This is a genomic window from Mesomycoplasma conjunctivae (assembly GCF_000026765.1).
In the GTDB taxonomy this organism is placed as follows: domain Bacteria; phylum Bacillota_I; class Bacilli_A; order Mycoplasmatales; family Metamycoplasmataceae; genus Mesomycoplasma; species Mesomycoplasma conjunctivae.
The window spans coordinates 57,672-115,342 of sequence record NC_012806.1 but is presented as its reverse complement, the minus strand read 5'-3'; the positions used below and the strand labels follow the sequence as shown (position 1 = coordinate 115,342).

The 57,671-nt window shown below is 28.0% G+C and carries 53 protein-coding genes and 3 tRNA genes (2 of these 56 cut by a window edge); 24 read left to right on the top strand and 32 right to left on the bottom strand.

Annotated elements, in window-relative coordinates; genetic code table 4:
* The 6 genes in view from dnaG to tyrS are tightly spaced (at most 14 nt apart) and all read left to right on the top strand, a layout consistent with a single transcriptional unit that may run on beyond the window.
* A protein-coding gene (gene dnaG, locus MCJ_RS00530; RefSeq protein WP_012751325.1) for a DNA primase crosses the window boundary here: on the top strand, positions 1–1,737 show its 3' portion. It extends 36 nt beyond the left edge of the window; the window shows 1,737 of its 1,773 coding nt (coding positions 37–1,773); its start codon lies off the left edge, out of view; its stop codon occupies positions 1,735–1,737.
* A gap of 14 nt (positions 1,738–1,751) precedes the next feature.
* On the top strand, positions 1,752–3,353 hold the full coding sequence (locus tag MCJ_RS00525) for an RNA polymerase sigma factor (protein WP_012751324.1): 1,602 nt from the start codon (positions 1,752–1,754) through the stop codon (positions 3,351–3,353).
* Positions 3,354–4,115 carry a Nif3-like dinuclear metal center hexameric protein gene (locus MCJ_RS00520; RefSeq protein ID WP_012751323.1) on the top strand — a complete coding sequence of 254 codons (762 nt, stop codon included), beginning with the start codon at positions 3,354–3,356 and terminating at the stop codon, positions 4,113–4,115.
* Between the two features lie 7 nt (positions 4,116–4,122).
* Positions 4,123–4,950: a deoxyribonuclease IV gene (locus MCJ_RS00515; protein WP_012751322.1), complete on the top strand. Its 828-nt coding sequence runs from the start codon at positions 4,123–4,125 to the stop codon at positions 4,948–4,950.
* A gap of 8 nt (positions 4,951–4,958) precedes the next feature.
* Positions 4,959–5,465: a peptide-methionine (S)-S-oxide reductase MsrA gene (gene msrA / locus MCJ_RS00510; protein ID WP_012751321.1), complete on the top strand. Its 507-nt coding sequence runs from the start codon at positions 4,959–4,961 to the stop codon at positions 5,463–5,465.
* Positions 5,458–6,696, top strand: a complete 1,239-nt coding sequence (gene tyrS / locus MCJ_RS00505; RefSeq protein WP_012751320.1) for a tyrosine--tRNA ligase — start codon at positions 5,458–5,460, stop codon at positions 6,694–6,696. Before msrA ends, tyrS begins: the two co-directional genes overlap by 8 nt.
* A gap of 81 nt (positions 6,697–6,777) precedes the next feature.
* Here tyrS and MCJ_RS00500 read toward each other — a convergent pair whose 3' ends face one another.
* The 8 genes from MCJ_RS00500 to MCJ_RS00465 are packed head-to-tail and all read right to left on the bottom strand — an operon-like array spanning position 6,778 to position 13,153.
* Entirely contained in the window at positions 6,778–8,736 is a 1,959-nt protein-coding gene (locus MCJ_RS00500; protein WP_050731545.1) for a transketolase-like TK C-terminal-containing protein, read from the bottom strand.
* A complete protein-coding gene (locus MCJ_RS00495; protein ID WP_012751318.1) occupies positions 8,684–10,210 on the bottom strand; it encodes a PTS ascorbate transporter subunit IIC in 1,527 nt (508 codons plus the stop codon). The genes MCJ_RS00500 and MCJ_RS00495 overlap by 53 nt, the downstream gene beginning before the upstream one ends.
* A gap of 17 nt (positions 10,211–10,227) precedes the next feature.
* A complete protein-coding gene (locus MCJ_RS00490; protein ID WP_041594478.1) occupies positions 10,228–10,503 on the bottom strand; it encodes a PTS sugar transporter subunit IIB in 276 nt (91 codons plus the stop codon).
* 2 nt (positions 10,504–10,505) lie between these two features.
* Positions 10,506–10,946: a PTS sugar transporter subunit IIA gene (locus MCJ_RS00485; RefSeq protein ID WP_012751316.1), complete on the bottom strand. Its 441-nt coding sequence runs from the start codon at positions 10,944–10,946 to the stop codon at positions 10,506–10,508.
* Position 10,947: 1 nt separating this feature from the next.
* Positions 10,948–11,244 carry a hypothetical protein gene (locus tag MCJ_RS00480; protein ID WP_012751315.1) on the bottom strand — a complete coding sequence of 99 codons (297 nt, stop codon included), beginning with the start codon at positions 11,242–11,244 and terminating at the stop codon, positions 10,948–10,950.
* Positions 11,244–11,915, bottom strand: a complete 672-nt coding sequence (locus tag MCJ_RS00475) for a hypothetical protein (protein ID WP_041594476.1) — start codon at positions 11,913–11,915, stop codon at positions 11,244–11,246. Before MCJ_RS00475 ends, MCJ_RS00480 begins: the two co-directional genes overlap by 1 nt.
* On the bottom strand, positions 11,902–12,519 hold the full coding sequence (locus MCJ_RS00470) for a hypothetical protein (protein ID WP_012751313.1): 618 nt from the start codon (positions 12,517–12,519) through the stop codon (positions 11,902–11,904). The genes MCJ_RS00475 and MCJ_RS00470 overlap by 14 nt, the downstream gene beginning before the upstream one ends.
* A complete protein-coding gene (locus tag MCJ_RS00465) occupies positions 12,506–13,153 on the bottom strand; it encodes a beta/alpha barrel domain-containing protein (RefSeq protein WP_012751312.1) in 648 nt (215 codons plus the stop codon). The genes MCJ_RS00470 and MCJ_RS00465 overlap by 14 nt, the downstream gene beginning before the upstream one ends.
* Positions 13,154–13,520: 367 nt before the next feature.
* Between MCJ_RS00465 and MCJ_RS00460 the strand changes: the two genes are divergently transcribed.
* Positions 13,521–14,405 (top strand): MAGa3780 family membrane protein, encoded by an 885-nt coding sequence (locus tag MCJ_RS00460; RefSeq protein WP_012751311.1) that lies wholly within the window; start codon positions 13,521–13,523, stop codon positions 14,403–14,405.
* Positions 14,405–15,517 carry a tRNA 2-thiouridine(34) synthase MnmA gene (mnmA, locus tag MCJ_RS00455; RefSeq protein ID WP_012751310.1) on the top strand — a complete coding sequence of 371 codons (1,113 nt, stop codon included), beginning with the start codon at positions 14,405–14,407 and terminating at the stop codon, positions 15,515–15,517. Before MCJ_RS00460 ends, mnmA begins: the two co-directional genes overlap by 1 nt.
* Positions 15,518–15,526: 9 nt before the next feature.
* On the opposite strand, the gene MCJ_RS00450 is transcribed toward mnmA, so the two are convergent.
* From MCJ_RS00450 to MCJ_RS00400, 11 genes are all read right to left on the bottom strand, one after another.
* Positions 15,527–16,447: a lactate/malate family dehydrogenase gene (locus MCJ_RS00450; protein ID WP_041594475.1), complete on the bottom strand. Its 921-nt coding sequence runs from the start codon at positions 16,445–16,447 to the stop codon at positions 15,527–15,529.
* 152 nt (positions 16,448–16,599) lie between these two features.
* Positions 16,600–18,057: a DUF2130 domain-containing protein gene (locus tag MCJ_RS00445; protein WP_012751308.1), complete on the bottom strand. Its 1,458-nt coding sequence runs from the start codon at positions 18,055–18,057 to the stop codon at positions 16,600–16,602.
* Positions 18,058–18,368: 311 nt separating this feature from the next.
* Positions 18,369–19,550 (bottom strand): IS3 family transposase, encoded by a 1,182-nt coding sequence (locus MCJ_RS00440; protein WP_012751307.1) that lies wholly within the window; start codon positions 19,548–19,550, stop codon positions 18,369–18,371.
* A 280-nt stretch (positions 19,551–19,830) separates the two neighbouring features.
* Positions 19,831–21,510 carry a hypothetical protein gene (locus MCJ_RS00435; RefSeq protein WP_012751306.1) on the bottom strand — a complete coding sequence of 560 codons (1,680 nt, stop codon included), beginning with the start codon at positions 21,508–21,510 and terminating at the stop codon, positions 19,831–19,833.
* A 3-nt stretch (positions 21,511–21,513) separates the two neighbouring features.
* Positions 21,514–21,894, bottom strand: a complete 381-nt coding sequence (locus MCJ_RS00430) for a hypothetical protein (RefSeq protein WP_041594474.1) — start codon at positions 21,892–21,894, stop codon at positions 21,514–21,516.
* Positions 21,848–22,531, bottom strand: a complete 684-nt coding sequence (locus MCJ_RS00425) for a dsDNA nuclease domain-containing protein (protein WP_012751305.1) — start codon at positions 22,529–22,531, stop codon at positions 21,848–21,850. Before MCJ_RS00425 ends, MCJ_RS00430 begins: the two co-directional genes overlap by 47 nt.
* Before the next feature lie 413 nt (positions 22,532–22,944).
* Positions 22,945–23,220, bottom strand: coding sequence for a restriction endonuclease subunit S (locus tag MCJ_RS00420; RefSeq protein ID WP_041594473.1), 276 nt, complete (start codon positions 23,218–23,220; stop codon positions 22,945–22,947).
* Between the two features lie 539 nt (positions 23,221–23,759).
* Positions 23,760–24,311 carry a ribosome biogenesis GTP-binding protein YihA/YsxC gene (gene yihA, locus MCJ_RS00415; protein ID WP_012751303.1) on the bottom strand — a complete coding sequence of 184 codons (552 nt, stop codon included), beginning with the start codon at positions 24,309–24,311 and terminating at the stop codon, positions 23,760–23,762.
* Entirely contained in the window at positions 24,311–24,757 is a 447-nt protein-coding gene (coaD, locus tag MCJ_RS00410; protein WP_041594472.1) for a pantetheine-phosphate adenylyltransferase, read from the bottom strand. The genes yihA and coaD overlap by 1 nt, the downstream gene beginning before the upstream one ends.
* Complete coding sequence (locus MCJ_RS00405) at positions 24,732–25,940, bottom strand: acetate/propionate family kinase (RefSeq protein WP_129621919.1); 1,209 nt, start codon at positions 25,938–25,940, stop codon at positions 24,732–24,734. Before MCJ_RS00405 ends, coaD begins: the two co-directional genes overlap by 26 nt.
* Positions 25,937–26,893, bottom strand: coding sequence for a phosphate acetyltransferase (locus MCJ_RS00400; RefSeq protein WP_041594471.1), 957 nt, complete (start codon positions 26,891–26,893; stop codon positions 25,937–25,939). The genes MCJ_RS00405 and MCJ_RS00400 overlap by 4 nt, the downstream gene beginning before the upstream one ends.
* Before the next feature lie 137 nt (positions 26,894–27,030).
* Between MCJ_RS00400 and MCJ_RS00395 the strand changes: the two genes are divergently transcribed.
* From MCJ_RS00395 to rpsO, 5 genes are all read left to right on the top strand, one after another.
* Positions 27,031–27,107, top strand: a tRNA-Arg gene (locus tag MCJ_RS00395).
* A gap of 189 nt (positions 27,108–27,296) precedes the next feature.
* Positions 27,297–28,214, top strand: coding sequence for a Cof-type HAD-IIB family hydrolase (locus MCJ_RS00390; RefSeq protein WP_012751299.1), 918 nt, complete (start codon positions 27,297–27,299; stop codon positions 28,212–28,214).
* Between the two features lie 3 nt (positions 28,215–28,217).
* On the top strand, positions 28,218–29,309 hold the full coding sequence (locus MCJ_RS00385) for a nicotinate-nucleotide adenylyltransferase (protein ID WP_012751298.1): 1,092 nt from the start codon (positions 28,218–28,220) through the stop codon (positions 29,307–29,309).
* On the top strand, positions 29,287–29,946 hold the full coding sequence (locus MCJ_RS00380; protein WP_050731544.1) for a phosphorylase family protein: 660 nt from the start codon (positions 29,287–29,289) through the stop codon (positions 29,944–29,946). The genes MCJ_RS00385 and MCJ_RS00380 overlap by 23 nt, the downstream gene beginning before the upstream one ends.
* A 132-nt stretch (positions 29,947–30,078) precedes the next feature.
* A complete protein-coding gene (gene rpsO, locus MCJ_RS00375) occupies positions 30,079–30,345 on the top strand; it encodes a 30S ribosomal protein S15 (RefSeq protein WP_012751296.1) in 267 nt (88 codons plus the stop codon).
* Between the two features lie 53 nt (positions 30,346–30,398).
* Here the strand turns inward: rpsO and tpiA are convergent, their stop codons facing one another.
* Entirely contained in the window at positions 30,399–31,130 is a 732-nt protein-coding gene (gene tpiA, locus MCJ_RS00370) for a triose-phosphate isomerase (RefSeq protein ID WP_041594469.1), read from the bottom strand.
* Between the two features lie 116 nt (positions 31,131–31,246).
* Here tpiA and MCJ_RS00365 point away from each other — a divergent pair, with 116 nt between their 5' ends.
* Complete coding sequence (locus tag MCJ_RS00365; RefSeq protein WP_012751294.1) at positions 31,247–33,340, top strand: ATP-dependent Clp protease ATP-binding subunit; 2,094 nt, start codon at positions 31,247–31,249, stop codon at positions 33,338–33,340.
* Positions 33,341–33,877: 537 nt separating this feature from the next.
* Here the strand turns inward: MCJ_RS00365 and MCJ_RS00360 are convergent.
* Complete coding sequence (locus MCJ_RS00360; protein WP_012751292.1) at positions 33,878–34,519, bottom strand: hypothetical protein; 642 nt, start codon at positions 34,517–34,519, stop codon at positions 33,878–33,880.
* Positions 34,520–35,504: 985 nt separating this feature from the next.
* Between MCJ_RS00360 and MCJ_RS03660 the strand changes: the two genes are divergently transcribed.
* The 8 genes from MCJ_RS03660 to MCJ_RS00320 all read left to right on the top strand — a co-directional run bounded on the left by MCJ_RS03660 (position 35,505) and on the right by MCJ_RS00320 (position 44,082).
* Entirely contained in the window at positions 35,505–36,083 is a 579-nt protein-coding gene (locus MCJ_RS03660) for a trypsin-like serine protease (RefSeq protein WP_129621918.1), read from the top strand.
* A gap of 45 nt (positions 36,084–36,128) precedes the next feature.
* Positions 36,129–36,536 (top strand): hypothetical protein, encoded by a 408-nt coding sequence (locus MCJ_RS00350; RefSeq protein ID WP_041594468.1) that lies wholly within the window; start codon positions 36,129–36,131, stop codon positions 36,534–36,536.
* A 19-nt stretch (positions 36,537–36,555) separates the two neighbouring features.
* Entirely contained in the window at positions 36,556–37,020 is a 465-nt protein-coding gene (locus MCJ_RS00345; protein ID WP_041594467.1) for a hypothetical protein, read from the top strand.
* Positions 37,021–37,125: 105 nt separating this feature from the next.
* A complete protein-coding gene (locus tag MCJ_RS03515; RefSeq protein WP_050731543.1) occupies positions 37,126–39,453 on the top strand; it encodes an ABC transporter ATP-binding protein/permease in 2,328 nt (775 codons plus the stop codon).
* 18 nt (positions 39,454–39,471) lie between these two features.
* A complete protein-coding gene (locus tag MCJ_RS00335; RefSeq protein ID WP_012751285.1) occupies positions 39,472–40,257 on the top strand; it encodes a hypothetical protein in 786 nt (261 codons plus the stop codon).
* A 20-nt stretch (positions 40,258–40,277) separates the two neighbouring features.
* Complete coding sequence (locus MCJ_RS00330; protein ID WP_012751284.1) at positions 40,278–42,632, top strand: ABC transporter ATP-binding protein; 2,355 nt, start codon at positions 40,278–40,280, stop codon at positions 42,630–42,632.
* A gap of 112 nt (positions 42,633–42,744) precedes the next feature.
* Positions 42,745–43,545, top strand: coding sequence for a hypothetical protein (locus MCJ_RS00325; RefSeq protein WP_012751283.1), 801 nt, complete (start codon positions 42,745–42,747; stop codon positions 43,543–43,545).
* A 183-nt stretch (positions 43,546–43,728) separates the two neighbouring features.
* On the top strand, positions 43,729–44,082 hold the full coding sequence (locus tag MCJ_RS00320) for a hypothetical protein (RefSeq protein ID WP_129621917.1): 354 nt from the start codon (positions 43,729–43,731) through the stop codon (positions 44,080–44,082).
* Between the two features lie 155 nt (positions 44,083–44,237).
* Here MCJ_RS00320 and lpdA read toward each other — a convergent pair whose 3' ends face one another.
* The 9 genes from lpdA to MCJ_RS00275 all read right to left on the bottom strand — a co-directional run bounded on the left by lpdA (position 44,238) and on the right by MCJ_RS00275 (position 52,718).
* A complete protein-coding gene (lpdA, locus tag MCJ_RS00315) occupies positions 44,238–46,109 on the bottom strand; it encodes a dihydrolipoyl dehydrogenase (RefSeq protein WP_012751280.1) in 1,872 nt (623 codons plus the stop codon).
* The gene (locus tag MCJ_RS00310) at positions 46,109–47,035 is read right to left on the bottom strand and encodes a 2-oxo acid dehydrogenase subunit E2 (RefSeq protein ID WP_012751279.1); all 927 of its coding nucleotides are present in this window, start codon (positions 47,033–47,035) and stop codon (positions 46,109–46,111) included. The genes lpdA and MCJ_RS00310 overlap by 1 nt, the downstream gene beginning before the upstream one ends.
* Positions 47,036–47,043: 8 nt before the next feature.
* Positions 47,044–48,036: an alpha-ketoacid dehydrogenase subunit beta gene (locus MCJ_RS00305; protein ID WP_012751278.1), complete on the bottom strand. Its 993-nt coding sequence runs from the start codon at positions 48,034–48,036 to the stop codon at positions 47,044–47,046.
* Entirely contained in the window at positions 48,036–49,166 is a 1,131-nt protein-coding gene (gene pdhA / locus MCJ_RS00300) for a pyruvate dehydrogenase (acetyl-transferring) E1 component subunit alpha (protein ID WP_012751277.1), read from the bottom strand. The genes MCJ_RS00305 and pdhA overlap by 1 nt, the downstream gene beginning before the upstream one ends.
* Before the next feature lie 739 nt (positions 49,167–49,905).
* Positions 49,906–50,433, bottom strand: coding sequence for an Mbov_0400 family ICE element protein (locus MCJ_RS00295; RefSeq protein WP_041594465.1), 528 nt, complete (start codon positions 50,431–50,433; stop codon positions 49,906–49,908).
* A 183-nt stretch (positions 50,434–50,616) separates the two neighbouring features.
* Positions 50,617–50,940 (bottom strand): thioredoxin family protein, encoded by a 324-nt coding sequence (locus MCJ_RS00290; RefSeq protein ID WP_012751275.1) that lies wholly within the window; start codon positions 50,938–50,940, stop codon positions 50,617–50,619.
* Positions 50,941–51,027: 87 nt separating this feature from the next.
* Entirely contained in the window at positions 51,028–52,470 is a 1,443-nt protein-coding gene (gene proS / locus MCJ_RS00285; RefSeq protein WP_012751274.1) for a proline--tRNA ligase, read from the bottom strand.
* Between the two features lie 86 nt (positions 52,471–52,556).
* Positions 52,557–52,631 (bottom strand) — tRNA-Gln (locus MCJ_RS00280).
* 3 nt (positions 52,632–52,634) lie between these two features.
* Positions 52,635–52,718 (bottom strand) — tRNA-Tyr (locus MCJ_RS00275).
* A 187-nt stretch (positions 52,719–52,905) separates the two neighbouring features.
* On the opposite strand from MCJ_RS00275, the gene MCJ_RS00270 reads away from it, so the two are divergent.
* Both MCJ_RS00270 and MCJ_RS00265 read left to right on the top strand, forming a co-directional pair.
* A complete protein-coding gene (locus MCJ_RS00270; RefSeq protein WP_012751273.1) occupies positions 52,906–54,036 on the top strand; it encodes a DUF3137 domain-containing protein in 1,131 nt (376 codons plus the stop codon).
* Between the two features lie 89 nt (positions 54,037–54,125).
* A complete protein-coding gene (locus MCJ_RS00265; protein ID WP_012751272.1) occupies positions 54,126–54,788 on the top strand; it encodes a LemA family protein in 663 nt (220 codons plus the stop codon).
* A 464-nt stretch (positions 54,789–55,252) separates the two neighbouring features.
* Here the strand turns inward: MCJ_RS00265 and MCJ_RS03750 are convergent, their stop codons facing one another.
* Both MCJ_RS03750 and gyrB read right to left on the bottom strand, forming a co-directional pair.
* Positions 55,253–55,690: a hypothetical protein gene (locus MCJ_RS03750; protein WP_012751269.1), complete on the bottom strand. Its 438-nt coding sequence runs from the start codon at positions 55,688–55,690 to the stop codon at positions 55,253–55,255.
* A 159-nt stretch (positions 55,691–55,849) separates the two neighbouring features.
* A protein-coding gene (gene gyrB, locus MCJ_RS00255) for a DNA topoisomerase (ATP-hydrolyzing) subunit B (RefSeq protein ID WP_012751268.1) crosses the window boundary here: on the bottom strand, positions 55,850–57,671 show its 3' portion. The gene runs 101 nt beyond the window's last position; 1,822 of the gene's 1,923 nt are visible here — the last part of the coding sequence; its start codon lies beyond the right edge, outside the window; it ends in the stop codon at positions 55,850–55,852.

Genomic DNA, 57,671 nt, shown 5'->3' with positions numbered 1-57,671 from the left:
AATATTGACATTCACAGTGTCATATCACAATACATAAATTTAAGCAAAAAAGGCAATAACTACCTGGGAATTTGTCCATTTCACGATGATAGTAAACCTTCACTTTCTGTATCAACTAATAGGAAAATTTTCAAATGTTTTGCTTGCAACCAAGCAGGTGATGTAATTCAATTTTTAATTAAATATCACAATTGAAGCTTTAATGAGGTAATCAATTTTCTTAACACTACCTATAATTTACAACTCAACACCAATTTAGTTTTAAAAGAAACTCAAATTTATACTGAAGTAGAAAAACAAGCCCTTAGTGCTCTTAGTAATGCAAGCAAAATTTATTTTTTATATTTGTACCATAATAAAGATGAAAAAATTAAAAAATATCTTCAAAAAAGAAGGATTAGTGAAGATATTATCCAAACATTTAACATCGGATTTGCACCAGCTGAAGGCATCAAAGAAAAACTATACAATCTAGGTTTTGAACACTCTTTGCTTGTTAATTATTCATTAATTAACAATTTAGACAATGACTTTTTTACTAATAGACTAACTTTTGCCATCAGCAATGAGAAAGGTGATATTGTTGCTTTTTCTGGAAGAAGTTTAGAAAATGAGAATCCTAAATATCTCAATTCAGCTAGCTCTTCGCTATTTTCAAAATCAAATATTTTATACAACTATCACAGAGCAAAAGAATTTGAAGGTCCAAATAAAGAAATCATAATAACTGAAGGTTTTATGGATACTATTGCTTTTTATCGTGATGGAATTCACAATGTTGTCGCACTTATGGGCACATCATTGACTGAAAATCATATAAACTTGTTGAAAAATAAACAAGTTACACTAGTTTTAGATGTAGATGATGCTGGTAATAATGCCACTTTAAAATCAATCCAAATTCTTTTAAAAAACAAGATTACTACTTTTGTTATTAGTTGAGAAGATAAAATGGATCCTGATGAATATTTTGAAAAATATGGCAAACAAAGTTTGCAAAAAGCTATTAGAAATAAAAAAAGTGCGCTCGATTTTGTATACAATTTTTTTCTTAAATCAATAAACAAAAATAGTAGTCAACACTTAGAAAATTTTGTCAAAAATATCAAATGATATTTAGAAAAAAGTAGCCTTGCTGCAAGAGAAATATTTCTAAAAAAAATTGAAACAGATTTAAATATTCCTTCTTCTGCCTTTCAATTTAAAGATGATTACCTCAAGCAAAATTTCTTCAATAGTGATGACTACAACTTTGATCCTGGCTATGAATTAGAAAAACATTATTACATACCACCTAGCAATCATCGTAAAGTAGAATCAAAAGGTAGTTTTAATTTTCCTCCAGTTACGCCTTTGTTTTTTGAACTCAAAATATTATTAGTCGTTTTACTAGATCAAAAATTTATTAATGTTTTAAAAAGAAGTGATTACAAATTTATAGATGCAAAAAACAAAAACTATTTTGAATCAATTGAAAAAATCCATCAACAACCAGAAGCACATGCCAAAATGATAATGGATACTCGAGAGCAACTTTTGAAAATGATAGGCAAAGAATTTTATGATTATTGAAATTTAGATATCACACCTGTGACATTAGAAGAATTTGCTGATTGAATTGATTATGCTAATTTGAACAAAAAAAATCATGATATTAACAATAAAATCAAAAGAATTAATGAAACTACAGATCCAAAAGAACAAGAAGAATTACTCCTAAAAATATTTAAAAATTAAAATAAAGAGAAACTATGAAAAGCAAAAATGACAACATTGCAAAAAAAGCAACTACTACCAAAACTAAGAAAACTATGGGTAAAAAAACTAAAAAAGAATTAGAAACAAAATTAGATAATCAAGGGATTTTAGATAAAAAAACAGAGCTTAAAAAAGCGACAAAAACTAAAGAAAAATCAACAACAAGCGAAAAATCTAAAACTAAAAAAGAAGTAGAAAAAACAACAAAAGCTAAATCAAAAAAAGAGAGTGATCCATACAACTTTTTAATCGACAAACTTGCTAAATTATTAGAAAAAAAGAAAGCTAAACTAGATAAAAAAAACAATAAATCTGTTAACAAAGACATTTTTTTAACACAAAGTGAAGTCTCCTCATTTTTGGAAAAGAAAAAATTATCTATTGATGAAAACCAAATTGATCAAGTTTTTGAAATATTAATACAAAAAGGAATTATTAGCCTCGATATTGATCAAGATGACCAGAAAAAAGTTGATAAAGATGAGCTCATAAAATTAACTAATAAAAAAGTCAAAAAAGCTAAAAAAACCTTTTTAGATAGTGAAGATTTAGACAACATCGACATAGATTCTAGTGATTTAGAAGACATTGATGATGAAGATTTTACAGAGGTAGATGACTCACTAAAAATTCAAGATATTGATGATGAGGACTATATGGATCACCACGATATTCATGAATCTCGCAAACCAAAAATATTTAGTGATGATACTTATAGAAACAAGCTCACTGACACTAACGACATAATCAAGTGATACATGCGCTGAATTGGTAAATACGGAAAACTACTAACATATGAAGAAGAACAAGAACTAGCTAGAAAAATGGAAATACCAGGGCGCGTAGGTAGAAAAGCTCGTGATACCTTAATTAAGCGAAACTTGCGTTTGGTTATCAATAATGCAAAGCGTTATAAAAATCGTGGTTTAAACTTTATTGACTTGATTTCTGAAGGTAATTTAGGAATTATGAAGGCGATTTCGAAATATGATCGAACTAAAGGATTTAAGTTTTCTACTTACGCAACTTGATGAATTAGACAATCAATAACTCGCGCTGTCGCTGATCAAGCTCGACTTATTCGTATTCCAGTGCACATGGTTGAAACTATTAATAAAATAAATAAAATTGAGCGTGAGTTGCAGCAAAAAAATGGTGTTACTCCTTCAGCTGAAGAAATTGCCGATGTAATGGGAGCCGATTTTACACCAGAAAAAGTACGTTATATAAGGAAAATTAATATAGATCCTATTTCACTTGACAAAGCAATAGGTAAAGAAGAAGATAGTTCATTTTCTGATTTTATTAAAGATGAAAGTGTTATTTCACCTTCAGACTATGCAGAACAAGAAGAAAAATCTAAAGTTTTAATTGAAATGATTAAAAACAATTTAGAAGAGGAAGAACAAGAGTTTATCATGCGTCGTTATGGAATTGGTAATGATAAAAATGGTAGACAATATAGAGCACATAGTTATGATGAATTAGCTGCTGATAGAGGTGTTACCAAAGAGAGAATTAGACAAATTGAATCCAAGATTTTAAAAAAATTGCGTGCACCACAAAGAAGATGATCAGAAAAGGGATTATCATAGATGAAAGTTGAACAAATTGGCAATTTTTTACTAGAAAAATTTCCTTTAGAAAACCAAGCACCTTGAGATAATTCAGGTTGAAATTTGTTATTTGATGAGCAAGTAAACAAGATTTTAATAACTCTGGATTTAACACGCGATATCATTAAAAAGTGTATAAAAATGAAGGTAAATTTAATAATTGTGCATCATCCATTTTATTTTTTTTCTAGCAAAAAAGATGAATATTTAAAAGCTCCTTACAAAAAAAGTGTAACATCGCTTGCAAGAAAAAACAAAATTAGTATTCTAGCACTACATACTAATTATGATTTTAGCAATCAAGCAACAGCTTATTCAATTATTAAACAATTAAATTTGGATACTAGCAATGCAGAAACATTGGATCCTGCCAATTTATTAATAAAGCTAGATTTGGATTTTAATTCAATGGTTCAAATAATTAAAAAAGCTATAAAAATAAAGCATTTACAATCAAATGTGAAAAAAAATTATAAATTAAAAAAGGTTGCAATTTTACCTGGAAGCGGTGGTATTGAAGCCGTTTTAAATGCCAAAAAACATAAAGCAGATTTAGTCATCACCTCCGATTTAAAATGATCAGATCAATTAGCTATAGATCAACATAAAATAAAGGTTTTGCAAGTCAGTCATTTAATTGAACAATGTTTTATTTACAATATTAGTGATATCTTAAAAGAAAATTTTGCTAAAATTGAAATACATACTATATTACAGAAAGAGATTTTAGAAAATATCTAAAAGTATTATGATCAAATTAGGCTCACACATTTCTTTTAAAAAACCTTATTATTTGCCAGGTGCAGTCGATGAATCCTTGAAAAACAAAGCAAATACCATGATGATTTTCCTTGGAGCACCTCAAACTACTAGAAGAGTACCTGTTGAAAACTACAAACTAAACGAATATAAACAAATGTTTTTAGATATTGTCAAACCTGAAGATATCATTGTTCATGCTCCTTACATTATTAACAACGCAAGTATAGCAAAGCATGAATTTTCAAATAAATTCTTAATAGAAGAAATCAATAGAGTTAGATATATCGGAGCTAAATATTTAGTTCTTCATCCTGGTTCGCACACAACTTTTAGTCGACAAGCAAGTATTGAACAATTAATAGAATCTTTGAAATACGTGATTTCACAAACACAAGATGTTGTTATTTGCATTGAAACAATGGCTGGAAAAGGAACAGAAATTGGGACTACTTTTGAAGAATTGGTGTATATTGTTGAACAAGTCAACTCTGAGCGCATCGCAATTTGTTTAGATACTTGCCACATTTGGGATGCCGGTTATAACTTGCACAACTATGATGACTTTATAGCAAAAATTAAAAAATCAGGGCTACTAAAATATTTAAAAGTCATTCATTTGAATGACTCATTAAACCATCTTGGATCAAAAAGAGATCGCCACGCAAACATAGGACAAGGTAAAATTGGTCTTGAAGCACTAAAAAAAATTGTCCATGATCCTTTATTTGACAGCATCCCTATTATTTTAGAAACCCCATGAGTAGATAACAAGCCAATTTATGACAAAGAAATAGCAATACTTTTAGAAAAATAAGGAGAAATATGAAACAAATTTATATAGCTGCTGGTTGTTTTTGAGGTGCACAAGCCTTTTTTGACAAAGCCAAAGGAGTTATTAGCACTAGTGTGGTTTATCTCAACGGCGGTTTTGAAGGTGTAACTTACAAACAAGTTTGCCAATCATCAGGACATGTCGAAGCTGTTGAAATTAATTACGATGAAAATTTAATTACTGAAAAACAACTATGAAATTTATTTTTACAGATAGTAAATCCTTACTCACTCAATAAACAAGGAGGTGACAAAGGAGTTCAATACCGAATTGGAATTTATAGCAAAAGTGAACAACTTTTAAAGGTTTTTGCACAATTTCAAAAAGATTTTCAAGCTAGTGAAAATCGACCAAATTATATTGAAATTTTACCAGTAAACGATGTTAGTTTAGCTGAAGAATATCACCAAAAATACCTTGAAAAAAATCCTAATGGATATTGTCATATTAATTTAGATTTATTTCCAATAGAATTAAAAAAGGAAAAAAGTGAATAACAAGGAATTTTTAGAAGATCTTCAACTGCGAGGAATTTTAAAAGATATCAGTGACCAAGATAAATTTTTGAATCTTGAAAAAGGTAAAAAAATTTATATTGGTTTTGATCCAACAGCTAGTTCGCTCCACCTTGGAAATTATATTGCAATTAATCTATTGCAAAGGTTAAAGCAATTTGATATTCCTGTTATCGCAGTTGTCGGTGGTGCCACTGGAATGATCGGAGATCCTTCTTTTGCTTCCAAAGAAAGAGTGTTATTATCCAATCAAACTCTCTTAGAAAATAAAGCCAAAATTATTGCTCAGCTACAAAAATTCAATCTTAATGTTTTTGATAATCTAGAAATTTATAAAGACATGAATATTATCGAATTTTTACGCGATATTGGCAAAAACATCAACATTGCCTATCTTTTAGCTAAAGACTCCATTGCCACTAGAATCCAAAGCGGACTCTCTTTTACAGAGTTTTCCTACCAACTAATTCAGGGTTGAGACTTTAAATATCTATACGAAAATTTTAATGTGGTAGCTCAAGCTGGTGGTTCCGATCAGTGAGGTAACATGGTTACTGGACTAGATCTAATCAAAAAAACAGTTGCTAATCACAAACAAGACGCCTTTGTGATGACAGTCAATTTGTTAACTGATGAAAATGGTGTTAAATTTGGAAAAACCTTTGGCGGGAGCCCAATTTGACTAGATGCTAATATGTATAGCCCCTATAATTTGTATCAATTTTTGTTTAATCAAAGCGATGCACAAGCTGAAAAAATTATCAAATGACTATCTTTTCAACCACTTAGTAAAATTAATGAACTTATTGTAACACATAATGAAAATAAAAAGGCAAGAATTTTACAAAAAGAGTTAGCTCATGAAATTGTAGCCAATATTCATGGCAAATCTGGACTTAAAAGTGCTCTTGAAATTTCGGATATTTTATTTGGTAAAACTAGTTATCAAGAAATTAGCTATGAAAATAAACAAGAATTGAAAAAAGTACTTCCACTTTTGAGTTCAGCTAACTTTAGTGCAGCTAGTTTGATTGAACAAAAAGTCTTTAATTCTAAAAGAGAATTAAACGAATTTATAGCTCAGGGTGCTCTAGAAATCAATGGTCAAAAAATTGCTCACATTGAAATGATTAGTGCTAATTTAAAAGATGAAAATAATTTATTTTTAATTAAAAAAGGTAAGAAAAATTTCTTTATTTTTGAACAAAAATAAACACTTTTTTAAATTTTTGTAGAAAAAAATATCAACAAAAAATGATGCATTTAATACTTGCATCATTTTTTTATAACTAAATTATTTTTCAAGAAATTTGAGTACTTGCTGACTAATAAATTCTGGGCTAAAACCTTTTAATTCATAGACAATTTGCCCAGGAGCTGATTCGCCGAAGTCTTTTGCAAAGCGACCTGCAAATTTTTGATAAACTGCTAATTTGTACCAAAGAGTATCATTAGAAGCTTCAATTGCAAAAAGTGGCACTTTGTCTAATTCTAACTTCTTAATTAGCTCAGCATCGTCGACTAAAAGTTGCAAAATAGGCACAGAGACCACACTTGCAATGATATTATATTTTTCTAGTTCACTAGCCACTTTACATGCTAAGCTGACTTCTGATCCTGAAGCTAACAAGATAATATTGTTGTTGATTTTTCTATCAATATAGTAAGCTGGAGCAAATTTTTCTAATTTATTATAAGAAACTAAAGGCTGACGCGAAGCAATGAGGGCACTGGGTTGATCTTTTAGATTTAAAAGGTAAGAAAAACCTTCTAGAGTCTCAAAGTCATCGCAAGGTCGCACTACTAAAAAATTAGGAATAGCCCTAAGAGCACCTAATTGTTCAACAGGTTGGTGAGTTGGTCCATCACCACCTACTTGATAAGAGTCATGACTAAAAATATAAATAGGGTTTAATTTCATCAATGAAGCCATTCTCAGCGCTGGTTTGCCATAATCACTAAAGCTTAAAAAAGTTGAAGAAATAGTTCTAAAATTACTATGTAATAAAATTCCATTGTTAATAGCAGCCATCGCAAATTCACGAATTCCATAGTCAATCCTTTTAGGATTTGTAAACTGTACTTTCGTAGCAACGGCTAAATCAGCTGAGCCACCTAATAAAAATAAGTCTTTTTGATTTAAAGTAGTAATAATTTGGCCAACATAGTCACGAATTGCTAAATTTTGCTTAGCAAAAACTAGATTTTCAATGCTAATATCTTCTTTTTTGTTCATAAAATCAACAAACTTTTGTGCCAAATCAGGAAATCTTTTTTGATAAGCTGTAAATAAATTCTCTCATTTTTGGTAAGCTTGTTCTTTTTTTAAAAGCAGTTTTTGACCCATTTGATAAACTGAATTTTCAACATTAAAAGGTTGAAAATTAGTTAAATTGAGCTTTGTTTTTAAATCAATAGTTTGTTCTAAATTCAAGCTTCCATGGTGTCCTAGACTTTGATTTGCAAACTGAGTTTGAAAAGCAATAATTGTTGGCACTTGAATATAAGTTGGTAAATTGGAATTTTGTGCCTCTTTTATTGCCTCATCAATAGTTTCTACCTGATTATCTTTTAAAATAATCGTATGAAAGCCTAGTGAGCTAAAAAATCCTTGAAAATCAACGCTGTTGACCTCAGATGATCTTGTATCAATTTGGACATCATTATAATCATGGATGACAATTAGTTTGCTAAGTTTATTAGTAGCTGCAAAAGCTAGTGCTTCAAGGGCGACTCCTTCTTGTAAATCGCCATCGCCACAAAGAACATATGTATAGTGATTGATGAGTAAAAAGTCTTGATAATTGAAGTAGTTTGCTAACTTTTGCTCAGCAAGTGCCATTCCCACTGCCATCGCGATTCCTTGACCCAAAGGACCTGTCGAAGCATCAATATAATCTAGTTTATCAACTTCAGGATGCGAAGGTGTTTGCGAGTGTAATTGCTTGTGTTGCTTGATTTCTTCAAGTGAAATTAAGCCCATTAAATGATAGAGTGAATAAAGACCCATTGAGCCATGACCAGCTGAGAGAACAAAGCGATCACGGTTGATTCGTTTAGGATTTTTGCTTGAAAAATGAAGGTTTTTTGCAACTATTGCATAAAAAATTTCACTTGCACCTAAAGCCATTCCAAGGTGTCCACCACCTGCTTGATTAATAGCATCAATAGCAATTGAGCGCATTGATGCTAAAAATAAATTAGTGTCTTTGCTCTTCAAGTTTTTTACTTCTTTGTTTTTTAATAATTCCATCAATAACAAATCCTAAATAAGCTAAGATTGTAGTTACAAAAATTGCAAACTTACCAATTTTTGGAATCAAGCCAATAAGTCCTGGAAGATACCCAATAAAATAATCTGTATCTCCTCAGTTAAGACTAACAAGTGATTTGCTAGACTCACCAGAGGCGACCAAAAGTTGACCTAAAGAATTATTTGAAAGTGGTGTTCAGTTTCCAAGAGCAAAAAAGACAGGAATAAAAGTAATAATTAGTCCACCAACAAAAGGTCCAACAATTGCTCCTCAGATGCCACCTTTGACATTACCAAAAACTCCAGAAGTTGCTCCTAGGAAAAAGTGTGGCACTAATCCTGGTAAAATAACTGCGGGAATCAGAGCTGCTTTTCCTAAACCAAGAGTAATTAGAAGGCCAACAATTCCTGCTAAAAAAGAAGAAATAAAGCCAATAATGACAGCATTTGGTGCATAAGGAAAGACCACTGGACAATCAACTGCAACCTTAGAATTTTTAATTAATTTGTCAGAAATTCCTTTAAACATCGGCACTAATTCACCGACAAATAAACGCACACCAGCTAAAATAATTTCTACCCCAGCTGTAAAAGTAAAAGCAGAGACAATCATTGTGACTACCCAATTACCTGAAGATAAAATCTCAAAAGCTTGAGCATCGCGAAGAGGATCTATCTTACCAATTTCGTACATAATACCAGCTGGTAAAAAAGCAAATAAATAGAAAACAAAGACAGTCAGTGAAATAGAAACTAAGGTATTTCTAAAAAAGTAGAGTGATTGGGGAAACTTAATAGCCTCAGTTGATAGAAGCGGTTTTTTTGCAAACTTAGCAATAGTCTCACCGATTATACCAGAGAGTGCATAACCAAAACCACCTGTGTGACCAAGGGCAATCTCATCTGTTTGTGTTATTTGACGCATATATCTTTGTTGAACTGCAGGTGAGACAATCATGTAAATAGCTAAAACTCCTGCTCCAGAAATTAGTGCAAGGGCAAAATCGGAGGCACTATTTTGAAAATCAAAGCCGGAAGTATACATCACAGCTGCTAACATTAGTGAAGAATAATAGAGCACATGCCCTGATAAATAAACATATTTTAGTCTGGAAAATAAAGCTAAAATGATGTTTAAAAGCATTGCAACTACCATAATGAGTGAACCAAGAGTTGCAATACTTGGAAGTGATTTTGCAAGCGCGCCTGCAAAAGCATCGTTGTTAGGAATTACCCCTGATAGATTATAAACTCTTTCAAAAAGGGGTTGAAATTTTGTAAGGGAGCCGACGAGCACACCAGCGCCGCCACCAAGAATTAAAAATCCAACTGTGACTTTAAAAGAGCTGATGATAATTTGTGAAAGCTTTTTACGCATTGAAATTGCACCAATGAGTGTAAAAAGACCAACAAGTAAAGCTGGGGTTCCTACAAAATCTTTTATAAAAGATAGTAATCAGAAACCAAAATTCATTTTTTGTCCTTTATTTTTTAATTAATTTTTAAAACTTTTTTTAATTTTTCTTCTAATTCTTCCTTAGATAAAATGTTAGTTAAAACTATCATTTTGCTGGCATCAAATTCTAAAGTTGGTGCAACATCAGCACCAACAACGACATAATCAACACCTTGTGCATTAAAGGAAGAAATGTTTGTATGTTCTACTGATTCATAGTCAATATTTAATTTATCTAGCACCATTTTTACATTCATTTCGAGTAAAAGTGATGATCCTAGACCAGATCCACAAACACATTTTATGTTCATTTTTAAACCTCATATTTTTTAACTATATCTAAAAAATGCTCAACACTATTTGCTTGATATGCTTCTTTTTTAAACTCTTGATTACCAAAATAATTTGCAAATTGTGAAATTAAATCAATATGATCATTAGAGTTTGGTGCACTTAATGTAACAATAATTTTTGCTTGTTTATCTTCTTGATTATTAAAAGTTACATAGTTGTGCAAAAGTAAAATTGATGCTGCAGCTTTAATACAATAAGCACCGACTGGGGCATGCAAAAGTGCAATGCCTTTTTCTAAAACATAGTAAGCACCGAATTGAGCAGTGGATTCCATGATTGCTTTTTCAAGATCTCAAGTTGCTTTTTGATTTTCAACTAATATCCTTACGCCCTCATGAACTACTTCTTTTCAATCTTTAATGTCTTTAAAAACCATCATTTTTTTGTCAAATAATTTCATATTAACCCCTGTTATTTGTAAATGCAATAATAAAAAATAGAGCACCAGCCAATAAAAGTGTGAGAACAAAGGCTATAAAAACTATTGCCCCCGCTTTTGTGCTCGTTGTTGTTTTTACCTCTTTAGGTTTTGGTAACGATTTGATGTAAAAAAATTTATTAGGATTAGATTTTAATCTTATCTTGTCTTCTTTAGCTTGCTCTAATATCTCATTTAATTCTTCCAAGCTTTTATTTTCAAGCTTTTTTTGTTCATGATCATAGATTTTTACTAGTTCTTTAATTATTTTTTCTTTCATTATTTACCTCATTTACTAAATGCAACAACCATATTTTTTGTTCATAAAGGATAAAAAATAAAGTATCTTTTTCAAAAAGCAATTTTTTTATATTTCAAATATGATTTCATTAATAAATAATTTTCTCCATCTTGAAAAGCTTCTATAAAAGTAGAACAGTCTTTAAAAGATTGTCAAAAAATTTTATGATTTAGTACAAAATCTAAAGATAAAATTATCAAACTGATAACTAAAAATATTATTGAAATTCAATACAAACTCATTGTTAATAAAATAATAAAAATATGAAAAAAAATAAGAAAAGTTGTAAATAAAACTTTATTATATTTCAGTTTGAATTTATTATTATTTAAATAAAAATAATGAAAAAATAATAAATTAATTTGTCCATAAGCACTCTCATCTAAATAAGCCTCAGGAATTTTAATGATCATATTTTTAAAGGAAATATGATCAAATAAAATTTCATTTGTGAGCTTAAAATCAAAAGTTAAATTATATTTTTTATTCAAGGTTTTTCTAATTTCATCAATATTAATTTTAAAAGGCGTTGCAAAATTACTATACTTAATTTTTAAATTAACTTGATAAATAAAAAATATAAAAAACTGTAATAAAATTACCATTAAAAAAATAAAAATACCGTAATATGAAAAATTAATTTCTATCATTTTTATCAAACCTATTAATTGAACTAAAATACTGAACAATAATTTTAGGATTCTGCAAAGGAGCAACTTCTTGATTAATGTTATTTATAAGTTGTGATTGATTTATTAGTTTATATTCACTTTGATTATTAATTTTTGAGAGCTCAATTTTGTCACTCACTAGTATAAAATATTTTGCATTATTATATTTTTTATTTATCAACAAAACAATATTGTCGAATTCTTTTTTATCAAAATAATTTCATTTTTGTTTTTTATTATTTTTTTCTGAATAAATATCATCACTAATGATTATCTTTTCAACACTTTTGTTAAAAGGGATAATATTAGAAACTACAAAAATGCTCTCCTTAGTAACAATTAATCCTGGAATAATCGAATAATTTAGTTTAGAAAATCTATTTTTTACAAGCAAATTAGTCATTACTGAAGAATCGGTTGAAGCATTTATTATTTTTAAGGAATCAATTGTCTCTTTTGTTGTTGAAATCAAGGATTTTGTTGATTTTTCAGGTTTTGTTACTAATCTTTTAACAATGACAAAAATCAAAATTAAGGCCAGAATACCTGCTAATGAATAAATAGCAATATTAATTGGAGTCATTGCTACCTCATTGTTTTGCAAAATCTGAAAAATTAGGATAGGAAAAGATAATGCTGCCACCAATTGCTACATCCACATTAAATTGCTCAAATAAGTCTCAATTTTCTTTTCTTAGTCCACCATCAGAATAAACTTTAATCTTTGAATTTAAAGAACGAATCTGGCTTATTTTTTCTAATAACTTAGGATTTAAAGGTTGGCCTGTACCTCCAATTTTATCAATTGTCATTACTAAAATAATAGGTATTTTTGCAATAATATTTGCAAAATCTTGGACTTCTTGATGAGCTTGCAACATTGCTCCAAAATTTATATTTGGATATTGCTTTTTTATAAAAATAAGTTGTTCTAATGTTAAAAATTCTATGGGAATAAAAATGGTTTTTATTCCAATTTGTACCAATTTTTCAATTTTTTCAAAAGGGTTTTTAGTCATTAAGTGTGCATCAAATTCAATATTTGGAAATAATTTAACTAGATAGGAAGTCATTTCATAATTTGCACCAAAATTTTTGGCATAAATTTCATCTGCAAAGTCAATATGTGCATATTTAAGTCCATATTTTTGCAACTTTGTTAATATTTTTAAAGATTTAAATATATTTAGAGCTAAAACACTTTGAGAATAAAACATTATCTTCCTCCAATAAAGCACCTATTTTTAATTTTACTTTTTTTTTTTTTTTAGCAAGCATTTGCTCAAACTAATTTTTAGCTTAAGAAGACAATAAATTGGACAACTTAAGTATTGCTCTAAATTACTTAAAAGTTGTTTAAAAATGAAGAAAAACAAGATTTTATTAAAAAATTTTTAAGAAATTAAATACAAAAAACTACCTTAAAAATTTATAAAAGTAGTTCATATTTAAACAAATGAAAAATATAATCAAGAATAAAAATTAACCTTTAACTAAGAAATACTCAAATTAAAGATATTGTTTTATTTTTAATGCAACTTTATTACTAAAAATACTTTATTTTCTTATATAATAAATAAAAATATGGAAAATTCAAATAATTATATTTCAGAAAAATTGGACGACTTTTCAAAGTGAGCTAGACATAGAAAAACAGCGCTGATTTTTAGTGTTTTGGTTTTATCTTTTTCTATTTATCTAATTACAAGATCTATTAGAAACAATTATCAAGAATTTGTTTTAGATAACTATTATTTCATTAGTTTTGTAAACTACTTTCAAAACTTTAGTGTTATTTTTTACTTCACCTACCAATCCAATATCTTGCTCGGTTTAGCTCTTCTAGGTTATACAATATCACCAACAAAAAGAAAATTTCAATTTCTTTTTGCAACAACAGTAATGATGACAATTGTTTTTATTGTTTTTTGAACATTAATAGCCTGACATATAGACTTTAATAATTCAAAAGAACTTTTTTCAACAGCAACAGTTCATTTTTTACACCCTATCCTTGCAGTAATTTCACTTTTTTGATTTAGAAAAGATTTTGTGCTTAAAAAAATAGGTTTATTTGCTGCTATTTTTTATATGTTTGCCTACTATATTTTTTGTTTATTTTTATACATTTTTACAGTCAAACAATGATTAAGTAACCAATATGATGATGAAAAATTTGTTTATTTTTATACAGGTTTGACTATTTACCCTTTTTTAAATTTTTTACATCCTTTCTTTTATTCAGGTAATAATTATTTCCTAATTTTCCTATTAAATTTAATTACTTTTTTATTTTCATTTATACTTCCGTATCTTGTAGCTCTACTTCTTATAAATCTTTATGGCATCAGGCGAATAGAGTGAAAATTAAGACCTTTTATTTACAGTTTTTTTAAAAGAATATACAAATTATTTAAAATAACATATGACAAAACTAAAATGATATTTAATAAGAAAGAAGATCAATAATGTCAAGAATTGTAGTTGGTTTATCAGGTGGAGTTGATTCTTCTGTAACAGCTTATTTATTAAAGCAACAAGGACATGAGGTAATTGCTGTTTTTATGAGAAATTGAGACTCAACTATCAACAACGATATTAAGGGAAATGATTCCTATCAAGACCACATTTGTCCGCAAGAAAAAGATTGATTAGATGCGCAAAAAATTGCCAAACAATTAGATATTCCAATTCACCGAGTTGATTTTATTGATGAATATTGAAATGAAGTTTTTGAAGATCTAATTGAAAAATACAAAAATGGCAAAACACCAAATCCTGATATTTTATGTAATAAAAATATTAAATTTAAACACTTTTTAAACTATAGTATCGAAAAATTTAAAGCTGATTTTATAGCGATGGGCCATTATGCAAAAACTGAAAACAGCTTCCTTTTTGAAGCAAAAGATGAAAATAAAGATCAAAGCTATTTTCTGTCACAATTGTCAAATGAGCAACTAAAAAAAGTTTTGTTTCCTCTAGGTGATTACACTAAAGATCAAGTGCGAAAAATTGCATTTGAACAAAATTTAATTACCCATGATAAAAAAGATTCAACTGGAATTTGTTTTATTGGTGAACGCCGCTTCAGTGACTTTTTGCAAAATTATATCCCTAGTCAACCAGGAAATATTGTAGATATTACTACTCAAAAAATTGTGGGTAGACATGTTGGTGCAATGTATTTTACTATCGGACAGCGAAAAGGCTTTGGCCTTAGTGGTATGAGTCAACCTTATTTTGTAGTTGGTCATAATTTAGCACAAAAAATTCTTTATGTAGCTCCTCAAGATCAAAGACATTGACTTGTTTCTAACAATTTGTTAGCTTCGCATTTAAATATATTAAATGCCAATTTTAATCCTAACAATTTAAAAGCTAAATTTCGCTATCACCAAAAAGCAGTTGCCGTGCAAATCAAAATAATAGACAACGATCAATTCCAAGTCTATTATGATGATTTTGAAGCTGTTACCCCCGGACAAGAAGTGGTTATATATGATGGCCCAATGGTAGTCATCTCTGGACAAATTGAAAAGGTTTTTCAAAATCAAAAAGAGCTTGATTACTTAAGTTAATTAACTAAATTACTTGTTTTTTGAAGCAAAATAGTGGTTGATAATTTTGTAAAAATTACGTTGTTCATTAACAAAAGCATAAACTAAATTTTCTTCTTTAGATGAAAATTTTGGTCAGTAAATATTGCTAATACCTTCTCCATCAATAGTGGTTGGCAGTGATATGAAAACATCGCTAATCATAGATTCATCACTTTTATTAACATTTAAAATAAAAGTGGTTTTTTTGTTATTTACAATAGCGTCTAAAACTTGAAAAGCTCAAAAACCCATACCTCAATTATTGTGATTTTTGATACTTAATATTCTATTAGTTTGAGTATTAGCTTGTAAGACAGTATTTTCAATATCTAAATCTTTACTGGAAATATTGACATACTTAAAAAGCAGGTCTTGCACAGCGACAAAACTATTTTCACTATCACCTAAAACTAAAGCATTATTTTCAAAGTTTTCAATTACTCTACCGAATTGTTTATTAATGCGAAAGCTTTCCAATATTGCACCAAGACCTATTACTTTGGTAGTACTCAAACCGCTAACATCTGCAAACACTCTTGTCATTACACTATTATTTGGAGCTAAAATTAGTGCTAAACCATTGAAATTATTAAGTCGTGTTTGCCAAGCTACTTGATAAATGAATTCACTATTTTGCACCATGACATCAACATCAGACATACCTGGTTTTCAACTACTGTGAACATCTATTAAAATAATATCACATTTTTGTAAAACTCGAAAATCAGCTACTTCCAGTTGAGATTTATTATTAAAATCAATAACATCTTCTAAGTCTTTAACATGTGCTTGGGCAGCTTCAATATTAGAATTAATAATAAAAAAATTGGCACCCAAATCCTTAATTAGAGCATTATTTACCACAGTCATATTATTCAAAGTGGTATTAATTATGGCAATATTTTTCATAGTGTTTTCCTTTGTTGATCTTTTAAAATTAAAATAAATTTTAATACCAAAATCCAAAAAATTGCAATATTGATTTTTGCAATAATTTAATTATAAAAAATAACAGAAACCCATTAATAAAATTTTCTGTTATTTTTGCATTTTTTTAATTTTTAATCATTTAATTTATCAATTTTTTTGATAATTTTTTCGATTTTATAATCACCAATATGTTTTTCAAAATTAGCAATTTCCTTATCAACTAAGTCTCTCAAGAAATCTTCAATACTTTGTGCACTTGTGATAATATTTGCAATAGTTTTTTGTTGTTTTTCTGTTTTTTCTCGAATTTTATTTGCAAATTTGATTAATTTTTTTTCACGTCAGTCTTCAAACTCACTTCGAATAGCCTCTGATTCTTTAAAATCTCATTTAGCACGGCCAATTTCTATTAGTAGTTCATTTTCTTTAATAATTAAGGATTTTAAAATATTTAAAAGAGTGATAAAAAAATGAGGGCGACACATATAAAGTTTTTCATATCCAGCAACTTTTTCGATGGTAAAGTATTCTTTTGATTCTAGTTCAGTAACTAAAATGGCATAAGCAGCATCTTTTTTCTTTCTATTGGACTCTAATGTTCGAAAGAAGCTAGCATTTTTTTGCTTTCCTTCTTTAAATTTAGATTCAGTTTTTGCCTCAACAATTATTCTTTCAATTTTTTGGTTTTCTTTGTCTTCTATACTAAAAATAAAGTCGGCTTTAGTATGGCCATCTTCACCAGCAACAACTTTATTATCTTTTTCAAAATTAAACATGTATCTTGAAGTTTCAAATCCTGTGTTTGGAAATGTGTGATTATATTTTTCCAAAATTCATTGTTCAAGCTCTTCACCAATTTCTTTGGAGTTGATATTTTTTTCTCTAAATCTAGAAATTTGTTCTTCTTGTTCTTTATTTTTTTGCTGCAATTCTTGAATTTGATTAAGGTAATTTTCTGTTTTTATTTTTGCTAGTTCATCAGCTGATTCTTTAATTTTTTTATCATTATCTTGCTGAATTTTATCTTTTATTTCTTGTATTTTGCGTTGATTATCCAGTTGAATTTGTTGTTCTTTGTTTTTTATTTCTTGTTGGATTTTTTCAATTTCATACTTTTTATCATTAGCAATTTTCTCTTTGTCAGATTGTAGAATAGTATTTTTTTCCTTTAATAAACTAATTGTTTTTTCCAATTCTGAAATGGTCTTAGTTTTTTCAGACTCTATTTGCAACTTCTGCAATTCCACTTCTTTTTTTATTGTTTGATCTTGGTTATCTTTAAGATCTTTTATTTGGTTTATTAATTGCTTATTAGCTCATTCAATTTTATTTTTTTCTGTATCTAATCTTTGTAAATGGCTAGCACTTTTTGAGACTTTTTCTTTTAATTCTTTAACTTCAAAATGATTTTGTAAAATATCATTAGTAATTTCTTTTTTTCATTCTTCTTTTTTCTTTTGAATAATTGCATTTGCATATTCTTCTATTTCGCTAAAAATAGAAAAACGATCACCTTTATTGCCATCTTCTAATAATTCATATGTTAGTGTTTTACTATCAATTAATCTAATTTTGATTTGTTTTACCATACTCCCCATCCTTAATTATCTTTTTATATAGGCTATTATATCAATAATTTAATTTTAATTATCAAGATTAAAATAAATTAAATTTTAGCTAAATAAAGTAAATATCAATTATTATTGATTATTTAATTAAAAGTATTTATTTTTATAGATTTTTTGATTATTTTATACAAATCACTAATTAGCATTTGAAAAATTTTTAGCAAAACAAAGAGGTTTAAGAAAACTTATGTTTAATCACAAAATTGCAAACACAATATCTAAAAAAATACGCAGTATATTAAACTAGGACAAAAAAAATTAACAGTTTAATATTATTTTAACATCATAGCATATTGCTGTGGTGTTTTTCAATTTAAAATCGATTGAATTCTATAGTTGTTGTATCAAAATATATAATCTGCAATTATTTTTTTCAGATCTTCTAAAGTTATTTTACTGTAGTCTAACTCGTTTAAACATTCACTTTTTATAATTGAAAATCAGTATTCAGCCTCTCTATTATCTAGTGAATTTCCTACACGAGACAATGAAACAGTTCCTCCCATTTTATTTATTTTGTCAATATAGATTTTTGAGGTGTATTGAAATCCATGGTCTGAATGAATAACAAAATCTTTATCAATAGAGCTAAATGTCTTTATATTATCCATAACTAAATCAAGATCATTGTTTAGAGATAATTTAAAATCTCTGATTTTTTTAGTTTTATGCTCAATTATTACAGACAAAAATACATGACTATCCTTAACATCTTTGGGAGCTTTTATGTATGAAACATCAGTAGCAAAAATATTTCTATTTAATTTATCATTGTAGTCGCGTTTAACAATATCGGGCAGTGTGAATTTGGTATTCTTAATTTCGCTCTTTCTTCTTTGTTTTCTAATTTTGCATACTAAATTCAATCTTTTTAAATCTCTTCCAAGACTTCGAGGGTTAATGTAAATATTATATTTCATAGAAATATAAGCACTCAATCTTAAGCGACCATATCTACCTTTGTTATCAAGAAAGGATTTTTTAATTATTGCGTCATTTTTGTGCTCCCTTACTTTTGTAACTCTAGTTTTAGATTTTGCCACTGCTTGTCTGCATACATTAAAAATTTTTGCAGATTTGCTAAAGGAAATATTTAGTTTTTTGGCTTCACTAAGTTTTCCTGATTTTGATTTATTTTTGTTGATTTCGTAATATCTCTTAGCTATTTCTATTAATTCTTCTTTTGTAAATTCGTTTCAATCGGGTTCAATTGATTTTTTAGGTTTGCCACTTCCTGGCTTTCTATTTGCACCCTTTTTATCTAATAATTGATCTTGCATACCATTATTATAGTATATAATAATTTTTTTGATTCTTCGAACTAGCTGTTCTCTGGTTATAAAATTTGTATCTGGCGAAATTTCATTTACATAATTTATTGTTTGTTTTAATCCAAATTCATTGTAAATTTTATAAATCATATCAAACTCGTCTTTTATAAAGTGTCTTGACATTAGTATTCTCCTTTTGTTGCATTTGAAAATTTAAAAAAACTAACACTTTTGGTGTTAGTTTTTTCCTAAACTTAAACAAAAAAGCCAACACCTTAGTGTTAATTTTTTTTGTCCTGGTTTATATCCACTAGAAATTTTATCTATACTACCCTATTTATAAAGAATACTATGAGTGCTAATGATAGTGTTGCTAAAATTATAGCTGAAATTATTCTATACATCTCCTACCTTATATTAACTATATTTTACAACATGGAGATGTTGGTCATCAGATAGGTAACTACCAATTTTTAGAGTTTTTCATAAACTTGATAAATTCACCATTATTTAGTTCAGTATAAAAAGTTTTATTCAATAAATGCTTTTGATCCTTGAGTACTATTTTATTAACATCAGATTTAATATCACCACTATAAAAATCAAAATCTACAGTCGCAATAATAACTTGTTCCAAATTAGAAATATCAGTTATTTTAGATAATATTTCGATACTACTATTCTCACTAGCTTCCTTGGTTCTTGGTGAATCAACAATAAAAGTAAATTTTGTTACTTTAGTATTAGAAATTTCCATTACTTTAAACAATGATAAATAAGATGCAACTATTGATTTAACTGCTAGGTTTCCTTGCCCTTTAAACGGTTTAATTAAAGTGATCTTACTAGAAGCTCTTTCATCTCAAGCATTCAACCCGTGTAAAAAATTTTTTACTTCTTTTTCGTATCATTCATTTAATTGTTTTGGATCTTTTTTTTCATTTAAATATTTTTTCTTAGATCTTATTTCAGTTTTTAAGTCATTTATTTGAATTGCATTATTAGCTATCTTTTTATCAAAATCTAGTTTTATATTTTCTCTTCCTTTACCATTAATAAATTTTGTAAAAACATCATTATTTTCTACTTTCTGTTTTTTTATAGATATTTCAGTATATAAATCTGTATAAATATCTGTATAATCATTAATATTTTTTTTCTGTTCATCTATCATTTTATTTAATTCATATATAGAAAATTCTGTATTGTGCCTAGAAAATTCACCAATAATAATATTTTCAATTTTATATGGAAATGATTTACGTTTTGTGAAACCACATCTCGGACAAGTAATAAAGTTTATATTATCTTGATGTTTAAAATTATTTTTTAATATTTCTAAATTATATTCTAAATTAGATAGTGTTGATTTAGAAATATTTATTTTATTTTTCACTTCATCTAACTTAACTAGTTTCTCAGTAATATTATTTCTTAATTCATCCAAACTTTTATACAACTCATTATTATTTAGAACTTCTAGTACTTCTATTTCATCTTCAAGAATTTCTTTAAAATCTGTATATTTTGTATTTAAGTGTTCAAATCGAATTTTTTTATCCTTTAGGTTTTCTATTTCATTAGTCAATTTGAAAGTCTCTTTATTATAAAGACCAAGATGATAATATAGGCATTTTAATCTCTCTGTTTTTTTAAATTGATCAAGATTTAAAAAACTATTAAATGGTTCATTAGACCATCCTTTATCTTGATCAATGTAATATGGCAAGAAGAAAAATACAGGTGGTGCCAATTCAACTTTTTTATCTTTATTTGTTAAATAAATTTCCATCTCAAAAAGCTCCGATAAAAATGGAGCTAATTTCTTACTTACTTCTTTTGTTCTTAATAAAATTTGTCCTTCTGAATCCTGTAACAAGTATTTATTATCTAACCTACTAATTTTATATAGTTTATTATCTAACATGAAGTTTACAGAAACCAATTTACTTTTTTTATCTCAGGCAGAATCATAATCAACATTGCAACCAAATGAGTAATAAATAGACTTTAGCAAAGATGATTTCCCTACATGATTATCTCTACCAGTAACTACATTTATGCCTTTTGTAAAATTGGTAAAAAAAGCTTCATTTTCAATGACATCATATATTTCTATTCTTGTAATACAAAATTTTTTCATAAATTATTTCCCCCTCAATAACAACCAAGCGCCTATTACCTCAGAATAGAAATCATCATTTATAACATGTATATTTCTTGGGTTTTTACTTTTTATAATTGACACATACTCGCTTAAATTAGCACCAAAAGATAACTTATTGTTATAATTGAATGTCTTCAAAATATCTCTTGAACTATTAAATAAATCGAAAAATATTGAATCTTGTTTCTTTATATCAGATACTATATAAGAATAAGCAATTCCAATTTTTTCTTTAGAAGCTATACTTCCTATTGCTTTTACAATTACTTCAAATTCCGGTATTGTAATTTGATTTGAATAGTTGATAATTTCGTTAAAATCTTTTTTTGAAATACTTTTTTTTACTACGTACCTCATCATAACTAACAACACTACCAGGTGGAAATTCAAAAGCTTGTTTTGAATCCATCCATGCTCAAAGAGAATTAAAAATTAATTTACTTGTTCTTAAGGTGATATCTGGATTTATCTTTTCTAGAAAAGTTGTTAATTTGTTTTCTGCCAATTGAAAGTATGTATCTTTTGTTAAAACAGTTTTAATTATAGAAAATTTGGATAAATCAACTTCAGATTCATTACACTTATAATTAGTAGCTATGCTTTTTATTATTTCTTCCTTAACATTTTGAGGCAAATCACCAAATTTCTTTTCTCCATATTCAACTATTTTTTTCTGTTTATCTTTTATATTTGATGACACAATCAATGATATTTTAGAAACATTGTCTTTATTATCTGATTTTAAATGCTTATATAATTTGCTAATCCACCCTTTCTTAATGATGTATGTAATAGTAACTTGCTCATTTGTTTTTAATTGAAAGTAGCTTACAGAACCATCCATTTCTTCGTTATCAAAAAAAGTTATATCATCAAAATAGTCTAAAGTTAGTATAAAATCTTCTAAATTATCATAAAAATCGATTATAAATAACATAGATTGTGCAATTTGAAATCGCAATCTATTATAAGTTATACTACCTGATGTTTTATCCACTAGTACACGCCTCCCTACTAATTAAAATTATATAGTGATTTTGCTATCATTGATTAATGAAATATAATTATTATCAATATAATCACTATAAAAATAGTCTATTTTATTTTGTCGCTTACAATAAGCATTCCTTGATATTAAAATACAATTATTATTTTTTATTATCCTAAATTGAGCAAATTTCATTACTTTCAAATAATTTAATTTCAATCATTAATAATTTAACAAAATAAATATGAATTTTGTCTAAAAGTATTTTTGAAAAAGTGCTTATTTTTATAGATTTTTTTAAACATTTAATAGAAAATACTAATTATATGTTGCTGAGAATTTTAGTGAATATAAATTAGTATAATTTACCAATAATATTATAAAATTTAAAACTTGATAAGTTAGCAATTGATTATAGAGTTTTAAACAAACATTTTATCTAACAATGATTTTTTAATCATTTCAATTTTTTGCAATTTTAATTCATATAAATTTAGCAAATTGTCTATATTTTTAAACACTTTTTCTATTTCTTCTTGTTCATTGATAGAAGGTACAAAATATTCAAAATGTTTATAATCTTTAAAATAAATATTTGGTACTACTGCTCTATTAGCTATTGAGTCTACTGTAAAATAAGAAGATAACAAGTAATATATAAAATATATATCACTATTTTTGGAAGTTAAACCTGTCATTGTTGCTCCAAAACCCGTGTGTTTTCGAAGAATTCGAAGACAACCAACAACGCTAAATTTTATTCCAGTTTAATTCTATGTTGATATAATTTTATCATTTTTTTATTAAACATGGGTTTAGTTTCTTGGCTTCATTTTTTTATCTCTTAAATCTTTATAAAAATTACTATTAATTAAGATAAGTTTGCTTTCTTCATTTTAAAAAATCTTGTTTTTATTGCTATAAAATCGATACAGCTTATGTTATTTTTACGTGCTCAAAAAGAAAAAGACAAGCCATTCTTTCTACTTGTCTTTTATTAATTTATTTTTTCATAATACCTTTATTTTCTAAAGGTTTTGGAAGATTTTGTATCCATTTAAATAGTTAAATTTTTTCAAAATAATAGATTTGCCTATTTAGCTTCAATTTTTTCTCACTCGTGCACTATTTTTAACTTTTAAATATTTTTTCAGTTTGCCTCAAATTTTATCCAACTGAAAAATAACAAAAAACATGGTATGTTACCATGTTTTTATACAATTTTTACATTAATAATTTAATTTAAAATCTGATTAATTTTTAAATCAATTTTGTCTAGACCAGTTTGTTTCTTGCTCGAGGTTAAAATTACTTCATAATTCATTTTGTTTATAATATTTGTGATTTTAGATCTTTGACTTTGATTTGTTTTATCGATTTTATTAGCTACTAAAATTGTCTCAATATTTAAATCTTTTAAATAATCAAGCATTTGCAAATCAAGATTTGTAAAACCAACAAAGGCATCAATAATTAGAAAAACGGCTTTTAATTTGTTATTTTCCTGAAAAAATTGATTAACCATTTGCGAAATTTCCATTTTTTGCGAAATACTAATTTTTGCATAGCCATAACCTGGTAAATCAACAACAATTTTATTTTTATCAGTTTTAAAATAATTAATAAGTTGTGTCCGCCCAGGATGTTTGGAAACCTTGGCAATTTTCTGTTTTGCAAGTGCATTAATAAGTGAAGATTTTCCCACATTAGAACGACCTATAAAGGCAATTTGTTCTTCTTCGATGAGTCAATTTGCTCTGCTAGATGCAGATTTTATAAATGTTCACATTATTTATAAAATTTTTTATGCCTTTCTAAGGTAGAACTATATTCAATTAATTCATAATCAGGAAAAAATAAAATTGTTTCTAAATCATTGTTTAATTGATGATTGCCTGCTGCCAAACTCATTTCATAATTTAGATCTAAATTATTGCGAGCGGAGCGCACAAGAAATTTAATATTTAACTCTTTTGCCAATTCCGCAGTTAATTTATTACTATTTTTAATAACAGTTACGTTTTTGAAATCACTTAGTTGTTCTTTAACACTTAAAAATCGAGCTTCAATGTCACTAGCATCGCTTTTATCTGGATTAATTGTGACAACGACAAATAGGTGATCAAAAATTTTTAAAGCTTTATTGATGATACTAAGATGACCTTCGTGTAAGGGGTCAAAACTACCTGCAAAAATTGCTTGTTTTTCTTTATGATTCAAAGGATTTGATAGCATTTTGTGCAATTAAAAGTTCTTCATTTGTTTTAATAACATAAATTGGAATATCTGAATCTTGACTAGAAACTAGCTCAACTTGGGCAAACTCACCAAGTGGTTTGTTGTTGATTTTTGTATCTATTTTGATATTTAGCTTTGGTAAATCAACTTTACTAATAATTAACTCACGCATGAAAGCTGAATTTTCACCAACACCACCTGTAAAAACCAAGGCTTGAATATTTTTTCCTACTTTGTTAATATAATCTACTAAATAATTAACAATTTTTTGTGCATATAATTCAAGCGCAAATTTTGCTTTTTGATCACCACTTTGAGCAGCTGTAATTAAATCACGCATGTCAGAAGAGATCCCTGAGACTCCTAAAAGCCCTGATTTTTTATTGAGCATGTCAGTAAATTCTTCAATTGATAAGTGCGCTTCTTGGGCTGCAAAAAGATGAATTGAAGGATCAATGTCACCACTTCTAGTACCCATCATGACCCCAGCTAGCGGTGTGAGACCCATAGTTGTATCAAAAGATTTAGACTCTTTAATAGCCGCAAGTGAAGCACCGTTGCCGATGTGCATGTTGACATAGTTGACTTGGCTGGTAGAGAGCACTTTTTCTAAAGTATTAGTAATAAATTTGTGGCTAATTCCATGAAAACCATATTTTTGAATACCATATTTTTTAGCAAATTCTTGATCAATTGCATAAGTGTAGTTAATTGCGGGAATATCTGCATGAAATGCGGTATCAAAACTAGCTGCTAATTTGACATTGGGTAAAATTTGCTGAATAGCTACAATGGTTTGAACAGCTCCTGGATTGTGCAGTGGTGCAAATTTAGACAACTGTGAAATTTGTGCAATTTTTTCATCATCAAGTTTAGTAGGTCCACGAAAAATAGAACCACCATGAACAATTCGAAAGCCAGCGACTTCGATTTCTAAGACATCTTCGACAACTTTTTGTTCAAGTCAAATTTGAATTAATTTTGCCATTGCGCTTTTGTGATCGCTAACATCAAAAGCTAATTCAAATTTACCATTTGGCCCACTCAATTTGAAAAATCCACCACTAATTCCAATGCGCTCAATTAAACCTTGGGCAAAAAGGGAAAAGTCCTCTTTAGTAAAAATTTGTCACTTAATGGAAGATGAGCCAGCGTTGATGACTAAGATTTTTTTCATTATTTATCTCCTTTAGCTTGTAGTGCGGTAATCAGTGCTGTGTTGTAAATATCTTCAACTGTAGCTCCTCTTGACAAGTCATTAATTGGGCTTGCAATTCCGGTAATAATTGGCCCAATTGCACCGTAGCCACCTAATCTTTGTGCTATTTTGTAACCAATATTACCTGCATCTAAATTAGGAAAAATTAAAACATTTGCATTACTTTTTGGTAGTTCACCTTTGTATTTTTGACTTCGCACAGCCTCGTCTAAGGCAGCATCAAATTGAATTTCTCCAAGTGCTTTTTTAGTAGCACTTTCATTATAAATTTGACTCGCTTTTTCGACTAATTCAGATTGTGGAGCAACTGCTGATCTACTTGTTGAAAAAGAAAGAAAAGCTAATTGCGGATCAAAACCTAACTGAAGTGCAAAATCATTTGCATTTTTTGCAATATCGACCAATTGTTCAACTGTTGGTGCAATATTTACTGAAATATCGCTAAATAAGAATTTTTGTTCTTCTTTGTGAACAATCATTACTGAAGAAATTGTTTTAATTCCGGGGGTAGGCCCTATAATTTTAAAGGCAGCTCTTAAAATATCAGCTGTTGGGTAATTTAGCCCACCAATGACACCATCTACTTTGTTTAATTTTAGTAGCATTGTTCCATAAAAAGGAAGGCTTGACATCTGTTTTTGGGCAGCTTCAAGGGTTTCTTTTCCTTTACGTAGTTCAACAAATTTTTCAACAAATTCTTGATATTCTGTTTCATTAAAAATATGTTGTTTTACACTAGTGTTTTCAATTTTATTTTTAGTTAATAAAATTGGTTCAACTAGCTTATTTTTTGATAATAACTCAGCTGCTTTAATTGCTCTTTTGTCTTCCCCATCGATTATTAAAATAGTTTTTAGTCCACTATCTTTTTGATTATCAATGACACTTTTTTCTAATTCCTTTTGGTAATTCATATTTTTTCCTTTCATATTACAAATTTATAATAATTTTATAACTTTTTATAGCAAAATTAAGCAAAGCATGAAAAATATTTCTATTTTTAAAAACTTTTTAATAAAAGATTTTTTTATGGTACAATATCTAAATGCGTGGTCGCGTAGCTCAGTAGGATAGAGCACGAGCCTTCTAAGCTTGTGGTCAGAGGTTCGAATCCTCTCGTGATCGCCATTTTTTTTTACTTTTTTTAGACTTAATAAAAAAATAATTGTCTACAAAAAGCGTTTTGCTTGTGTTTTTAAAATTAAAAAATTATTTTTTTATTAAGTTTCAAAATGCTGAGTTCATAAAAAACACCATTAATTTATGTTTAAGTAGTAAAATTTTTATTATATTTAACAATAAAGAAATGGAAAAAATATGAAACACAAAAAGAGAAATAAATTTTTATTCCTTTTAGATTTAGATGGAACTGTTTTATCAGATTCTGTCACTGGTGAAATACATCCTGATACTGAAAAAGAAATCAAAAGAGCTACAAGTGAAGGTCACATAGTTTGTATTTTGACAGGTAGACCCTGAAGATCAACAAAAGATATTTATAAAAAATTAGAGCTAAAAACTATTGTTGCAAATTTTAATGGTGCTCATATTCACAATCCAAGTGATTATAATTTTGTTCCTGAAATTAGCTACCTAAATTTAAATGAAATATTGTATATTTTAGGCGACCAAAAAGTAAAATCAGAAATTTCTAATATTGCAATTGAAGGTCCTGGATGAGCTAAATTAAAAAAACGTGATGAACAATTGGAACAAGTTTTTGGTTTTAATTTAATACCTGATTTAAAAGCAGGAATAAATTTTAACAAAATTCCACTTCGCCCAACTTCGCTAATTATGGATACAAAATTGAGCACTAATGTTGCTGAGTTAAAATCCTATTTAGAAAGAAAATATGGCGATATCGGAGAATTTTCTGCTTGATCTAAAGGAGAGGGAACTACATATGTCTTTGATATGACAGCGGTAGGAGTAAATAAATCAAAAGTTGTTTCAATGTTGGCGCGATACTATAACATCGATTTAGATCATATTATTTCAATTGGCGATAGCTTTAATGATATTGGAATGTTATCAGTTGCCACTATTTCTGTAGCAATGAAAAATTCTGATCCTGAAATTCAAAAACATGCAACTGTTGTACTTAAAAAAACAAATAAAGAGGGTGGAGTGGGCCACTATATCAAAAAGTTTTTAAAAGATCCTGAAAAAGAAATTGCCTATTCCAAAAATATTAAAAAAATTCGCTCTTCTGTTTCAGTGGATCTTAAATAAAATATGAATTTTAAAAAAATAGCTATTTTTGGAGGAACCTTCAACCCCATTCACAAGGCTCACATCCATGTTGCAAAAACTGCAATTGATCAATTAGAACTAGACCAATTATTTTTTGTTCCAAATTATATCAATCCTTTTAAACACAAAAGTAAAGCATTTATCGAACCAGTTCATAAAATTAATATGATTAATTTAGTAAAAATTTCAAAATCACAAGTAAGTGATTTTGAAATTAAAGCGCAACAAGTTAGTTACACAATCAAGACTGTAAATTATTTTAAACATAAATATCCAAATGCTAAAATATATCTCATCATTGGTTCTGATAATCTAAAAAACCTTCATAAATGAAGAGATTACAAGGAAATTTTGTCCAAAATTCAGTTAGTAATTTTTAATAGATCTCATTATCTACCTAAAAAACAAATTAATAAATATAATGCAATTATTTTAGAAGGTCAACCTATAGAATCAAGTTCAACTATGATAAGAAATGGTAATTTTTCTTTTCTAGATGAAAAAGTTAATGAGTATATTGGCAAAAACCAATTATATATTGAAGACATTTTATCTTCCTTTGTTAACAATGGTGAGAGACTAAAACATTGCTATAATACTGCCAAATTTGCAGCACAAATAGCAGCACAACACAAAGAAATTGATAATCATGATGCTTATTTAGCAGGTTTGCTTCATGATATTACAAAGACATGAAGTGAAGAAAAACATAGACTTTTTTTAAAACAGCAAGACTATCCTGAAGAAAAATTATTGTTTTATCAGTTGCATCAAACTAGCGCTTCACTTTGACTCAAAAATGTTTATAAACTGGCAAAAGAAAATATTATTGAAGCTATTGGATGTCACACAAGCCTTTGTGAAAATATGTCCACTTTGAGTAAAATTGTTTTTGTAGCAGACAAATTGGCAATTGGAAGAAAATTTGAAGGCGTGCAAAAACTACGAAAACTTGCCCTTGAAAATTTAGATGAAGCTTTTAAAAAACTAGTTCAAATGAGTGCTGAATTCCACAAAGATACAATAAATAGTGAACAACAAAAAAGATTGTATGAAATCCATAGTGAAAAATAAAAATATTGCAATTATCTATGCTGATAATCTTGAAAAAGTCAATTTAGATTTCCTAGAAATTCAAAAAAGTGTTCAAAAACAAACACCTTTTGGAAAAATAGAGTGTCTTGAATTACCAAATTTTAATATTTTTTATGCTAATTCTGGAATTGGTTTAAATAATGCCGCTGCGCTTACTCAACATCTTATTGACAAATACCAAGTTGAAATAATTTATAATTATGGAGCAGTGGGTTCTGTAAATAATATAGAAATTGGAACAATTATATACCCAAAAAAATTTTTTCTATTGGATGCCATTACACCCTGATATCAAGCAGGAGTGACACCTGGAGAACTACCTTATTTAAAAAATAACATTTTGAACAAAGGAAATAATGATATTATTTTAGGTTCCTCCAATTCATTTATTGATAATATTGAAAAACTAAAGATATTTCCGCAAGTTAAATTTGTAGAAATGGAAGCTTTCGCAATTGCTTTTATCTGCCAAAAAAATCAAGTTAAATTTGCTTGTATTAAATATGTAAGCGATATTATTGGTAACAATTCTGATTTTGAAATTGTAAATAATGCAATCAAAAACGGTGCAAAAAAAGCATTAGAAAAAATTTTCAAATATTTGAAAAACCAATAATTTTATAGACTTATATTAAAATCTACTGTATAATTTAATATTTTAATACATTTACTTATTTATTGCTTGGTTCAAATCAATTCTCGGTTTTGTGCTAGGTTATAAATTTAAAATTAATCACAAAGGAGAAAAATGGTTAGTAAAGAAAAAAAACAAGAACTAATCAAAAAATTTGGTGGTTCTCTACAAAATACAGGTGATGTTAGAGTTCAAATTGCTATTTTAACTGAAGACATTGAAAAATTAAAAACACACTTTTTAAGTAATAAAAAAGACAAACATTCAATGCGTGGTTTTATAGCTAAAGTTAATAAAAGAAAAAAATTATTATCTTATCTAAAAGAAAAAAACCCTGTTTCATATAAAGAAACCATCGAGGCGTTAAATATTAGAAAATAGTTTAGGTAATAAAAAAAGCATGGTAATTTTAAATCCATGCTTTTTTTATTTAATTATTTATTTAATGTTAGTAAATTAATAAATGATTCAGCCTCTAGTGATGCACCTCCTACTAGTGCCCCATCAATGTTTTTTTTCTTCAAAATATCTAAAATATTTTGTGGACTTACTGAACCTCCATACAAAACAGGTGCTTGATTATCAATTAGTTTTTTAATAAAAGCACAAACCTTTTCAGCCTGTTCGGGAGTTGCTGTTTTTCCAGTTCCTATAGCTCAAATTGGCTCATAAGCAATAATTATTTTACTAAGATCTACACCTTCTAAAGAATCACGAATTTGTCTACTAATAACTTCTTCAGTTTGTTGACTTTCGTATTCTTGCAATGTTTCTCCTACACATATAACTGGAGTTAGCTCGTGTTTGATAGCAATTTTTGCTTTAGTAGCTACTTGAAAATCACTTTCATTAAAAAGACTTCTACGCTCTGAATGTCCAATGATGATGTATTGGGCTCCGATATTTTTTGCCATAGATGCTGAAATTTCACCAGTATATGCTCCTGATTCAAATTCGCTTATATTTTGAAGTGCTAACTTAAGTTGTTTTACATTTGTATCTTTGAGTGCAAAAGCATTAATTGTCGGTGGTGCAACTGCAAAGTCTAGATCAATAATTTTAGCTTCATTTTGTTTGTAAAGTTGTTCAAATTTAAAGACAAAATCCCTTGTTTGTTCAAGATTTTTGTTCATTTTTCAATTACCAATAATGATTTTTTTCATAATTATATAATTGTAAATTATATTTTCTAAAAAACAAAAACTTTTTAAAAAATATTTGGCACTTTATACTATAGACTGCCAAATATATGCTATAATTATTTTAGCAAGTGAGGTAAAATATGAATGACAAATTTAAAAATTTAAATAAATATGGAAGAAATTTAACACAATTAGCAAAGGAAAATAAATTAGAACCTGTTATAAATAGAGATGAAGAAATTCGTAGAATTATCAAAATATTATCAAGAAAAACTAAAAACAATCCAGTTTTAGTTGGCGAACCAGGAGTGGGAAAAAGTGCTATTGTTGAAGGAATGGCCTTCAAAATTATTCAGAATCAGGTGCCGCAAAACCTAAAAAACAAACAGATTTTTGAACTCGATATCGCATCGATAATAGCTGGTGCTTCCTTTAAAGGTGAATTTGAAAAACGGATTAAGGAAATTTTAAAAGAGGTAGAAGCCAACAAAGATGAAGTAATTATTTTTGTTGATGAAATTCACTTATTAATAGGTACCGGCTCTTCAGGTACAGATTCAATGGATTTTGCCAATATTTTAAAACCAGCAATGGCACGGGGGCAAATTAAATTAATTGGAGCTACCACCAACAATGAATATCGCCTTTATATTGAAAAAGATAGTGCTCTCGAACGCCGCATGCAAAAAGTAATAATTGAAGAGCCCTCTACTAGTGATGCCATTACAATTTTACGCGGAATTAAAGAGCGTTTTGAAAACTTTCACAAAGTCAAAATTACCGATGATGCCCTCATAGCTGCTGTCAAATTATCAAATAGATTTATCAATGATCGTTTCTTGCCAGATAAAGCTATTGATCTCATTGATGAAGCTTGCGCAAATATTAAGGTGCAAATGAACTTCCAACCCGAAGAACTAGAGAAAAAAATTCAAAAACTCACATACTTAAAAATGGAGAAAATATCTTTAGAAAATGAGGCTAATTTGCCCAAAATTGAAGCAATAAATCAGCAAATTAGCCAACTTGAGCAAGAAATTAATAAACTTCAATCACTTTGAAGTCAAGAAAAACAACGTGCTGAAGAAAGCGGGCATATCGCCCAACAAATTGATGATTTAAAAAACTTATTAAATCAACAAATTGCCAATGGTGAGTACCAAAATGCTTCAAAAATCAAGTATTTACAAATACCAAGCCTTGAAACACAATTACAAAAATTAAAGGAAAATAAGTCAAGTTTGGTAAATGACATTGTTGACCAAAACGAAATTGCTGCTGTGGTAGCAAAAATGACAAAAATTCCACTTGAAAAACTCATAGAGGATGAAGCTGAAAAACTATTACATCTAGAATCAAGAATTAAGCAAGAAGTAAGAGGTCAAGATCTTGCTATTAGCTTGGTCAGCGATGCTATTCTACGTTTTAAAGCTAACATCAATGATATCAATCGACCAATAGGATCCTTTTTATTTTTAGGTCCAACTGGTGTTGGTAAAACCGAATTAGCTAGATCTTTAGCAAAGCAAATCTTTGACAATTCAGAACAAATTATTAGGTTAGATATGTCAGAATTTATGGAAAAACATAGTGTTTCTAAACTAATAGGGGCACCTCCAGGTTATATAGGATTTGAACAAGGTGGGATCTTAACTGAAAAAGTGCGACTTAATCCCTATTCAATAGTGCTACTAGATGAAATAGAAAAAGCACACCCAGATGTTATTAATATTTTGTTACAAATTTTAGATAGTGGTTGGCTCACTGATTCCAAAGGGAAAAAAATCAATTTTAAAAATACTATCATTATCATGACTTCTAACATTGCAGCTCAAAAAATTTTAGCTAACCAAAAATTAGATGAACAAACAATTAAGAAGGAATTATTGCAATTTTTTAAACCTGAATTTATCAACAGAATTGATGAAATAGTTACATTTAACAAGCTATCTAAGCAAGTAGTTGAACAAATTATTGACCTAGAGTTAGCAAAACTAGCTTTACGGATTCAAGAAAACAACATCATGATTAACTTTGATAATAGCATCAAAAAATGAATTTTACAATCAGCATATGACCAAAATTATGGAGCACGACCAATTAAGCGCTTTATTAAGCAAAATCTTGAAACTAAAATTGCAAAATTCATAATTACTAAGCAAATAAATGTAAATGATTCTTATCAAATTAGCTATAAAAATGAAGATATTTTAGTAAATAAACAAATAAATTAATTGACAATTTAGACAAAAAAATATTTACAATCATCTGCAAGCTAAATTGCAAAAAAACATTTTTTTGACAAATTAAATTTTATGACAAAAAAGAAAGGATTAATTATATTATCCTCCATTTTACCAGCAACTTTACTAATTTTTTTGGTATCTTATAGCGAAAAAATAGCATACCTACTTCATTAAAACAAATTACATCTTCTCAACAATTAAGAAATTTAGTCAAAATATCTTCACTATCTGAAAATGTTGAAAATTCTATTAAGTATATTGACAACAAAAATCAATTTAAAGATAAGTCTAAAATTGAGAAATTACAAACAACCTTGAAAAGATTAAATGAAGAAGAATTTGAAGCTTTTGGGGCTTTTTACACGTTCTCAAAAATGAAAAGAAAATATTAAAATCATTAAAAAAACAGAAAAACTACTTGGCATTAAAAGCTAAAAATTTATAAGTTTTTAAAACAAAGCCTTGATCTTTTAAAAAAGTTCAACAAAAAAAGTGCCAACAGGCACTTATTTTTGTTTTTTAAAATTAATGATTTTCGTATAAATCTTTTCAATAAAGATAAGAAGCGTAAGTTTTTAACTTTCAATTAGAAACAGTAGAAGTTAAAACATTTACTAATGATTTCGCTAGTTCATTTGTAACATGACGCCCTGCCTCAAACAATATTGATTCAACAATACTTTTTCAATTGTCAGTAACTATTGAATTGAAAATATCATACCCGTTTTCTAAAATAAATTTCATTCCTTCATCAATTTTTCCAGTATTAGCATATGATACAAACTTTAAAAATAAATTTAGTTTTGATTCAATATCTGTTGGGTTGTATGCCAAATCATAAACATCTTTTAACATTGGGGAAATCTGATAGAGTACTTCTCTAATTTGATCAACCACCTTTAATACACCCTCTACAAATTCTAATGCTCAGTAAAACACTTTTGCTGCTGCCATTGGAATTCAATGGTATCAAGCTTGATCTAGTGATTTTGCATCTTTAAATTGCTGTTTTGCTAACAAGATAATTTCATTTGTCATCTTATCTAATTGTTCATCAGTAAACTGGAGTGATTTATCTTGAATAATCTTAGGTAAAAGTATTGTTACTTGACTTTTAAGATCTGTTCTTTTTTCAAAAACAATTTTAATTAATGTATTTTTTAGCAATTCCGGGTTTGATATAATGTTTTGATCTAAAACTTTTTCTTTTTGAATTTGACTTTATTGTATATTTGAAGTAGCTGGTAAAAATGTTGCGGTTGTTATGCTAGCAAGAGCAGTAAGATTGAATAAAAGAAAACTTTTGGATTTTTAACTAATTTAATTATTTTCATAAATGATTACCTCTCATTGTTTAAAATTTTGTATCTCTTCCTATTATTCAAGAGATAAATTTTTAAATCTTTTGTTAGTATAAAAAGTGCTAATTATTAAATTTATAGTTTAATGTACAATCTATTGTATAAAAATCTAAAAATGCTTTATAAATTTGTTGTTTTGTTATTAAGTATCAAATAAAAATTTTATCAATAATAAAACTATCCAGCTAGAGAATATTTAGTCATAATTTTAATATTTAGTAATAGATGATTTTGATAGATTAGTGATTTACTAAGGGATAGGCTTCAAAATAAATTAACTTCAATCTATTTAACAAAAAACACATAATGAATCAACTAAAATTTAATATATTATTCGAAAATTGTGATATTCCTAATATAAAATGAAAGAAATAAATAATCAAAGACAAATTAATATTATCAGTTCATAATCAAACTCGAGCCTCGTAAAAGTTTAAAGTTTAATTGAGACATGCACACCTCTATTAATTTAAATTGTCTCATTCAAATATAACTTTATAATATATTTTTAAAGAACCTAAAAATTTTAGTAATTCTTAATCAAACTAAAACAATATAGGGAGCTATATATAAATAAATTGTTTAAAATTAAACTAAGGCAAAACTATATTTTTAATAATTTCTATTATAATGATATAATAATATTAAGATGAAATTTGTTTTACGTTATTTAAAGAAAATTACCTTTTCATTAAATATAGTTGCACCTTTTATTATTGTCTCGTGCAGCAATAATGTTGTCGCTAATTTTTCTAATGTAGAACTGGCCAAAAAGTGTCTTTGGATTTCAAATTCAATCTAAAAATAATATTAGTATATCTCAATTTAATGGTACTATTATTCAAGATGGGGATTTTGTCAAATTTATAACAACTTCTCATTCATTTAAAAGAGTTAATACTTTAGGTTGTTTAAATATTGTTGTTAGACAATATTCTACAGATCAAATATTTAATTTAAACAATGTCTTTGTAGAGATTATTTTTAATGATAAGAAAAATGATATTTTAATTTTTAAAATTAAAAATTTTTTAAATAAAAATTTTTCTAATATTGAATTAAAAGCGCTTAATCATAATAGTAATTTACATGATAAATTATTTAGTTTGGGTTTTGTTACTATCTTGCAATCTGATTTTACACCTAAGCAAATTCCTTTATTTTTATACACAAAAGATAAAAAAATTAATAGTATAAATGATAAACTTTATGTTGAAAATATAGATTTTAATGATGGCTCTTCAGGCTCGCCTTTGTTTTATAAAAATAAGATTGTTGGGGTGTACAAAGGCAAGGAAGTCGTCCAAGGAAAATTAACTTCTTTTTTCAACTTATTTACAAATCAAATAATTGACAATATCAATAAATAAAACGTTACAATATTTATTAAAATACAAATATTTTAGGAGTCATAAATGTCAAAAATTAATTCAATACGTAACTGACTAATAATTAATTTCATATTTTTAATTATTAATTTTATTGTTGCTATCATAGATATAGCACTTGTTTACAATGGTTTTATAATTTTAACATCATTTGTAGGTTTTTTACCAAGCATTATTAAAGTAATTATATTTATAATAATGTTTGCAATTTCGATATACTTAACAATAAAATTATCTAAATTAAATAAAAGTAAGCAATCTTTTACTATAGTATTTATACTATCAATTATTTCAACTATCTTATTTTTAATAGGGATTTTAGTTAGCTGATTACCTATTGTTGGAGATTACATAATCATAACTATTTTCGTTTTAACAACACTAACATATATTTATTCTATATATAAAATTCAAAAACACAAAATAACTAGATAAAACATTTAAGGGAGAAAAAATGAACAACTTAGTTAGCAACACCAAATCATATTCCATCATTAATTTTATTCTTGTAATTTTTAGCCTATTTCTAGCAATAGGAACACTAATTTGAGTATCTCTTGCTTCAATTAACGATAAAAGTAGTTATGTCGCTGGTACAATTTTTTCTAAATTTTCTCTTTTTTGACTAGCATCTACAATTGTAGCTATTGGTATATTAATTGTTTCATCCATGGCACTAAAAAATTTAGAAATTTTTGCTAAAAACAGCAAGACATTAATGTCTAAACAAGGTAAATGAATTACACTAAAACTATTAGCAGGTTTTTCCATTATTCCAGGTTTTTCAATATTTATTTTTATATTTGTTTTTCCATATTTTTTATGAGTATACTGATCAACTTATAACAAACTTAAACAACCAGAAATTCTTGCAGAAATAGAAGCTAGTGGTTTTGGATACATAAAAAATTGAAACTAGCAATAAAAATAAACAACTTTTTGAGTATTAATTGTAAATTTTATTATTATATTTATGAATTTTTGTAAAACAAGATTTTGTTATTTCTAAAATAATTGAGGGCAAGTGATAGTCATTAGTAATTTAAATAAAACATTAAATTCTAAAAAAGCAAAAAGAATATTGTTTCAAAACCTGAATTTAGAAATTCCTACCAACAAACTCACATGTATTGTAGGTAAATCTGGTGTAGGAAAAACAACACTTTTGCACATGATTGCCAATTTTTCCAAATTTGATTCTGGAAAAATTGAATTTTTTGACAACAACAAACAACTTATAGAAAAGCCAAAATTAGACGTTGTTTTTCAAAATTTCAATCTTTTTGAAAACCTAAATGTCTTTGAAAATATACAAGTTGCAAATGGTATCATAGGCAAACAGTTTGATAGAGCGCTTTTAGAAAAACAAGCAAATTTTTTAAATATTAAAGATTCTGTCATCCAAAGTAGAGCTAGTATAATATCAGGTGGCGAAAAACAGAGGGTTTCTATTTTAAGAGCTATCAACAGAGATGCCGACTTTATTTTGTTAGATGAGCCCACTGGTAATTTAGATGAAAAAAATTCTCAACTTATTTTTGAAGAATTAAAAAAATTATCGCAATTTAAAACAATTGTCGTTGTTACTCACAACAAGCAACTTGCACAAAATTTTGCAAATAAAATAATTAATATTAAACAAAATTTTGAAATAGAAGTTGAAGATTTAGAACAGCAAAACTCTGTGGATTTGACTTATGACAATAATTTAAAACTGCCACAAAAATACAAAACATCTTTTTGAAATAAAATAACTATATCAAGAAAATTTGTCAAATCAGATTTTAAGAGAAAATTTTTCCAGTTATTTTTAATTATTTCAACTTTTATTCTTACCCTTTTTGCTACCTCCACTTTTTATACAATTAATAACAAAATTACTACAAGTTTAGCACAATCAATAACTCTTTATAACCAAGATTTGCTAATAATTAGAAAATTAAGAAATAGCAATTTTACTAAAGAAGATATAGATAAAATTAATACTAATCCAGATGTTGTCCACACTTTTTTAATAACTGATATATTACCAGATGCTTTTGATATTAAATCTGATAAAACTAATGAAGTTGTCAACACTTTAGATAAATCTTCAGTTTTGCTCATTGACAAGAGCAATTTCTTTGAAAAAAGAATTAAAGATTCATTTTTAATAGAAGGACAAACTATAAAAAATGACAATGAAATTATCATTTCCAAAGAAATTGCAGATCAACTAGGTCTTGAAAATCCTATTGGAGAAGAAATTTTATTATCACCAATTTTTAATAGGTTTGTTAATATCAACAATGAAAAAATCAATAACCAAATTAATCAAATAGCACCTAAGTTAAAAATTGTTGGTTTGAGTGATCCCAACAGTACTAAAAGCCACATTTTTATTAGAGATGTTGTAGCCAAAAATATTGAATCAAAAGTGTTGAATTTGTTGTCAAAAGAAGGTTTTTTATACAATAAAATCAAGTTTGATCAAAGACAAAGACCTTCAGAAGATCCTATAAATGAAAAAATAGAAACTAATCTTAATTTTGATGCTAAAAACAACAGTTTATTAGAAAATGTAGATATAATTTTGGGTAAAAAACCTCAAAAGCCTAATGAAATCATTATTTCAAGTGCCCTTTATGAAAAAAAACCCGATTTTTTTGCAATACCTAACAAATATAGAGTTTTTTTAGAACCAAATTATTTGGAAACCGCTTTTTCAAACCAACAAGTAGGTGTGGTAGGTGTTTATAAATCAGATGAATTAGAATTTAAATATCACCCTAGTTTAATAGAAAATCATTTAAATTCTGCCACCAAACTAGGAATTTACCTAAAACATGATAAATTAGAACTCGAACACTTGGAAGTTTTCCGATACAATCCTAAAGGTAAAAATCCTTATGGTGAATTCAACATTAGTCAATACCCAGATTCCTCATTTGCAAGAGGTATTGCTGAAAGCACTCAAATTTTTGATAAAACAACTTATATTATTTTTATACTATTAAATCTAATTTTGACAATCTTTTTACTAACATATTCAAAAACTACTAACAATGCAAAGCGCAAAGAATTTGGAATTTTAAAAGCACTAGCTGCTAGTAGGTTACAAACTATAGTTTATAACTTGTTAAATATTATAGTAATTTCGCTGATTTCTCTGATGTTAACAGCCCTCATTTTACTACCTTCGATCAAACCTATGTTCAATATTTTTAGTCCAATTGAAATAAATATTGATTATAAAGTCGTAGTTAGCGCTTTGTTCTTATCATGGTTTATTTCAACAACAATAACCCTTTTCTTCCACAGCATAATAACATATTTTATATACAAAAAAGCTACTTCTCACCTTTTAAAATAAAGCAAAATTGGAGACATTATGAAACTAAAAATAAAAAATCTTATACTATCAGCAACCGCTATTGCACCTTTAGTAGTTGTATCTTGTGGTTTTAAATCATCTTTGGACTATTTAGATAAACAAACAAATGAAGGTGTGCTAAACATGACTTTTGTTGATGAAAAACAAACATTTGTTTCTCTTTTTCTTGGAAAACTAGAAGACAAATTTATTTTTATAACATCTGGAAAAATTGATGCTTCTAACCTAAATAAAGAAACAAAAATTAGATTTAAAAGTCACGGCGATGTTCCATCTATCCAAGTAACATATAATTTATTGGTAGAAGGAAAAATACAAATAGAAAAATCTACCGATAATTATAGTATTTTTTCATTAACTGCTCAAAAAATAACTCAAGATAAAAAATCTTTGTCTTCAACTTTTAAAAACAAAAATGCAACACTGAAAAATTTTAACACCTTACCAACAAATGAAAAAATTGATGAAAAATTATTATTTGGTTTTGCTCCAATTTTTGACTATAGTGAACTACCTGAGTTATTTTTTCCTGAATTTTTTGTCTCTAATAGTATATCAAAATCTAAACTTTTAGAAAAAACTGATTCTCAAATATCCTTTGAAAACAAAGGCAAAATTAATGATCGCTTTTTTGGAGCACCACTAATTTACAAAAATTGATATGTAGGTATATTAAAATCCTATAAAAATGAAGAAAAAGATAGCAAAAGAATTAACATCACCGATTTTTATTTATTTACTCAAAGTGATATTGATGCAATCAAAGCTATTTTTAAAAAATAATTGAATGATTTCCCTAAAACATGATTAAAATAACTAATTTAAACAAAAGTTTTAAAAATAAGAGAAGCAAAAGAATTTTATTTAAAGATTTTAATTTAGAAATACCTTCTAACAAATTAACAAGTATAATTGGTGAGTCTGGTCTAGGAAAAACAACACTTTTGCACATGATTGCCAATTTTTCCAAATTTGATTCTGGAAAAATTGAATTTTTTGATAACAAGAAACAACTTATAGCAAAACCAAAATTAGATGTTGTTTTTCAAAATTTTAATCTTTTTGAAAATTTAAGTGTGCTTGAAAATATAAAAGTTGCAAACGGCATCATAGGCAAACAGTTTGACGGAGAGCTTTTAGAAAAACAAGCAAATTTTTTAAATATTGAAAATTCTGTCATTCAGAGTAAAGCCAATGTGATCTCGGGTGGTGAAAAACAAAGGGTTTCTATTTTAAGAGCTATCAACAGAGATGCCGACTTTATTTTGTTAGATGAGCCAACTGGAAATCTAGATGAAGAAAATTCCGAGCTAGTTTTTGAAGAATTAAAAAAATTATCACAGTTTAAAACAATTGTAGTAGTCACTCACAGCAAGCAGCTTGCACAAAAATTTTCTGATAAAATTGTCAACATTGAAAATAATCAAAACATTACTATAGAAGATTTTGTTTCAAATAGGACTTTAAATAAAGGAAGTGGTCTAGAAAATTTACCACTCGAGCAAAGTCCACAATACAATTTTGTTAACAAGCTAAAAATTGCATCACAAGTTTTAAAATCTGACTTTACAAAAAAGATTGTGCAACTAATCATGGTAATATTTAGTTTTATTATCACACTTTTTGCAACATCATTAGTTCTTACTTTTAACACTTATACTTACAATAAAGCACAGCAAACTATTTTACAACAAAACAAAGACACACTTATAGTTCAAAAAGAAAATCAGGAAAATTTTAGTCAAAGTGAAATTGAAAAAATAAGTCAAAATAAAAAAGTTGTTCATATTTTTAAAGAATTACCAAAGATTTCAAATTTGTTACAAGCAACTGTTAAAAATAATAATACAAACCAATTAGAGACTGTCTCAGTATCGCCTCAGCTAATCGATAGTAGTGAGTTTTTTCAAAAAAGAATTTTAAATCGCAATAAATTAAAAGGTGAAATCATAAAAAGTGATGATGAAGTTATAGTTTCACAATCTTTAATAGAAAGACTTAAATTAGGAAATCCTATTGGGAGTAGTTTGCTTTTACAACCTTATATTTTAGATAATTTGATAAATGAACAATCCAAAATACCATCTAAAATCATTGAAAAATTAAGCGCAATTAACAAGGAGTTAAGAATTGTTGCTGTTTTTGATACTGATTCCGTTTTTAACGAAATCATTATTAGAAGAGATGTTCTTGATGATATTCAAAAACAACAATTAACAATATTAGAAGAACATAATTCATTATTTAATCAGATAGCAATAATTGATGACTCAGTTGTTAAAGACAATGATTTGCAAACTAATATCAATCAAAAAGTTTCAAATGGGCTCAATTTTTATAATATTAAAAATAATGCAAATATCCAAGATATAGAATTAAAATTGGGTAGAAAACCACAAAATACAAGAGAAATTATTATTTCTGAAGCTTTGTATAAAAAAGCTCCTCAACTTTTTGATACAAAAAATAAGGACAATATTTTCTTATTTTCAGAATATTGACAAACATTTACTAATAATTTGCTAAATAGATCAGTAAATGTTGTCGGTGTTTATAATTCGGATCAAGAAGAATTTAAATATCATCCTAAAATTAAGGATATTTATTTAGATAATTCACAGGAATTGACAATATACTTTGATCCAAAAATTACCAATCCTAATGATTTAGCAGAATTTAGCAGCGATGACGGGTCTTATGGAAAATTGCAAATTTTAAAATTTCCACTTTTAAATTATGATCTTCAGTTGGATATATCAATAGCAACCAGCAACGCAACTTTAATAGTCTATGCTGTTTTTAATGCTATTCTAATTATATTTTTAGTTACCTATTCTAAAACTGTAAATAATGCAAAACGCAAGGAATTTGGGATTTTAAAATCACTAGGATCAAGTACAATACAAACTTTATTTTATAATATCTTAGGTATCATAGCAATTTCTATTATTTCATTTTTGCTAACCACAATTATTTTATTACCTACTATAAAACTAATATTTGGATTTGTGCCTAACTTTTTTGATCAAATTACTTATCTTGACATTTTTTCTGCAATAGCAACAGTATGATTAATATCAACAGTAATTACCCTATTTTTACATATATTAATTACTTATTATATGTACAAAAAATCAACATCTAATTTACTGAATTAATTTCCAAAAAGTGTATAAATTTATACACAATACATCAAAAAAGTGGTTCAACAAAATATTACAAATTAACAGTAATAAAACAAATAAAATAAGAGGTAATTAAAAAATAAATATGATAAAAAATAAAAAAATTAAACTAGTTTTACCTTTAACATTAGTCTTACCAATTACATTAATATCTTGTGAACAAAGTTATAGATCGGCTTATAATGAAGACCAAAATGATGGAATTTTAAACACAACTTTAAATCAAAGTACAACTAGTTTTGTTTCCTCATTTTTAAAACAAAATAGTAATGATTTTTTCTTTTTGACATCCTATTTTTTTGATACTAATTTAGATAATACAATTCAAGAACTCCAATTTCAAAGCTCTTTTAAATTTGTTCCAAAAACTCTAAAAAAATATCAAAATAAATTCAATTTTACTTTAAAAGGTAAATTAAAAATTGTATTTGCTAATACAAATTATACAATTTTTAAAATAACTAATACTACTGAAGTAAATCAAAGAAAATTACCTTCTGAAAAAAATTCTATATTAAATTCAATTCAATCAGAAGTTGATACTCCTATTTTGCAAGGTAATTTACTAAGCTCATTCACGCCTTCTCATGAAAGAACAATTAACAATCAAGTTGTATATAGCAAGGATAATCTCTTAGATTATAGACCTGATTCGATAGCTAATAAAAATAAAACTAGTATTAGCTTTATAACTAATAGTGCTACTAAAAACAGTTGATATGTTGGTTCTCCTTTAATTTATAATGGTAAATATATTGGTATTTTTGCATCAGTAAAACCTTATACACTACTTAACCAAACTCTTACTAATTATCTCTCAACTTTTTATCTTTTTAATAATAAAGATATTCAAGAAATAAAAAGTATAGTGGAAAATAAAAAATAAATTTTATTATTTAGCAAATATATTTTGCTTAAATTGCAGTCCACGATATATTAAACTTTAACAAAAAGACAATCTTAAAATATTTAAAAGACTTTCATTTTTATAGCAAAATTGAACAAAAAAGTTTGATTTTTTAAATATTTTCACCAAAGTCCTTTTTTTGTTGATATAATAAATTTTATTATGAAAAAACGAAATAAAATTTTATTGTCATCAATAATTCCATTAGCTCTGCCAATTGCTTTGGTATCTTGTAGGGAAATAACTTTGGATTCAATAGATGATATCAAATCATTTGAGAACTTAAAAGAAATAACCAAAAATATTCCAAATTTCCGTGAATTAGTAAATGAAACTATTAAAGAAGTAAAAGAAAATCCAGAGTTTAAAAATAGTCCATATTATAAAAAAATAAAAATAATTTTAGAAAAACTAGATGAAAAAACTCCTGATTTTGATCTAAAAAAAGCAATTGAATCTGAAAAGTTGTTTGAAAAAATATCAATGCTGGATAAAATTATGCCAAATGCTGGATAAAATTTTGGCATAATTTAAAAACCAATTTGGCCTTTTTCATTCGCTCTTTTTTATAAAAATAAAAATGAACAACTTTTAAAAGTTGTTCATTTTTCTACATTTTAATATGTTTGTAGACAAAAAACTAGGAAGCAACTTCCTAGTTTTTCTTTTTTTTATTTTTTAAATTTTGCTAATTTGGAAGCCGCATTACGGGCTGCTTCTCAAATAACTTCACTAAAAGTAGGGTGTGGGTGAATTGCAGAGGCAATTTCGTAAATAGTAGTTTCTAAATCAATAGCAACAATGAGTTCACTAATTAAATCAGTTGCTACTGGACCAACAATGTGAGCTCCAATGATTTCACCATGTTTTTTATCCACTATTAGTTTAGCAAAACCTTGTGTGCTTCCACCTGCAATTGCTTTTCCAATATGTCCAAAAGACATTTTTCCAACAACAAAATCATAACCTTGTTCTTTTGCTTGTTTTTCAGTTAAACCAACTGAGGCAATTTCAGGGTGGGTGTAGATGCAAGCTGGAACAGTTTTAGATGAATATTTTTCAGGTGTTCCACTAATGTGTGAAACTGCGACAATAGCATGACGGTAAGCCACGTGAGCTAGCATTGATTTTGCATTAACATCACCAATTGCGTAGACTCCTTCAATATTGGTTTGGCAGTAGTCATTTGTTTCTACTTCACCACGTTGTCCAAGTTTGATACCAACTTCTGCAAGACCTTGTGAATTTGGAACTCTACCAACGCTAACTAAAACTTTGTCTCCAGAAATCACTTCTTGTTTACCTGCAACTTCGTAGCGCACTTTTCCATTAGATTCATAGGCTAAAGTTGTGGCATTGGCAATAATTTCAACACCCATGTCGGTAAGTTTTTTGGTAATTTCTTTCGAAATTTCTTCATCTAAGTTTGCTAAAATAACTGGCAAGTTTTGAATAATGGTAACTTTAGTACCAGCAGAGGCAAAAATTTGTGCAAACTCAACGCCAATAACTCCACCACCAACAATAACTAGTGATTTTGGTTGTTTTTCAAGATTAATAGCTTCTTTGGAAGTTAAAACAACGCCATCTTTATAACCTTCTTCAAATCCAGGAAGATCAATTTTGCGATCTTGAGAACCAGTTGCTAAGATAATATTTTTTCCACGGTAAACTTTGCCATTGACTTCAACTTCACGTGCGCCAACAAATTTAGCTTCACCTTCGAGTGAGACAGCTTTGGCACCACGAACGATACCTTTGACTCCACCAACTAGTTTTTCAACAACTCCACGTTTACGCTCATGCATTTTTTCTCAACTAATTTTTAAAGAAGATTTACCTTCAAAACCATAGTCATGAGCGTGGCTAATGTAGTCATGAACTTCAGCTGTTTTTAACATCGCTTTGGTAGGAATACATCCAACGTTGAGGCAAACTCCACCTCAAAATTCCTTCTCAACAATAGCAGTTTTTAAACCTTTAGCTCCCGCTTCAGCTGCTGCTAAATAACCTCCAGGCCCAGATCCAACAACAATGACATCAAATTCAGATTCAATAGCACCACTGTATAGTTTCCCTTTTTCCAAACTAGTTGTTTTAGGTGTTTGATCAGCTACACTTGGAGCTGCAACAGGTGCTGGTGTTGGTTTAGCTGTTGAGGTAGATTTTTTGCTACCAAAATCAAAACTTAATAATTCATTACTTACTTTAACTTCACCAACAACACTTGCACCACCACCTTCTTCGGCAGGCTCTGCTGGTTTTGGAGCAGGCGCAGCTGCGCTTGGCTCTTCAGCTATATCACCGCTACCATCATCAATGTAGTAAATTTCTTGACCAACATGGATTGTATCACCTTGATTCATAAGTACTTTGACAATTTTTCCAGTTGTTGGTGAAGGAATATCAGAGGTTATTTTATCTGTTTCAACAGAGAATAGCGAATCACCTTCGTTGACTTGGTCACCTTCTTTTTTGTATATTTCAGCAACGACTCCTTCGTGAAGCCCTTCTCCAATATCGGCAAATTTAAATTTATACATTATAAAATTCCTAATACTTCTGGTTTTTCTAATAATTCTTTAACTCTTGCAGCAAAACGACCAATTGTAGCGCCATCAATTCAACGGTGATCAGCAGCTACTGTTAAGTGCATAATTTTTCCTGGCACGATTTGACCATTTTTTACTATCGCTTTGTCAATGATAGCACCAACTCCGGCGATTCCCATTTCTGGGTAGTTAATAACTGGAACTCCGTAAAGGGCACCTACTGAACCATAATTGGTAATGGTAAAGGAACCACCTTGCATTTCTGTTGGTTTAATTTTACGATCACGAGCTGCAATTGCAAGACGGGAAATTTCTTTGGCAATTTCAATCATTGAAAGACTTTGGGCATCTTTTATTACTGGCACCATTAGTCCAGCTTCAGTGTCAACTGCAAATCCTAAATTAATAGTTGCTGGGTAGACAATTTCTTGGCTAGCTTCATCATATTTAGCTGCAATAATTGGAAATTCTTGTAAAGCAATTAGGATTGCTTTTGCTATAAAAGGTAGAAAAGTTAATTTAACTCCAGAAGACTTTAAGACATCATCTAAGATAGATTTTCTTAAATTTCAAAGGGCACTCATATCAATTTCATTAACTAAATTAACATAAGCAACTGATTCTCATGAAGTACGCATTGCACGAGCGATTGCTTTTCTAATTGGTGCAATTTTTTCACGACGACCATCTAAAGTGGCAACTGGTTTTGCAACAGGAGCTGGAGTTGGTGTTGGAGCTGATGCTACACTTGGAGTGCTTGCAGGTGCACTTGGAGTTGGTGCACTTTTTAAACTTTCAATGTATTTTTCAACATCTTCTTTTTCAATTCGAGATTTACTAAAAGGAATTTCATCAATATTTAAATTGTGTTCTTTTATCAACCTTTTAGCTACTGGAGTGGCAAATATTTTACTCATTTTTATTCCTAGTTTTCCATCATTTCTTTAACTTTAGCAATAATTTTTTCCTTACTGATTTTGTGGAAATTTTCACCTTTTGCTAAAGGAACAGTGATATCATATCCAGTAAGACGTGCTGGTGCTGAATTTAAATAATCAAATGCTTTTTCATTAACACGAGCAATTATTTCAGCTGAAACTGAAAAAGATTTAACAGCTTCGTGAATAATAAGGATTCTTCCGGTTTTCTTAACAGAGTTGATAATTGTTTCGGTATCAACAGGTTTAATTGTTCTTAAATCAATCAATTCAATGTCAACATCTGCTAGTGCTTCATCTCTAATTGCTGCAATTGTTTCATGAACTTGTGCTCCATAAGTAACAATTGTTAAATCTTGACCTTCTTTAATAACGTTTGCTTTTCCGATTTCCACTTCATAAATTCCTGCAGGAATTTCTTGTTTAAATGAACGGTATATTTTTTTTGGTTCTAAGAAAACAACTGGATCTGGATCATTAATAGCTGCAATCAAAAGACCTTTTGTATCATAAGGTGTAGAAGGCATAACTACCTTAAGTCCTGGAACATGGGCAAACATAGCCTCAATTGCTTCTGAGTGGTGCTCAAGGGCACGCACATCTCCTGCCATTGGCATTCTTAAAACCATAGGTACTGTAAATCTACTACGGCTACGGTTACGATAACGAGCAGCGTGTGTAAATAATTGTTGAAATGCTGGGTATGAAAAACCTTGAAATTGCATTTCAATAACTGGGCGAAGACCTGCAATAGCAGCTCCTACTGCTACCCCACAAATACTAGCTTCTGCAATTGGTGCATCTCAAGCACGTTCAATTCCATATTTTTTTTGTAGACCTTCTGTTGCTCTAAAGACACCACCTTCAAATCCGGCATCTTCTCCTCATAAAACAACACGTGGATCTTTTTCCATCATTAAATCTAGTGCATTTGTAACAGCACCAATGTTATTTAAAGCGATTTTATCGTTTGCTGACATTATTTACCTACCTTTGAGAAAAATTCAATTGCTTCTTCTTTTTGTTCTCTTAATTCAGGAGTTAATTCTGCATAGGTATGATCAAAAATTTCATCAATTGTTGAATCAAGACCAAGTTGTAATGATTTTTCATATGTAGCTTTAACTACTTCTTTTGCATCTGCAGTAATTTTTTCTTTATCACTTGGAGTAATAATTCCATTATCATACATGTATTTCTCAATACGGTGCATTGGTTCTCATTTTTCTTTTTCTTGTTCTTCTTCAAGTGTACGATAAATTCTTGGGTTATCAGAAGAAGTATGAACACCTTGTCTTCAGGTTACAAACTCAACTAAAACTGGTCCATTTCCAGAACGAGCGTATTCAGCCGCTTCTTTCATAACTTCATATGAAGCTAATAAATCATTTCCATCAACTCTAACACCTGGAATACCCGCAGCTAAAGCTTTTGCAGCAATTGTTGGTGCAGCATTTTCATATTTATTAGGTGTAGAAATTGCTCATTGGTTATTGTTTACACAGAAAACAACTGGTCATTTTCAAATAGATGCCATATTTAGAGCTTCGTAAAATTCACCTTCAGCTGTTCCACCGTTTCCAATAAATGAAACTGATATGTAATTTTTACCTGTTAATTTTGAGGCATACGCAATTCCAGCCGCATGTGAAAATTGAGTTCCAATAGGAATGTTAATTGGTAAAACATTTACACCTTCAGGAATAATATTTCCTTTTTCACTACCATTTCAATATTGCATTTGGTTAAGCATAGGCACACCTAAATACAACATTGCAGCATTTGAACGGAAAGCTGGTACAAATCAGTCTTCTTTTTTCATTGCCATTGCAGCTGCAACTTGAAGAGCCTCTTCACCGAAATTAGGAGCAAATGTTAACATTCTCCCCTGTCTTTGTAATTGTGTCATATATTCGTCTTGTTGACGAGATAAAACCATAAATTCATAAGCTTTTTTGATTTCATTTTTACTTAAAGTTATATCTTTTTTAGCATCAAGTTTACCAAAAATTGTTGACTTAAGTAAATTACCATCGATATCTAAATAACGAATCATTTCTGACTCATTAGTCATTAGAGTATCTTTGTTTACATATCTTAATTTTGACATTTTTCTCCTTTATATTACTACCATAATTGTGATAAATTATCTTTAATTTGTTTATAATTAAACAATTAAAATTAAATTTATTCTACTTTATTAAATTATATAACAAAATAATCCTTTTTGTGTATATTGTTTAATATTTTATTATAAATTTTAACCTTAAATTACCAGTAAAACTTAATTGAAAATCATAGTAAAATTTAAAAGAATAACTTATTATTTACAATAGTTATAAAAAATATTTTTAATATTATAATTTTTGTAAATAGTTTAAAAATTATGACTTTCACTTGCATTTTTTTATCATTTTAACCAACTTTTTATTTAATACATTTATAAATTATTTAAAAAGTTAATAAAATAATTTAAAATTTATTTTGTAGTGCTTAATCGTGCTACAAAAATTACTTTAAATTTCCTTAATATCTATATACTTATATAATTTAAAATAAACATAATTTATTCTATTGGTTATTTCTTTAATATTAATCTTTTTTATTGTTATATACAAAATAACGTTAGTTAGAAATTCAAACTATTTATTTGTGAGTGGTTTTAAATAAATTCCTTTTCTTATTGTAATATCAGATACTTTCATAGTGTTTTTTAAATTGGAGTAATTCAACTTAATAATATTTTACATTAGTCTTCATTTGATAAGAAAATGAAGACTTTTTTTATATAAAAAAAGTAAAATAAACGCTAATTAAACTAAAAATTTACTTAAATATAATTATAAAATTTAATTTTTTTCTTGATGTAAAAATCTTTCTTGTTGTTCTAAATTAGGATGACTGAATTCTTGCAATTCAAGTTGAACTGTATTAGTTTCTTTGTCATATAAAACCCTTCTATAAATAAGTTCTTTTGGTTCTCTTTTGTGATTATTTTGAATTTGGGTAAAAATTTTCATAGCATTAGAATATTCCACATCAGCAATGTCTGTGTACTTAAAACGCTTGTTTTTACGCACTAAAGTATTAAAATCATAGTCATTTAACATATATATTTCTGAACAATCAACATAGCTGTCAACTTTTTGAAAATATTTTTGTTTTTTAGTTTTTGGTAAATAAATTTCACCTGGTCTAGGCTCTACTAATTTAAAATTTTCATCATAAGCAGGACGAGTTTTTAGATAATACATATCAAATTTTTCCCAATTATTAGCCAAAATCACAATGTGACCAGGAATAATGTTGCCTTGTTCATCAAAAGCCAATGATGTTATACGATTTGTTAATAATCTCTCTGTTGTATTAGAACTCATAAACACCTCTTAAAATAAATCTAATTATATAATATTATTATTTTATTTATATTATAAATAAAATAATTTTAGTTATTAAAAAATTAAATAATTTTATTAACTAGTCAGTTTTTACTATATTATCTAAAAAAGAAAAACCAACATTAAAACAATGTTGGTTTTTTAGATAAAAGTTTATCTGAATTAGAAAATTGATTTTTCTTTTAAGATAGCACTCATTTTTTCGATTTTGAAGTATCCAATTTCTTTTGCTACTAATTTTCCATCTTTGTAGAAAAATGTAGTTGGAGTTCCGGTAATTCCTTCTTCTCTAGCATACTGAATATTTTCACGAATATTAAAACGAATAATATCAAGCTCTGGATATTGTGCACTTGTTTCCTCAATTGTTGTGTCAAACATTACACACATTCCACAACCTGGTTGGTGGAAAACTAAAATTGCTGCTTTAGAGCTTTTAATTTTACTTAAAATTTCTTCTGTTGTTGATAAATTAAATGTTGGCATTTTTTATCCTTTACTATAATATTTTATATATCAGCAATATTTATTTGCTTAATACAAGGTATTATTATATATTAATAATTTAAAAAATTAATAAGATTTTGCAAAAACAACAAATTTATTAGTTTTTTTACCACTAAACAGTGATTTAGCTTCAGCTGGCAGTGGGATAATAAAATCTTTATTTGAGACAATACATCTAGAGGTAGCTCCTGTTTCTTCTTGGATTTTGATTTCTTGCTTTTGAGTTTCAGAAAAAGCAACTACCACAAAACGAGATTGAGCAATTGCGACTTTAAAATTCTCATAATTGTCTACATAGACAATATTTTCAGTAAGTCTGTGTTTGGCTTGTTCGAACAAGTTGGCTTGGATTTCTTGAAAGAGTTGTTCAAGATGGTTAACTATTTGACTAGTTGGAACTATTTTTTTCTCAAGTGTATCTCTACGCACAACAACTACTTGCTTGGCTTCTAGATCACGGGGTCCAATTTCTATTCGAACCGGTGTTCCTAAAACCTCGCTGTTTGCAATTTTAAAACCTACTTGATTGTCACTTAGATCAACTCTGTTTGTGATATGAAAATCATCTAATTCATCTGAGAGTTTGAGGATAGCTTTTTTCAAATTAGGGTGTTTATTAACAAAAAAAGCTAAAATATCAACTTTATATTCTGCAATTGCTGGTGGAATAATAATTCCTCTATCATCACCGTGAGTCATGATCAAAGCACCTATAAGTCTTGTAGAGACTCCTCAAGATGTTTGATAGACATACTCTAGTTGATTGTCTTTATTTTTAAAGGTAATATCGAAATTTTTGGAAAAATTTTGCCCTAAATAATGTGAGGTTCCTGCTTGTAATGCGCGCCCATCTTTCATCATAGCTTCAATTGTGTAGGTAGTTTTGGCTCCCGCAAAACGTTCTTTTTGTGTCTTTTTTCCAACTATAACTGGTATGGCTAAAAATTTTTCAACAATAAATTTATAATTTTCAATCATAATTTTAGCAAATTTTTTCGCCTTGGAGCTATCTTCATGAACTGTGTGGCCTTCTTGTCATAAAAATTCTGTGGTTCTTAAAAAAGGATTAGTAGTTTTTTCTCAGCGTGTTACTTGGCATCACTGGTTTAATAATATTGGTAATTTATTTTTATGAGCAATCTCTTTTTTGAAAAAATCAGCAAATAACACTTCACTTGTTGGTCTTAAATAAATATTTTCAGGTAATTTTTTTTCACCAACGTGAGTAATTGTGAGCAATTCAGGAGCAAATCCTTTTACATGTTGCTTTTCTTTTTCAATAAAAGATTGTGGAATTAAGCTTGGAAAATAAACATTTTTGATAGAAAGTTCTTGAAATATAAAGTTTAAAACATCTTGAATACTAGATCAAATTGCATAACCATTTGGTTTGAGATACATTGTTCCTTTGACCGGGCCATAACTCATTAATTCAGCTTGGGTTATGACATCAACATATCACTTAGCAAAATCTTGTTTTCATGGTGTTATTTTTTCAAGCTTTTTCATCAGGTTACCTCTTTTAAAATTATGATTTTATTTTTTTGTAAATAAAAAACCCAGCATAAGAAGCTGGGGATTGGCGATTATACATTTGGCTGCCCCAGTTAGATTCGAACTAACGAATGACGGTACCAAAAACCGTTGCCTTACCACTTGGCTATGGGGCAAAATGGTGGGGGGTGAGGGATTCGAACCCCCGAATCCGAAGAAAGTGGGTTACAGCCACCCGCATTTGGCCGCTCTGCAAACCCCCCGCTTTTGAATTTGCAAATATAATTTTACTAAATTTTTTTTATTTTAAAAGCAAAAAAGAATTTTTTTATTTCCCAGAAGAATTTTGTTAATAAAAGAATTTTATTTTTTATTTAAACTTTTTGATAAACAATAAAATCTTATTTGTTATAATTTCCAAATATAAATAAAAATAATTACAGAGTAAATATGATTAAAAATGTTAGAGATTATAAAGAAAAAGAAGAATTTAAGAATAAATTTGAAGAAAAAATAACTCCTATTATTAAAAATAGATTAGAAGATGTTTTTAAATTACCTCATTTTAAAAAAATGGAAAATTATTTATATGCTATCTTAGGAACTGGTATTCTATTCTTAATTGTTCTAATAGCTGGATTTGCATTAGCTTTTAGTGGAAATGGGATTAGTAGTGGTATTATAGTTATTTTGATTAGTCTTGTTTTTTTAGGAATAGCAATTGCATTATATTATCTTAGAAAAAAACTAGCAAGAAGAATTGAATCTATTATTTACGACAATCTAAATGTTGATGATTTATATAGACAAGGTTTTAATTTGCTGGACTCAGAAATTGAATATAAAAATGAGGAAAATGAAGAAAGTGAGGAAAATGAAGAAAATGAAGAAAATGAAGAAAATGAAGAAAATGATGAAGAACTGCATTTTCCTGGAATTAGTGAAGATGAGCACATTGTTTTTGGTAGCGAACTCCCTTCTGAAGCAATATTTAATCGTGTTTTAGCAAAAATTGATTTTGTAATCGACCAAAAATTTCCAGCTACTCTTGAACAGTGCGAATGATTAGTAAGAATAGAAAATAAAAAAAATGAACTAGTAAGAGAAGAGTTTTACTACAATGCAATGATTAAAATAGATATAGAAAAACTTGAGAAAAAAATAGAATTTTCTTTAAAATACAAACAAAGTTGATTTAATTCTGGAAAAAATTTATTCACTAAAAAGGATAGATTTGGACACAAAGAAATGAAATTGGAAAATAAAGAATTACACAAAAAATTTAATCTATTTTCTAATGATGAACTTGAAATCTATGAAATGTTTACACCTTTAACTATGGAACTAATAACTAAAAGAGTTAATGATGCTTCCAATGTTAATGTTGGTAAACCCTCTTTCCATTCTATAGGAAAAAGTGTCTATATTAGTTTTCCATCTAAATATGATTTTTTCGCACTAAGAACTCTCTATAATAACAAACAAGTTGCTGCTAATAAAATAAGTGAACAATTTGTAGAAAATATTTATGATGTTTACTATGGAATTAGTTTCATTCAAATACCTATTTTTCTAAAATAAAAAATTCGTAAAAACCTCAAAAGCCTGTAAAAATTGTATGTTTTTAAGGTTTTTTGATATAATTTTATAAACATTAACAAGGAAGTAATATGGCAAATTTATACGATAACTCTGAATATAAAGATCCTCAAGGTTTTGAACCAGCAGTAGATAATAAAATTATTTTTGCACAAGCATCTACAGCTGCTAAAATTGTTTTTTGATTTTTTGGGACTCTACTTTTATTTGCGGCTCCTATTTTTTATATAGCAAAAAGAAACTCTTTACTTCGCCAACAAGTAGAAATTAACCAAGCTTCATCTACAATTGATACACAATTGGCAAAAAGAGCTGATACTCTAATCAAACTAGTGGATCAAGTTAAATCTTACAAAAATTTTGAAAAAGATATTTTAGTTGATGTAACTAAATTGCGTTCAAACGTTTTCAATGGTGGAAATAGAACTATAAATAATTCGGTGGAAATTGATCAACTTAACACTTCAATTATGTCAAGATTGATAGCTACTTTTGAAAACTATCCAGAACTCAAAGCAATTGAAGGTTATAATGAATTAATGCAACAATCTGTTTATTTAGAAAGAGAAGTATCTGCTGCTAGAAGACTATACAACTCAAAAGTAACTCAATTCAACAGTGAAATCATTACCTTTCCAACCAACATTGTATCTTCTACTATGAAAATTTCAACTAAACCTCTTTTCCAAGCAAGCACAACACAAAGACAAGATGTTTCAATGAAAGACCTATAATTTTATAGGTTTTACAACAAAAAACAACACTTTATAAACCAGGACAAAAAGTTAACAGTTTAATATTATTTTAACACCACAGCATATTGCTGTGGTGTTTTTCAATTTAAAAGCGATTGAATTCTATAGTTGTTGTATCAAAATATATAATCTGCAATTATTTTTTTCAAATCTTCTAAAGTTATTTTACTGTAGTCTGACCACTTTTTATAATTCTGGGAGCTTTTATATATGAAACATCAATAGCAAAAATATTTCTATTTAATTTATCATTCTAGTCGCGTTTAACAATATCCGGCAACGCGAATTTGGTGTTCTTAATTTCGCTCTTTCTTCTTTGTTTTCTAATTTTGCATACTAAATTCAAATAGAAATATAAGTGCCCAATCTTAAGTGACCATATCTACCTTTGTTATCAAGAAAGGATTTTTTAATTATTGTGTCATTTTTGTGCTCCTTTACTTTTATAACTCTAGTTTTAGATTTTGCCATTGCTTGTCTGCATACATTAAAAATTTTGCAGATTTGCTGTAGGGAATATTTAGTTTTTTAGCTTCACTAAGTTTTCCTGATTTTGATTTATTTTTGTTGATTTCGTAATATCTCTTAGCTATTTCTATTAATTCTTCTTTTGTAAATTCGTTTCAATCGGGTTCAATTGATTTTTTAGGTCTGCCACTCCCTGGTTTTCTGTTTACGCCCTTTTTATCTAATAATTGATCTTGCATACCATTATTATAATATCTAATAATTTTTTTGATTCTTCGAACTAGACATTTTTTGGTTATAAAATTTGTATTTGGTGAAATTTCATTTATATAATTTATTGTTTGTTTTAATCCAAATTCATTGTAAATTTTATAAATCATATCAAACTCATCTTTTATAAAGTGTCTTGACATTAGTATTCTCCTTTTTGTTGCATTTGAAAATTTAAAAAAACTAACACTTTTGGTGTTAGCCTCCTCCTAAACCAGGACAAAAAAAACAACACCTTAGTGTTAATTTTTTTGTCCTGGTTTATTATGCTGTTGTTTTTTTGTTGATTTATTTATAAGAATCTAGACATCCAAATTTTTAACATAACGTGCATTTTCTTCAATGAAAACTTTACGAGGTTGAACTTCTTCACCCATAAGTGCTTCAAAAACTTGAGAAGCAATAAAGGCATCATGAATTTGCACTTGATACATTTTACGGGTGGTAGGATCCATGGTAGTTTCTCACAATTGATCAGGATTCATTTCTCCTAAACCTTTATAACGTTGAATAGTTACTTTATTATTTTCAAATTCTTTTGCAATAATTTCATCTTTTTGCTTATCAGAATAAGCATAAACAACTTTTTTATTAGCACTAATTTTATATAAAGGAGGTTGAGCTATATAAATTAGACCATATTCAATTAAAGGTCTAAAATAACGATATAAAAATGTTAATAATAAGGTACGAATGTGTGAACCATCAGAGTCAGCATCGGTCATAATTATAATCTTGTGATATCTAACTTTATTAATATTAAATTCTGGACCAATTCCAGTTCCAAAAGCTGTGATAAGTGATAAAATCTCTTCATTTTTCAACACTTTTTCTAAATTAGTTCTTTGTGAATTGATAACTTTTCCTCTTAAAGGTAAAATTGCCTGAAAGTGACGATCACGTCCCATTTTAGCACTACCACCTGCAGAATTACCCTCGACAATATAAAGTTCGGCCATTTGCGCATTTTTAACACTGCAATCTGCTAATTTTCCAGGAAGCGAACTAACATCAAAAGGAGACTTACGTTTAACAGCTTCACGAGCAGATTCAGCAGCTTTGCGAGCTTTTTGTGAAATTAAATTACGTTCAATAATCTTTCGAGCTTGTTCAGGATTTTCTACTAAAAAGCGTTCAAAAACTTCTGAAAATACTTTATTAGTAATTTGGCGCACTTCTTTACTATTAAGTTTTCCTTTAGTTTGACCTTCAAAAATTGGATCACTATGCTTGATAGAAATAACAGCAAATAAACCATCTTTAATATCTTCTTTGCTAAATTTTTCATTTTCATTTTTGAAAAATTTATTTTCAAAAGCATAATTATTTAAAATCCTTGAAAGCGCATCAAAAAGTCCAGCTTCATGTGTACCGCCTTCGCGATTATAAATGTTATTGGTATACGACAAAAGTTCACTGCGGTCTTCATTTACATAGCGCAGTGCTACTTCAACTTTGATGTGATTTTCATTGTGACTAAGCTCATCTTCGACGTAAATAATTTCATCATGAACATGTTCATAGCCCTTAGATAATTCGCTGATGTAGTCAAAAATTCCACCTTCAAACAAGAAGGTTTTTTGGAAATTAGTTCTTTGATCATCAATAGTAAATTTTAGACCTTTAGTTAAATAAGCTGTTTGTTTTAGGCGATCTTGAATAATATCGAGGCGAAACTCGTTTTTATCCATAATGGTAAAATCGGGAATAAATTTAATAGTAGTTCCTGTTTGATTTTCAGAAACACTATCAATGACTTTTAAATTATCAACTTTTTGTCCACCATCACGAAATTCTTGAAAGTAAAGTTTACCATCTCTTTTAATTCAAACTTGTAAATGCTTACTTAAGGCATTGACAACAGAGGCACCTACCCCATGAAGACCACCGGAAACTTTGTAGGAGCTACCATCAAATTTACCACCAGCGTGCAAAATTGTAAGCACAACTTCAGCTGCAGAAACACCATGTTTTGGATGAATATCAGTTGGAATTCCCCGACCATTATCACTAACTTGAACATAGCCATCTTTTGTGATTACAACATCAATTTGGTTTGCAAAACCTGCTAATGCTTCATCAACCGCATTGTCAACTATTTCTCAAATTAAATGGTGTAAAGGT